This is a genomic window from Paraburkholderia sp. (assembly GCF_049581445.1).
In the GTDB taxonomy this organism is placed as follows: domain Bacteria; phylum Pseudomonadota; class Gammaproteobacteria; order Burkholderiales; family Burkholderiaceae; genus Paraburkholderia.
Genome location: NZ_JBAURZ010000151.1, coordinates 1 through 57,671, shown reverse-complemented (window position 1 = coordinate 57,671; position 57,671 = coordinate 1). Strand labels below are relative to the sequence as shown.

Sequence of the window (57,671 nt, the reverse complement as noted above, 5' to 3'; positions counted from 1 at the left end):
TTTTGCCAGTGATTGCGCAGTGCTAATGAGATTTTGCGGTACGACCCGGATAATGCCGTTACGCGGGCTGTCGATATCCGCAATCAGCATAAATGAGAGAGATACCGTCATAGGCATGATCACCAGAAAGCGGTTTTTGGCCTTCGCATTTTTTACTCCGTAGCCGACTAGTATATTGCTGAATACGCCAATGACGAGCATCAATATCCAGGCAGCCAAGGGAATGCGGTTCCACCACGCCGCCTGCGTGTAGCCTTGCGTGTTGATCACGTCGTTCATGCCGGCGACCGCAAGTGCGGTGACAGGATTCGGTTGCGTGACGGCGCCGCCCTTGGCCGCAGCCCACAACTTGCCCTGCAGATCCTCAGTGGCGGCGTTGATCTGCTCGACCCGTTGGGTGTCACGCGTCTGATAGAACTCGATGCGCAACTCGAGATACTGAGTGAGGTCGGACCGGATTGCAGCGGCCTCGCTGGCCGGCAGAAGATCCGCACGGAGGTACTCGGTGCCGATTGCGTTGGCTTCTTCTTCCTCGTAATTCTTTCGCTGATCGTAGCGGCCCACTGCCATTGACAGGCTGAAGCCAATCACCAGCGCGAGCAGCGTCAAGGTGGCGGACTGAACAAGCTTGAAGTCGTCGCGTGCGTCCTCATCAATATGTAGGCGCGATCGCAGAGCCGCGCAGCCGATCCACGCGGCGAGTGACATCAGCACAAACGAAACAACGAACAGGATGATGGGATGTCTTATGAGTTGCTGCATACATCGCTCCCTTAAAAATCACGGAGCTCCGCCTTGGCAGCGAACCGTGCACCGACAGCAGCGAAAAAATTTTCAATGCCGGGGTCGCGAATGTGGCCGGAGCACGCCGACAACGCGGATCGTCAATACGGGGCATTGACAACGACGTATTGCGCACCCTGTGGCTGATACCAGCTACCCCCACATTGCTGATAAATCATGCCTCCATAGTTCACGGGCACGCAATTCGGCGGCACCGAACGCACGACCGACCCGACGATTGCCGAAGTGACTGCAACAGTCGCTGTGACGGCCGCCGCCGTTGCTATCGGATGATAGTCATTGTCCCAGCCGCCGTGGTGGTAATCGTTTCCGCCGTGGTGGTTATTGTTCGCGTTAACGTTGACGTTCCGGTTGACGTTAACGTTGTTCACGCTCGTGTTGCGGACGTTGCGAGTGCGGTTGTCGGCATGACTATCATTCAACCGGGCGCCGCCTCCGCCGGGACCACCCCCGCGTGCTCCCCCACCGCCGCCGTGCCCGCCCCCACCCCCGCCCCGCTCGATATGGCCACCGCCCCGTCCAGCTGCGTCGGCCAGTGGGGGCGTGCAAATTGAGGCGCATGCGGTCACGAGGATCGGGAGCACGACTTGATTTCGCCGAAGTGCGATTTTCATGGCCTACTCCTTTTGCGCGGCAACCGGGAGAATCTCGATCTTCTTCGAGCCCTCAGGCGGACGGAACGTGAACACGGAGTCCTTGAAAGTGGGCGACAGGGTCCAGTGGACGATCGAGACCGACTGCGGACGCGCATCGTCGTCTCGCCGCGTGATGACGAGCTTGCGCGGCAGAGGCTTCGGGCCTGTCGTGATCCAGAGCTGCCAGTCGATATCTTTTTGCCGGAACGCGTAGTGATCACACACGTCCGAGCCAATGTAGTCCTGGCCGGCGAACATGGCGGATTCGAAATCGTCGGTCGGCGCGTCGGGCGTGCCCCAGATGAAGAGGTCAGAAAGTGGGAATTCGACGCCGTAGCGCAAGCGGAGTTGCTCGATCAGCGCCCCGATATTGCCGTTGAACCCGACCGTCGAATAGTACTTCTGCTCCGGTGAATAGAGCCAGGCCGTCTTGCCGTCATAGAAGATCTCGTGTTCACTTCGCGCGCTTCGCATGGAAGCGCTAATCCGGTTGGGCCGGTCGACATCGAGCTGCGCGCTTGCGGTGTGCTGAAGTTTCTGACCGTCTTCAAGGACTCGTTCACCGGTCAGATCGATCGAAACGCTAAACCGTTTGAGCGATTGCAGGTAAGTCCCCATCTTCTGAAGCGCCTGAATGGCCGCTGGGTCCACCGGATTCGCCGGGGCACTCGCGGCGCTCGGCGCGCTGGCTGGCGCTGTTTGCGCCTCGGCGTATGGCAGGAGCATCGTCCCGGCCACCATGAAAATGGCTAAAACGCTTCTCTTCATTGTGTTCTCCCTACTTGTGAGAGAAAAGCCGCATAAAGCTGCCGGCGGTCGGCGGCTCGCGGTAATTCACAGGGTACTTGCCGAAGTTAATGTAGCGGTCATCCGGGCGGAAGGAAAGGAATGCGTCCGATATTGCCCAAAGGGGCAATCGTCTTGCCCCAAGTACCTATGGTTAGCGGTTGGCTTCTGTGCGAAAAATTCGTAACAACGAGCACGCGGCACGCATAAATAGCAATGCCGACCCTGATCCTCGAAGCGACTCGGGATATACGCCGTTCCCTGGAACAACGGGAACTGATAGTTCAATGGGGCTGTGCAACCCGTTGCGCCTGGTTGTCCAGAACGTTCCGCACGCGGCTTGATCACCCGAGATGAGAGGATAGCGATGCGCTTTACCGAACATCACACGTGGTCGCGGCGAGTGTTGCGTGGTTTCGTGGGCCTGATTGTTTGCGCATGCGCAGTACTGAGCGCCTGCGTGAGTCATGAAACGCCGTCGGCGGATACCTCGGCTGCGGCCACGCAACAGGCGCTTTCCAGAGAGCAATTGGTCGCGGCGCTGACGTCGTGGCAGGACGGCGCGGCACGTGCTGCGATTCTCAAGTTTGTCGGCGACGTGTCACGCGAGGGTTCCGCTACATACGTACCGCCCGAAGCACGCATCGCGGTGTTCGATAACGACGGCACGCTCTGGAGCGAGCAGCCCATACCGTTTCAGCTGTCATTCATGGTCGCGCAATTGAAGGCCGCCGCGCCGCAGCATCCAGAATGGCAACGCGATCCCGCCTTCAAGGCGCTTCTTGCACACGACACAGCAGCGCTCGCGCAAAACCGGAAGGCACTTCTGCAGATGATCGCGGTCGCCAACAGCGGCATGACAACTGACGAATATGACCAGTCGATCCGAACCTGGCTAGCCAGCGCCAGGCACCCCACACTCAACCGGCCTTATACCGAACTCGTGTATCGGCCACAACTCGAATTGCTCGATTTGCTTCGAGCGAACGGCTTCAGGATCTGGATCGTTTCCGGCGGCACCGCTGAGGTCATGCGTGTGTGGGTGACGCAAGCCTACGGTATCCCGCCCGATAGGGTAGTGGGCACGCAAGAGAAATTGAAGTACGAGGTTCGCAATGGCAAGTCCGTGCTCGTGCGCCAGCCCGGCTTCGATTTCATCGACGACGGTGCCGGAAAACCAGTGGGCATATTCCGTGCGATTGGCAGGCGCCCGATCCTCGCTTTTGGCAATTCCGATGGCGATCGGGAAATGCTGGAATACACGACGAGCGGCCCGGGCGAAACGCTTGGACTCCTGCTGCATCACGACGACCCCGGTCGGGAGTTTGCCTACGACCGGAAATCGTCATTAGCGCGACTCGACAAAGCATGGGATGAAGCCGTTTCGCGCGGCTGGATCGTCGTCAGCATGAAGCAGGACTGGAAGACGGTCTATCCCGCTCCGAAGGCAGGCGCGGCGCAATGAAAACTGTTAACCGACAACGAAGCCGGTGAGCACGCAGGAATGCCCGATCATCGCCCCGTGTCGGCGCGCGCACCGCTCGCATAAGAGGCGAGCATCTGTGAAAGCGCGTCCGTCATTTCGCTATCGTCGAGATGCAAGGGTCCCGGATCGTTTAGCGCGGCATTGATCATCGTGGCGATCACCACCTGAAATGCGATCCGCAACTGTACAAGCGCCTGCCTGTTCCGCTTGAGTTCCGGCAGACGCGTCATACGGCCGGCCACGTCGTCGACAAAACCTCTCGCGTACTCCTTGAACGGCTGCCAGCCGCCCGTCGTGTGATCGCGGCGCTGGATCGACGCGCGCAACACCCCGCGGTGTCGCAGATGCCACATGCGGACCGCATCGACGACGTCCCGCGCACATTCGTCCAGCGAGGGACGCAAGCCATCCTGCCTGTCCATCTGCGCAAGGAGGGTTTCCTTCAAACGAGCGGCGTCATCTAGCGCCAGGCGTTGCAGGGCGAGAAAGAACGCGTCCTTGCTATCGAAACGACGATAGAAAGCGCCCTTGGTCAGATTTGCCTGCCCGCACAGATCGTTGATGCTCAACGCTTCATAGCTGATGTCCGCGAGTAGGGCGCGACCGGCTTCCAGCAAGGCATCCGCCGAGCGCTGCCCGCTCCGATAGCGCGGCGAGAGCGGTAACGGCAATGCGACGCAGTTCCAGTTGCTGGCGGACTACAACCTGTCGATCGCAACCGATGTCTACATCGAAGGTGACTACTCGCTCTATCGGGGCGGATTGATCGGGGCGCAGTTGCAGGGATTCAACAACGTCGGCGCAGCGGCGACCTCGACGCAGCTCGCGATGATGGTCGGCTTGCGTCACGTGTTTTAGGAGGATCAAGCGCGCCACGTATAGGGACGAAAGCGTTGGCGCGTTTAAGCCGATCTGGAGTAACGGCGAGACTACGGAGAATGGACCCGGGATCTATTTAACTTTTCTCACCGCGTTTTCCGCCTGCCATTTGAGACGAGCGCAGTTGCTTTTGACGCGTGCAGCGAACTCCGTAGGGTTGGTGGCTGGCATCGCTCGAAGTTGCTCTGTCTGGCTAACTTCGCTATGCCATCCGCGATCCCACGATGCGTCGAAATCATTGGGTTCGGAGAGCATCGCCTTAAGCTTCGTTTTATATTGGGCTATGCGTTCGGTCGATACGCCGCAAAACTCATTCGCGAAGTGCGCTCTTTGGCCGGCCACCCTCGCGCTAGCACTGTCGGCTTCCTCTCGGGGCGAGGCCGGAGCGGCCAAAAAGACGCAAAGAACAAGCATTCCCGCCGCGATACGTCGCCCCCACGATGAATACGATTGCGGAACCATAATTTCCTCCGTACTGCTTCAGCAACCGGTTCCTTCTAACCGTGGGACGCGTCAATCTCGAGCCGGCCAGGCATAACGCGGGTCCCCGTACCCGCGCCTTCAAGTCAGGGTTTGGGCAACGGGTGATGACTTAAATACTGAGGCGCGTGATCTTCGCGCCGCCGAGTGACAGATCGCCCATCAGGCCGCTGTTGGTCACGATGAACACTTCGACAGGTTTCGTGGCCGTGGTCGTGTCAACGGAGCCATTGGCACCGAGTTTTACGAGTGCAACCGAGGCGTCGCCACCGGCCGACCAGCCGTCTGCGTTGCGGAATTTATCGAGGGCTTCCTGTGTCATGAAGACATAGATCACTGCCTTTGACTGGATGCCGAGCGTCGCGCCAACCGAGAGCGAAGTGGTGCTGTAATACCCGGCCGTGCTGCCGTCAACACGTAAAGCGCCGTCGCCGTGTTCTCCGCCAATGGCGACGCCCGCCTGCACCACGGATGGAAATACGAGGACTCCGCGTGCCTTGCCGACCAGTTCATGCGAACCGGGCACAGTTTGGTAGAGACGCGAAAGCGCCCCATCAACGCTTGCATCGATCGACTGTCGGCGTGAGTCGTTGGTCGCTGCGGAAGGAGGCGCGTTCGAGGTCGTGGTGCAGCCGGCAACCATCACCCCTGTCAGCGCGACGATCATTGACGAGTTCAGAATGAAGCGGCGTACTTTCATCATTTTCTCCAGGAGGAGTTAAGTCATTTCGGGAAAAGCAGCGTGACCACAAGGCGTGCGCCTCATCCGTGTGGTCCGGAATCCGGGCTAGCCGCCCAGTAACGCACGCCCCCGCCAATGCTGATTGGCTGTTGGCCGAGTTTGAGCAGCTTGCTTACGGTTGCATTGATCGGCGTCGACCATTGGTGATGCTCCCAGTCGTACGTCGATTCGGTGTTCAGACCGAATGTCCACGCGTCCTTCGTCGTGTAGTTGAGAAAAGGTTGCAAAAACGTCGCACTGACGCCGGAGCGGTTTCCGTCGCCGGCAAATGACCATATATGGTTGGCGAGCGCGCCATAGGTCCAGCCGTTGGCTTGCCAGAGCAGAACGGGCGTCGGGCCGGCGCCCCATTTTTCGGCGCCAAGCAGCGGGTCAGTATCGGTGGGCAACAGCAGCGCGGGGCCCACTCCCCAGATCAGTCCGTTAGCGGTCGGCGTCGATGGTGAAAAGAACAGACTCTGGACGATGTCACCCAGCCCGGTGTGCGAGCCTGAGCCCGGCGCAATGTTGTTTTGCGAAACCACCGGCACGATAGTGCGGGAGATAAGGTTCCAGTCGTCGTTGAGGCGGAACGGGATAACGGGCTGAAAATTCAGGAGGTATTTATAGCCGTCCCGGTTCGGACCGACACTTCCATCGTAGTTGAACTGGAAGGGTACGCTGATAAGCGCGGCGACAGGATTACTCAATTGCTTGGCGAGATCCTCATCACTTTGTGAGAACGCGGGCGAAGGCGTGATGATTAACCCCAGGTAACATATCAGTCGATCAGGAATCCTACGAGCGCTAGCCATCGCATTTTCCATGACGTGGGTGACCTGGACGTAACAACGTGGTGGTCGGTTGGCATGCGCAGCAGATTTTGCCGAAATCGGCACGGACCGGGAACGTTCGTCGACGGGACCATGGTTAGAGGTACCATGAATGGACGCGGCGTCTCTTCCATTGGGCGCTCGTTCAATTGCCGGCCTAGTCTGTTATCGAAGCGCCTACGAGTCCATAGGTACTTGGTGCAAGAGATTGCCCCTTCGGGCAAGGTTTTGGTTTATGGATATCGCGCGGTTAGCATTGCATCGTTCTTCCTGTTTTTTACTTTCTTAGATGATTAGCCGAATTATTTCAAAAATAGAAACGCCGCCATGCTTTCAGCGGTACCGAAACACCTTAATAGGTCGAGAACCACTCGGCTGGTCTTTAGTAATTCGGGCGAATCGTGTGGACTTAGACACGCAATTGCGCATCGCCACACGAACGTGTGTATCGGCGATGGAAAAGGAAGTCAATATGACCGGGGGCAATAACTACGTTCTTGCTGCCCGCACAGACTCGTTGCGAATAGCCTTGTTCCAGACGGCTTCCACTAAGGATCGTCAGCGAGGAGGCGGTGAACAACGTTCACGCATGCTGACCGGGTTGGCAATGAATGGGTAAATCTTTCCCGTTATCGAGCGGAAAATGTCAGTCCGAGCATCTGGCGGGATGTGGCTTTGAGTGCACTGCATCAAAAGCTCGGCCCGGTTTTTGTCTGGATGCAATTAGCATTAGCCCACGACCCTGTATTTTAGGCCTCGTGAGCGGTGGCGCGGTTAGGAGTGGTCACGACATGAAGTCGTTAAGAAATATTGTGTAATCTAATGAATAGGACGTCTATACTGGTTTGGCGCATCTTCGTAATTCGTTAAAAATTTCACCGCAATCGCATCCGCGTTCAGGTATTCAGGAAATACTGATGGGGTACGCGCCGTAGGTGACAGCGGGGATTGGTCTTCATTTATCGACTCCGATCTGAGGTTGCTAACGTCAATGCAGATCACGCTCCGGTCATCGAACGCCTCTAACTGCCCCTCGCCGCGAAGCCACGTGCTCGCATTAGCGCCGGTAATTCTGTCCGGCGACGCAGGCGCAGCAGCGGTTGATCAATACTCCGCCAGTGAAGCCGGCAATGTCCCAGTCACGACTGACGCACTGGTCAGCCCGATTGCGTTGAGCGCACCTGGGCTGATGCGGCCTTGCATCCCAGATCTCCAGGCGGTGGAATTATGAAGGACTACTACCTTCAGTGCCGAAGCCGCGCCGTTCAACAATGTGCCGATGTGTCTGCACAGGCGGCCCGAAGCATGGGCGGAATGACGGGTTGCATTGCGCGAACGTGCAATCACGCCTTTGGGGTTTTACTTCTGGCGACGTCGTTAGGCATGCCAGGGTTGGCACTTGCGGCGGGACCAAGCGGCGGTCAGATCACTTCTGGCGTGGGTAGTATCCGCCAATCGGGAGCAACCACCACCATCCAGCAGACCAGTCCGACGCTGCAGTTGAACTGGCAAAGCTTCAATATTGGTAGTGGCCAGACTGTCGATTTTGTCCAGCCAGGCGCAAGCGCCATCGCGGTCAATCGCATACTCGGCAGCACGCCTAGCCAGATCTTCGGGCGCCTTAACGCCAACGGGCAAGTTTGGCTGATCAATCCAAACGGCGTCCTGTTCGGCCCCACCGCGCAAGTGAACGTTGGCGGACTTGTGGCATCCACGCTGGATGTTGACGCCAACAGCCTCAACAGCAGCAGTCGCAGCTTCAGCGGACAGGGCAAAGGCAGCATCGTCAACCAGGGGACGATCAAGGCAACGGATGGCGGCTATATTGCCCTGGTGGGCAATCAGGTCTCCAACCAGGGGACGATTAGCGCCAGGCTTGGCACAGTCGCGCTCGCCGGTGGCAGCGCCGTTACCCTGACATTTGACGGCTCCCGACTCGTCCACATTCAGGTGGACCAAAGCACCTTAAACAATCTTGCGGATAATCATCAGCTACTGATCGCCGACGGCGGTCAGGTCATCATGACCGCTGGGGCGAAAGATTCCTTGCTAGCCAGTGCAGTTAACAACACGGGCAAGGTGCGGGCACAGACAGTCGATAACCAGCACGGCACGATCACCTTGCTGGGTGGCATGCAGGCGGGAACAGTTAGCGTCGGCGGCACACTGGACGCAAGTGCCCCCGCGGGTGGAAACGGCGGCACTATCGAGACCTCTGCGGCGTATTTCAGGCTTGCACCTGGTACCCAGATTACCGCGGCCGCGCGCTACGGCCTTGCGGGCACATGGCTCGTCGATCCAATTGATCTGACTATCGACGCCGCCGCTGCCACCGCAATTTCGACCGCGTTGCAGGGCGGCACGAACGTAACCGAGCAGACCACTGCCGAGGGCGCATCGGGCTATGGCGTGCAGACTGCGGGTGCCGGCGATATCAACGTCAACTCGGCAATCAGCTGGACCAATCGGGCCGCTAACCTGACGCTCGACGCGCTCAATGCGATCAACGTCAATGCGTCGGTCAGCGGGGCGGGGACGGTAACCATGCAGGCGGCGGGGGCGAACCTGACGATCGCCGCAGGTGCCTCCATTGTGGGCGGCACTGGGGTCGTGCTGGCCACCGCTGGCAACTTCGTGAACAACGCCGGGAGTTCGGCCGTCAGCACAGGGACGTCATCGCCCTGGCTGATCTATTCGACCAATCCCACTCAGGATGCGGCTGGGGGGCTCACACCGTCGTTTATTCAGTACAACGCGCCATATCCTGCCGCGCCAGTTGCATCAGGAAATGGCTTTCTCTATAGCCTCGCGCCCACTGTAACCCTTACCGGATTAACAGGTAGCGTGACCAAGGTCTACGACGGCACCACCGATGCCGCATTGACGGGCGCAAACCTGGTGACGACGGGACTCGTCAACGGCAACATAGTCAGCAAAGCGACGGGCACCTATGCCTCGGCCAATGCGGGTTCGGATATTGAAGTGACGTCGCCGACCTCGATTGCGAACGTCACCTTTACCGATGCGACCGGCACTATCCCCGTGTATGGGTACAAGGCAGCAGGCTCACCAGCCACTGCCGCCATCGGCACTATCACGCCCGCGCCGCTGACGGCCACCGTCGTCAACGACCCAACCAAGGTCTACGACGGCAGCACATCGGCGGCGCTTACGTCCAGCAACTACGGCTTCACCGGATTCGTCAGCGGACAGGGTGCCACAGTCAACGAGGCCAGTTCCGTTACGTATTCCAGCGCTAATGCAGGCAGCTCGATCCCCGTCAATGCCACGTTCACCCCGACCAACTTTGTTGCCAACAGCGGCACCAACCTCGCCAATTACATCCTCCCGACCTCAGCCACAGGACTTGGCACCATCACGCCCGCGCCGTTAGTCCTTGACGGGCTGATTGCAAACAATAAGGTCTACGACGGAACGCGGGCCGCCACGCTCAATGTCAATGGGGCATCGCTATTTGGTGTGATCAGTACGGACGCCGGGCAAGTGACACTGAATTCGTCAGCTGGGGCGGGCACGTTCGTGACACCCAATGTGGGCACGGGTATCGTCGTGCTGGCCAGCGGATTCACGCTCACGGGAGCCAAGGCATCCAACTACCAGATCAGTCCTCCGCTGTACCTTGCGGCGGATATCACGCCAAAACTGCTCACAATTACCGGCGTCACGGCCAACGACAAGGTGTACGACGCCACCACGACGGCCAGCCTCAATGTTGGGAGCGCCAATCTTTCGGGTCTCGTAGCGTCGGACAGCGGCAACGTCACGCTCTCGACTACAGGCGCCACGGGAACCTTCAGCCAGTCGAACGTTGGCAATAACCTTGCCGTATCGGCCAACGGATTTACGCTCGCTGGATCGGCGGCGGGCAATTACACGGTGGCAGGACTGTCTGGCGTAACCGCCAACATCACGCCGGCCCCGTTGACGATCCAGTTCGCGGGCGATCCGGAAAAAACTTACGACGGCAGCACGACCTCCACCCCGACCCAGGCCAACTACTCCATCTCGGGATTCGTGGGCGGGCAGAGTGCCACCATTTCCCAGACCTCGTCGACCTATGCGACCGCAAACGCTGGGACCGGCATTCCGGTCACGGCGACGCTGACGGCTTCGGATTTCACGCCGGCGACGGGTACATCGATGTCGAACTACAGCTTTCCGACCAGTGTTTCCAGTCCCAACGGCATCATTGATCCCGCGCCGATCGTGGTCAATATTGTCAATAACCCCACCAAGCTTTACGACTCCACGACGACGGCCACACTCGGACCTGATAACTACGATGTCGTTGGCGCTATTCCAGGCGAGACGGTCAACCTGAGTCCCGCTCCCGCGACGGGCAACTATGCGTCGGCCAATGTCGGATTTCAGGGAGTCAGTACCACCTTGACACCCGGTAACTTCACGGCCGGCCTGGGTACGCTGCTTTCCAACTATGCACTGCCCACTACGGCCGTTGGTCTCGGCACCATTGTGCCGATGCCTCTTAGCGGCACCTTGAGCGCAGCGATCACCAACAATCCATCGAAGACCTACGATGGCACGACCGTCGCCACCATCGCAGCGGGTGACTTCACGCTGTCGGGTTTCCAGGGGACCGACAGCGCTAGCGTGTCGCACACCATCACCGGTCAGTACGCCACCAAGAATGTTGGCTCGCAGCCTGTCTCCGCCACGCTGAACATGTCGGACGTGACGGGCGGTCCAGGCACGAACCTGAGCAACTACACGTTCCCGGTAACCGCCTATGGCATGGGCACGATCATTCCGGCAACGCTGATCGTCACCATCATCAATAACCCGACCAAAGTCTACGACGGACTCACCACGGCGAGGCTCAATAGCTCCAACTTCCAGATTAATGGCTTCGTGAGCGGCGAGGGCGCGACGATCACCCCCACGACACAATTCAACTATGCGACCGCCAATGCCGGCAGCACGACCGTCAGTGGCCAACTGGTCCCGGGCAACTATGCAGCCAACAGCAACACCTTGCTCAGCAACTACACCCTGGCAACAACCGCTGCGGGTCCTGGCACCATCACGCCGGCGCCGCTGTACGTGATCAATACGTACGCGACCAACAAGGTCTACGACACGACGACCAGCGATACGCTCAACGTGAGCACCGCTGCATTGTCGGGGCTGGTATCGACGGATGCGGGCAAGGTGACCCTCAACACGTCGACCACCGGCACGTTTGCCCAGTCCAACGTCGGCAACAATATCGGCGTCACGGCGAGCGGATTCAGCATTTCGGGCAGTGCGGCCGCCAATTACGCGCTGCAGCCGATCACCGGACTATTGGCCAATATCACACCGGCCACGCTGCTTGTTCTCGGCGCGGTGGCAAACGACAAGGTGTATGACGGCACGACCGCCGCGACGATCAATAGCAGCGGCGCGACGATCTCAGGCGTGCTGGGCAGCGACAACGTGACCTTGACCTCGACGGGCGCGACGGGCGAGTTCGTTACGGCCAACGCGGGCAACAGTCTGCAGGTCATCGCGAACGGATTCACCGTCGGCGGCGCGCAGGCGGGCAACTACACCGTTTCGCAACCCTCGAACCTGCTGGCCAATATCACACCCGCGCCATTGTCTGTGGTCATCAGCGGTAACCCGGTCAAGGCATATGACGGAACGACCTCGGTGTCGCTCGGTGCATCTGACTTCACGATCACCGGCTTCGTAGGCACCCAAAGCGCCACCGTCAACCAGGCAGCGACGAGCAGTTACCTGTCGCCTAATGTCGGCGCGAACGTAGGTATCTCAGCCACGCTGGAACCTTCAGACTATGCGTCGCCACTGGGCACCAACCTCTCGAACTACCTGTTGCCCACCACGGCCACCGGCATTCACGGTGAGATCACGGCGGCAGTCATCAACCTCACCGGTACCCGAGTCTACGACGCCACGCCCAACGCCGATGCGAGCCTGTTCAGTACCGGAGGTCTCGTCAATGGTGTCAATGGTCAGACACTGGAGTTGAGTGGGGTTGGCACACTTCCGGGCAAGAACGTTGGCGCCAGGGTTCCGTTAAGCAGTCTGGGGACGTTGACGTTAGCTGATGGCACGGGGCTCGCCGGCAACTACACGCTGGTAGGGGGCACCGACTGGGTCACGATTACGCCAGCGATGCTAAGCGTCCTCAATACCACCGCCAGCAACAAGGTGTATGACGGCACCACTGCCGCTGCCTTGCAGAATGCGTTGCTCTATGGCGTGATTGGAAGCGACGATGTGGTGCTTGGCAATGCAACAACCGGCACGTTCAACAACAAGAACGTCGGCACCAATAAGCCGGTCTCGACCCAGATGACCATCTCGGGGACCGATGCAGGCAACTACAGGCTGGCTCAACCGGACGGCATCGTGGCCGACATTACGGCGCTTGCCATTACGGTCGGGGCCACCGGCATCAACAAGGTCTACGACGGCACGACGACCGCGCGGGTCTCGATGAGCAGCCCCGGCGTGGTAGCAGGCGACAACGTGACCTTTACCGACACGTCCGCGAATTTTGCCCAGTCCGACGTCGGCAACGCTATTCCGGTCACCGTTCTGGGTATCGGCGCGACGGGCAGCGACGCAGGCAACTATACGCTGCTGAACAGCACGGCAACGACTGCGGCTAACATCACCCCGTTCGTTTTGAACCTCACCGGCAGCCGCGTATACGACACCACACCTAATGCGGCGGCGACCCTGTTTGGGTCAAGCGGAACGTTGGCGGGTGCCAATGGCGAGACGCTGACGCTGACGGGCACGGGCCAACTGGTCGACAAGAACGTAGGCACGCAGAAGCCTTTCGCCACGAATGGACTGAGTGGATTCACGCTGACCGGGGACGGCTCAGCCAAGGCGAGCAACTATACGCTGAGTGGTGGAACGGATTGGGTCACCGTTACGCCCGCTACCTTGACGGTGACGGGCACATTTGCCGACAACAAGGTCTATGACGGCACCACTAACGCGGCGCTGCATGGCGCCACGCTAAACGGCGTACTCGGTTCGGATGACGTGACGCTGACCGACGACACGCTGGGCCAATTCAACACAAAAGATGTTGGGACCACCAAGCCGGTCACCACGAGTATGACCGTAACGGGAACGGACGCCGGCAATTACACGGTCGTCCAGCCCAGCGGGATCACTGCGGATATCTTCGCGCTAGGCATCACGGTGGCAGCCGCCGGTGTCGACAAGATCTATGACGGCACGACTACGGCCACCGTCAACCTGAGCAGTGCCGGTGTGGTTGCGGGCGACAACGTGACGTTCACCAACACCTCGGCCAATTTCGCGCAGGCCAATGTTGGTACCGCCATACCGGTGACGGTGTTGGGCATCGGTGCGACGGGCACCGATGCGGGCAACTATACGTTGCTCAACAGCACGGCGATGACCGCCGCGAACATCAACCCCTACGTGCTGAGTCTCCAGGGTACACGCGTCTATGACGCGACCACCGGCGCCGCGGCGAACCTCTTTGGTACGAGCGGCGTACTCACCGGCGTCAACGGCGAAACGGTAACGCTGGGCGGCTCTGGCACGCTTTCGACGAAGAACGTCGGTACGCAGCAGCCGTTCGCGACAGGCGGTCTCGGTGGCTACACGCTGACTGGCAATAATGGGGCGCTTGGCAGCAACTACACGCTGACCGGGGGCACTGACTGGGTCACCATCACACCGGCCATGCTCACGGTCACGGGGACCACGGTGAATACGAAGGTCTATGACGCCACGACGAGTGCCACGCTGAGCGGCGCGACGCTCTCCGGGATTCTCCTGTCTGACACTGTCACGCTTGGTAACGACACGAGCGGCACGTTCGCCGACAAGAACGTGGGAACCGGCAAGTCCGTCACGCCTGCAACAATGACCATCAGCGGGACCGACGCAGGCAATTACACCCTCGTTCAGCCCGCGGGCCTGACGGGAACCATCACCCAGCGTCCCATTACCGTCGGCGCGACCGGACAGGACAAGACCTACGACGCCACGACTACTGCGACCGCAACGCTCGCCAGCACCGGCGTGCTTTCGGGCGACACCGTGAACTTCAACTATGGCGCGGCCAACTTCAGCACGCCCAACGCCGGGACAGGTATTAGCGTCCTCGTCACCGGTATAAGCGGCAGTGGTACCGATGCGGGCAACTATTCGTTCAATAGCACGGCGACGACGTTGGCCAATATTCTGCCGGCAGTGCTCAATCTCACTGGCACGCGTGTGTACGACGGCAGCACCAACGCGAACGCAGGCCTGTTCGGCAACAACGGTGTGCTGACGGGCGTCAATGGCGAAACGCTCACGCTGAGCGGCACAGGGACGCTGTCGTCGAAGAACGTCAGCACGCAGATCCCGTTCGCAACCAACGGTCTTGGCGGATTTACGCTTAGCGGCAACGGCGCGGCACTGGCGAGCAACTACACGTTTGCCGGCGGAATCGACTGGGTCACCATTACTCCGTTGTCGATCACGGTCAGTGCAACCGGACAGAACAAGACCTATGACGGCACGACCGCTGCGACCGTGACGCTCGGCAGCAGTGGCGTCGTCTCGGGCGACACGCTGACCTTTAACTACGGGGCCGCCAACTTCAACACGCCCAATGCCGGGATAGCCATTCCCATTGCTGTGAGCGGCATCACCAGTAGCGGCACGGATGCCGGCGACTACACGGTGAATACGACCGCTACGACCAGCGCCAACATCAATCCGGCTATTCTTGACCTGACCGGCACCCGGGTCTACGACGGCACCACCAATGCGAATGCCAGTCTCTTCGGCACTAACGGTGTGCTTGCGGGCGTCAATGGCGAAACGCTGACGCTAGGTGGCGCAGGCACACTCGTGAGCAAAAACGTGAATACCGCCCAGCCCTTCACGCCGGCTGGCCGCGTTGGTTTCACCTTGACGGGTAACGGCTCCGCACTCGCCAGCAATTACACCTTCGTGGGCGGCATCGACTGGGTTGCCATCACGCCCAGGACTTTGACCGTCACCGCCGTCGGGCAGAACAAGACCTACGACGGCACGACGGTGGCGCAACTCAGCAGCCTGAACGTGACCGGCCTCGTAGCGGGCGACAGCGCAACGCTGGGTTACGGCGCAGCCACGTTTAGTTCGCCGAATGTCGGCACGGCCATTCCGATCACGGTAACGGGCATCAGCGGCAGCGGTTCGGACATTGCAAACTACACGTTCGCTGGCACGACGACCACCAGTGCGAACATCATCGCGGCTATCCTCAGCCTCACCGGTACCCGCACTTACGACGGCACCACCAGCGCCAACGCCAACCTGTTTGGCAACAACGGTGTGCTGACTGGTGTGAACGGCGAAACGCTCACACTGGGTGGCGCCGGCACGCTCTCCACGAAGAACGCCGGTAACCAGCAGCCGTTTGCCGCAAACGGCCTCAACGGATTCACGCTAACGGGCAACGGCAGCGCGCTGGCGAGCAACTACACCTTTGCCGGCGGTATCGACTGGGTCACCATTACCCCGCTCGCGATTACCCTCACGGCCACCGGACAGGACAAGACCTACGATGGCACCACAACCGCACAGGTCACGCTCGGGGAGAGCGGTGTGCTGACCGGTGACAACGTCGCATTCCACTACACGGCAGCCAACTTCAACACACCCAACGTCGGCACTGCCATCCCGATCGCGGTCACGGGCATCACCGATAGCGGCGCGGATGCCGGCAACTACAGTTTCACGAACACTGCGGCGACGAATGCCGATATCAACCCCGCAATTCTCAATCTGACCGGCGCCCGGCAATACGACGGCACAACCAGTGCGGCGCCTGGCCTGTTTGGAAACAACGGTGTCCTTACCGGTGTGAACGGCGAAAAGCTTACGCTCGGCGGCACCGGTACGCTGTCGTCCAGAAACGTCGGCACCCAGGTCCCGTTTGCGGCCAACGGCCTCAGCGGCTTCACACTCACTGGCAACGGCTCAGCGCAGGCCAGCAATTACACCTTCGCTGGGGGCGTCGACTGGGTCACGATCACGCCGGCTCCGCTGACGCTCATCACGACGGCACAGAGCAAGACGTATGACGGCACGACAACGGCACAAATTAGCGGGCTGACGATCGAGGGTCTGCTGCCCGGCGATTCCGCCAACTTCACCTATACGGGGGCTAACTTCATTACCCCGAACGCAGGTAACAACATCCCAGTGGTGGTGTCGGGCATCGCGGGTGTAGGTAGCGATCTCGGCAATTACACGTTCAACACCACGACGTTGACCCGTGCGGACATTACTCCGTTCGTCCTGAACCTCACGGGTGGCCGTAGTTATGACGGTACGAATCAGGCGGCGGGAAGTCTGTTTGGAAGCAGCGGTGTGTTGACAGGCGTGAGCGGCCAGTCGCTGACTCTCACCGGATCGGGCACGCTCACCACCAAAAACGTTGGGCAGCAGCAACCGTTCGCGACCGGTGGACTCGGTGGCTTCACGTTGACTGGCAATGGCTCGGCGCTGGCCAGCAACTATACGTTGATTGGTGGCGTCGACTGGGTGAGCATCACGCCGCTGGCCGTGACGGTGACACCAACGGGCCAGGACAAGGTTTACGACAGTACTACCGCTGCCACCGTCGCGCTGGGAAGTGCCGGCATCATTGCTGGTGACAACGTGACGTTTTCAGACACAGGTGCCAACTTTGTGACGCCCAATGCCGGCAATGGCATCCATATCATCGTCACCGGAATCAGCGAGGCGGGGACCGACGCAGGCAACTATACGTACAACAACGTCGGATTCACTTCCGCCAACATCGCACCCGCCGTCCTCAATCTGAACGGCGCCAGAGTGTATGACGCCAATACGGATGCAACGGCGAGCCTGTTTGGTGCCAATGGCGTGCTGCAAGGCGTGAATGGCCAGACGCTGACGCTCGGCGGAGTCGGAACCTTGTCCAGCAAGAACGTCGGCAACGAAAGAGCGTTCGCACCGACGGGGCTCAATGGCTTCACATTGACCGGCAATGGCACTGCGCAGGCCAGCAACTACACGTTGGCCGGTGGCACGGACTGGGTCACGATCACGCCGGCAACCCTCGAAGTGATCGGGACACAGGCGACCAACCGCGTCTACAACGGCAGCAGTGACGACAATCTGATTGGTGCAACACTGTCCGGCGTACTCGGCAACGACAGTGTGTCGCTGGGCAACTACACGCTGGGCATGTTCGATAACCCGAACGTAGGCAAGGACAAGCCCGTGAGCACCGGCATGACGGTCAGCGGAACAGACGCGGGCAACTATATTCTGGTGCAGCCAGGCGGACTGAGCGCCGACATCATCGCACCGGTGACACCCGTGCCTCCGGGCGCGCTCGCGAGCGCACAGGCGCTGGTGGGCGCGGACGATCTGTCCACACCATACGGCACCGCCTCGCCGACTGCTGAGGGCAATTACAGCGGTAACCAGAAGCAGGAGGACAAGCCCGTGGAGCGCAACCGGGCGCGTTCGGACTTCCGCTCGGGGCTCTCCCTCATGGTGATCGACGGAGGAGTCAAACTGCCTTCCAACTAGCGCATATCGTTGAAAGGACAACAAAGCACGCTTACTGGCGCGTCCAACACTATCTTTAGACTGGCGAACATGACCTCGATTCGCTCATACGCCGTACGGATAACGCAGCTGTGCCTGGTCATCGCAATCTCTATCGCCGTCGGCGCCGCGTTCGCGCAGGTGCGGGTTACCCCGCTGCCCGACAGCGGCCAGCTGCTCCAGCAGGTCCCGCAGCCGTCCACACTGCCGCCTTCGTCAAACCTGGGTCTCACGATCGAACAGCAGAAACCAGGCCTGGCAGACAATACGACGACATTCCCTGTTCGCACCATCGAGATCACGGGCAACACCGAGTTGCCCACTGAAATGCTGCACGCGCTGGTGGCCTCCAGTGAGGGCAAGAACCTGACGCTGAACGACGTCAATGAATTAGCCGACCGCATTAGCGACGCCTATCACAAGAAGGGATTTCCGTTGGCGACAGCGTATGTGCCGGCGCAGACGATCAAGGATGGTGTCGTACGTATCGACGTGGCCGAAGCGCGTTACGGCGCGGTGACGCTGAATAACCAGAGCAGCGTGTCCGAACGGATACTGAATGCCACGCTCGCGGCGCTGCAATCGGGGCAGCCCATTACCGATTTCACACTTGAACGTACGCTGCTTCTGCTATCCGACATTCCAGGCGCGATTGCCAGTTCCACACTGAAACCTGGGCAAGAAGTCGGCACGTCCGACCTGCTGGTCGATATCGCTGCCCAGCCTCGTTACACGGGCGAGGTCGGCATGGATAACGCCACCAACAAATACACCGGAGCCCTGCGCGGCGACGCCAACTTCAACGTCAATGGGCTGTTTCATCAGGGCGATCTGCTGGACCTGAACGCGCTCACGTCGGGCCACGGCATGAACTACGGGCGCATCGGCTATCAATACCTGCTCAACGGGCAGGGCACGACGCTTGGCGCATCCATTTCCGGGCTCGACTATCACCTCGGCGACGACCTCTCTGATCTGGGCGCACATGGTACGGCCACGGTCATGAGCGCGGTCCTGTCGCACCCGCTGATTCGCAACACGATGGGTAACCTCTACGGCCAGATCGAATTCGATCACCGCAAGCTCAACGACTATATCGATGTGATCGGGCTCGAAAACGATCGGCACACCAATAGCGGGACGGCATCGCTTGCCGGCGACGAAATAGACTCGACCGGGGTGGTCAACATGCGTGTGGCAGTAACCTACGGCATTCTTTCTGCCAACAATCCGCAAACCGACTATATCGACAACCTGGGTGCGCAGACAGCAGGGCATTACGCCAAATTCGCACTCTCGCTGTCTCGGCTGCAACAGATCACGCAGGCCGACGCGTTCTATTTCGGGTTCTCCGGGCAGACTGCGAGCAAGAATCTCGATACGTCCGAGCAGTTCTATCTGGGTGGACCGGATAGTGTGCGGGGCTACGATGTGGGCATTCTGTCGGGCTCGCAGGGTTATCTCGCCACGGTCGAGTTGCGTCACGATATGACCTTCCAGAAACTTCCGGGACTCTGGGAATTTGCCGGCTTCGTCGACAGCGGCTGGGTGCAGCAATTCAAGGACACCTTCGTTCCGGGGCCCAACACAGGCCAGTTGAACAGTGCTGGTGCACGTTTGCAGTGGAATGGGCCTTACAGCTTGATGATCAATGTCAGCGTGGCTGTGCCGTTCGGGAGAACGCCCGAGTTGCTCGCGGCCAATGCGAACACCTCGGCGCATTTCTGGTTCTTGCTGCGCAAGGGATTCTAGAGACGATCAAAGCGCGTTGCCCCAATCCCCTATAGCTTTGCGCCCGTGAATATGCGAAAAAACCGGTCGGCAATCTGGAAGCGAGGGCGATATCGAGGGGCAGCGTGCCGGCTTGCCTGCTCGTCGCGCATTGATCAGCTTTCGTTGACCGTTAGTTAGCGTAGGTGCCATACGAGATGTCTGCTCGATGGGATGAAGATGCTAATGTCCGGAAATATCGATCGATGCGCTCGTCGCCTCGCCGCCAGATGCGGGAACATATTTTTTCAGTGCATCCTGGTACGCAGGTACATACGGACCGTGCAGATCGCCAGCCTGTTTCTGACGGCAAGCGGACTGTGGCTCATGTCCGACACCGCTGCAGCGCAAGCCTCGTCCGGGCCTGTGTTTACCGGGCCGGATGTGCAACGGCGTGCTGACGCCGTGCTTGCCATGTTGTCCTTCTCTGTCACACCTGATCTCTCTGCAAGTACGCTTGGCATCCGGAATGCCGCGAGCGGAAGTCCCTCACTGAACATGACCCAGTTCGGCGGCGGCTTCACCCTGAGTCCGACCTTTCCACTCTATCTGGAGGGGGCATTGGGTGCATCGCGCTACGATCCCACGTTTTTAGTATCGGACGGTCAGGAGCAGCGCGCAATTCCAACGCGGTGGACGAACGTAGCAGCAACGGGCGGCGTTGGCTGGGATTTTCCACTTAACGAAAGCAAGAATCTGGTTATCCGGCCAATCTTTAATTTTTCGCTTGGTGAAGTATTAAGCGACGCGACGGCGGCTCAATTTCTCGTCAATCGAAAGACAGACAAGAACATTGATTTTATTCAGAGCGGCTCGCTCAATGCTTACGGACTCGGTGGGTCACTGATGCTCGGGTGGTATCCGCGCATGGAACCCTATGAGTTCGACCTCGAACTGCGCTATACGGACATCTATCTCCAGAGCTTCGGCTCGTCGAGCGGGGTTCGAGGTTCCGCCAACGCGGAATCCACGAACCTGTATGCGCGCTGGCGTGGGCCGACTGGTTTGCTGCTTTTGCACCGGCCATTGCGTTACGTCCTCGAACTTTCTCATTCGACATACCTCGGAAGTCAGGCAAACATCCTCGGCTTCAATCAGCTGACGTCGCTGGGTGCAGGCATCGAAGTCGACACGGGCGCGGTGACGAAACTCTTTTCCCGACTGCGCGTCGTCGCACGATACGCGTTCGGCAAGGATGTTACCGGCGCTTCGCTTGGGCTCGCTCTCAGTTTCTGATCGACGACGTTGCCAGTTGAGCATATTGCCCTTTGGGGCAGGCACATTGCCCCAACTACCTATAGTTTGACGTCGGCGAACATGCGAAAAGAACTGATGGTAGTGAACCACAATCTTTCGCGGGCCGCCACGCGCCTGCCAATGCCAAAGCGGAGGTGATCATGTCTAAGCCGGACGACTCAGCAAAGACCGATGGGCGTAGGGCATTCCTCAAGAATGTCGCAGTTGTCGGCGCGGCGACAGGTTTATCGGGCGTGGTGGGCGAGACACTGGCGCAAGCCGCCGGTACAGCAACACCCACCACGCCGGCGTCGAAACCTGCGACGCCCGCAACGATCGCGCTGAACAAGCAGTACGCGGACTTTCTTTCCTTCTCGGACGGCCAGGATTTCGAGGACGCAAAGCGTGGACTCATTGCGACACTGCCTGAGCCCGTCATCATCAAGGGGCCAGGCGATATCCCGGCGTGGAACCTGGAGCAGTTTGCATTCGTCAACGGTGGTCCGGAAAACAACGCTCCGCCGACGGTCAACCCGAGCCTTTGGCGTAACGCCAAGCTCAACATGAACCATGGCCTCTTCATGGTGGTCGATGGCATCTGGCAGGTGCGCGGCTACGATCTCTCCGTGATGAGCATCATTCGGGGCGATCAGGGCTATATCGTGGTCGACCCGTTCATCACGACCGAAGTGGCCTCGACAGTGTGGACGCAACTTGTCATCCCGCACCTGGGCGACAAACCCATCACCCACGTCATCTATACGCACAGCCACGTGGACCACTACGGCGGCGTACGGGGAATCGTCAGCGATGACGATCTCAAGTCGGGCAAGGTGAAAATCGTAGCGCCGGCTGGCTTCACGGAAGCCGCCGTCGGCGAGAACATCATTGCTGGTAACGCGATGGGGCGTCGTGCCAGCTACATGTATGGCTCACTGCTCCCGCGCAGCCCCACGGGAATTGTTGACGGCGGCCTTGGCAAGACGACTTCGGTTGGTACTATCACGATGGCCGTGCCCTCCATGTTCGCGGAAAAGACCGGCCAAAAGATGACGCTCGACGGAGTGGAAATCGTGGTGCTGATGGCCCCGGAATCGGAAGCACCGTCCGAGTTCATGTTCTACCTGCCGAAATTCAAGGCGTTCTGTGCCGCGGAAGACGCCACCCACACGCTACACAATCTCTACACATTGCGGGGCGCAAAGGTCCGTGACGCACTGCTCTGGTCGAAATACCTGCAGACTTCACTCGACATGTTTGGCGATGATACACAGGTGATATTTGCTTCGCATTACTGGCCGACCTGGGGCAATGATCGCGTCGTTGCTTTCCTGGGCGCTCAGCGCGACATGTATCGCTACATGCATGACCAGGTTCTGCGTATGGCCAACCAGGGGATGACGCCACTTGAAATCGGTGAAGCCATCCGCCTGCCAGACAGCCTCGCAAAGCACTGGTATTGCCGAAGCTACTACGGCACGGTCTACCACGACGCCGTCGCGCAGTACAACTTGCGCCTCGGGTTCTTCGACGGCGTTCCGGCCCATCTTCATGCCCTGCCACCGACCGAGAGCGGCAAGCGGTATGTCGAATTCATGGGCGGTTCGGCGGCCGTTTTGAGCAAGGCACACGAGTACTACAGCAAAGGTGAATATCGCTGGGTGGCTGAAGTTGTCAACCACGTCGTATTTGCAGAGCCACAAAACACCGCAGCCAAACAGCTGCTCGCAGACGCATACGAGCAACTGGGTTATCAGTCGGAGGCCGCGTCATGGCGCAACTTCTACCTGACAGGAGCGATGGAGTTGCGCAACGGCGTCAAGGAGCTGCCAGCGGCTCAGCCACAGAGCCCGGACACGATTCAGGCTATGCCGCTGGACATGTTCCTCGACTACCTCGGCATCCGGCTCAACGGCGACCGCGCGGCCGGAAAGACGGCCTTGTTTAATCTCGTGTTGACCGACACGAAAGAGAATTACGTGCTGGGCGTGGAGAACAGCGCGTTGCACTATTCGAGGAACACGAGCTCGAAGACGGCCGATGCGACGGTCACGATGACGCGCGCAGACCTGAACAACATCATGATGGGCAAAACCAACATGCAGAAGCTCGTAATGGCCGGCAACGCGAAGATCGACGGCAATAGCCAGACGCTCGGCGAGTTTGTTTCCTGGCTCGACACCTTCAGCTTCTGGTTCAACATCGTCACACCTTGAGGTGCTGCCATGTGCGCGATATGTGAGTTCAAGATCGAATTCAGCATTGGTCACCCGCTTGCGCTAAGCGTAGCGGTCGCGACTCGAAAGGCGATCGATGCGGGGTTGATCGACGAGATGGATACTGATGACGGTGCGCTATCTGCGGCTCGAAAGCGCATGTCTGCCGTCGAGACCCTGAACCTTTTGCAGGCGCAGATCGAAGACGCGCACAGCGAGGAGGCACTCCTCGAATTGCCCGACTTTTATGTCCTGCTCATCGAGAACGACACGTGGGGTTTCTTTCACGCAACGACTAATGGTTTCGACCCGGACATCGTTCCCGGGATGCCCGACGTGACGGCGACGGACGAGGTGAGGCGCAGTAACGTCGTCATCACGTCCGAGGCCGCGTTGCGCGGGTGGCTGAGTGGGGATTTCGACATCGAGTACGCCTTCCGGGAGTCGCTTTTCGTGGTCGATGCACCGCAGGTCCCAACTGCATCATTGTGGGAGATGTTCACCACTACCGAACTGGCCGCTCAGGATAACTGACGCACATTACATTGACGGCCCGTTTCACGCCCTGAGGTGCTCGGTCAATTTTTTCCGAGGGCAGGGGCAGCCAATATCCTTTACCTTGTAGCCTTGACCCACCGATCACTCGTGGGTCGCCGCTTTACTGAAGGCAGGGCAACCGGCCCGCCCTACGACCGCTACAGGAGAAGGGAGAAATCATGACGCAGTATCTGGTTGCTATTCACCACCCCGACGGCTACGACCCGTCTGTCGCAGAGGACGAAGCGATGTCCCGCGGTATTGACGCGCTCAACGATGAAATGAAGGCTGCTGGTGTCAGGATTTTCGTTGGCGGCCTGCACCCGGCAAAGAACGCGAAGTCGCTGCGGGCGCAGCCCGATGGCGAGGTGCTCGTCACCGACGGACCGTACCTGGAGACCAAGGAGCACGTGGGCGGTTTCTGGGTGCTGGAAGCCGCTGACCTGAACGAGGCGCTGGCGTGGGGCCGCAAGGCCGCCGTCGCCTGTCGGGCGCCGGTCGAGGTGCGCCCGTTTCACGAATAGCGCAGAATATAATCGCAAGCACATTCAAACGCGCGATAGGCCGTGGCGCCCAATTTCCGTCGTTAGTACCCGTACGCTAGCGACAACCTTGCCGCAGAGAGACCCATGAAGAAAGGAAAGACGAAACTTACCCGCCATGACGCTGAGCGCCTCTTCGAGGGGCTGCCTGAGGGGAACGTGAGAGTATCGAGCAGGCCCGAAAACCCGTTCGACGCAGGGGCGTTCGACAAGGTCGAGCGCGTCGACACTGAAGCCAAACTCTGGAAGGACAACCTCATTACCCTTCCGATGGCGATCGAGTTGCCTGCCGGCTACGAGTCGGTTTCTCGCATGCGTGAGTCGATGGTGCAGGCATGGCGAGTGAAGTGGGTGAGGGAAGGTAAAAACGAGGTTGTTACCGAGTTCCCTGAAGGATGGACAGCCGTTCGCCCGGAAAGCGGACCCATCGAGCTGCGAGATCCCTCTGGCGTGGTTCGTGCCTTATATGGGTGGGCCGAGGATGCGGAGCTCAAGATTTTGCCGCGGTATCTGGTTGAGTCACAGGCGAACAGTTCAAACGGACTCGGCAGCTTGCTTGTCCGTGATCGCGGGAACGGTCAGATTCTTGAGAGGTCATCGATCTGGTCCGCTCAAACGGGTACCAACCATCCAGATTGGGCCAGGTTGTCAGCATGGCTCAACTTACGCTACCCACAACATCGCGATCCGCTTCGGTACTGGGAAGACTGTGAGGAAAACATCCAGAATTGAGCTACTTTTTGGGGGCTGTGTTCTTGCGTTTGTGACGGGTCAGACTGACGGCTACTCTGGATAGAAGCCTGATCCGACCAGGGCTGGAACTCCATCGATCTTCACCGCCTTCACATAGGTCCACTTCCTCGATGGTTGGGTCTGCCCGGGTTTCGGGAACATGTAGTCAACCCATCCCGATCCTTTGGTTTGGGCCGTCTGAATCATGGCGTCATGAAACAACTTGCCGTTGACGTCCTTTTGACCGGTGACCTTGGTCCCTTCACGGGCTGGGAAGGCAGAATTCAGCAGTACATTCGACTCCATGTCGTAGGCGAATAGATATGTGTCGTCGTGGAACCACTCCGAGCCCTTCATTCTGAACTCGGAAAAGGCTGCCTTGCCTTTACTGTCAATCAGAGCTGCGGCTTTGTTCACTAGCGATTCGACCTGTTTCGTCTTCTCGGACGGTGGAGGAGATGACTGGGCAAAGGTGGATGACGCGGCACCAGGCAAAGCTGCCATGAGCAAGAGGCCAATCAGGAACGGCTTCGTTTTCAAGGCGTTGTCTCCAGCCGCTTGGTGCGACGGTGTTGAGCCTCAAGGTTCGCCATTCAATTGTGGCACAGCCTTCAGTTACGGGGTTGATGCAGTGCATCATAAAAAGTTCGGATCGGAACAGTAGAGGTGTCCAGCGCCATCGGGAAGCACGTGGACCAGCACCGCGACAATGCTGATGGTTGACCGTCGGCAGTCATGCTAGGATTTCTCGCAAACCACTACGGAGACTGTTATGCCGTTTGTCTGCGAAAACGTTGAATGTCGCGCTGTGCTGGCCCGCGGGCAGCTCAAATCCGTTCAGGAGAAAGAAGGGTGGTGCTTCTATTGTCCGGACTGCAAAACGCGAAACGAGTTGAACGACGTTGGCCTTCCGGGCGGTCCTGTTGAGTTGGTTCAACCGGAGAGATCTGTGCCGCCGCACAAAGTAGTTGCAACTGCTCGACCGCTGGAAGACGGCCAGTACGCGGCGCAATTACGCATACAAAGGGCTCTCGGCACGAAGGGTACTTACGCGGTCGAGGAGCGTTGGGACCAGCTTGGTACATTCCCTAACGCTCAGGACGCGGTCGCGCATGCAAAGTCCGTCGCGGCGGACCGGCTGGGCTAGAAGCCACTCCCCGACGGGGACTCTGGATTCAGACATGCGCACTGTGCGCGGCACCTTGACGGGCAAGTTTCTCGCTTGCCCGAACTCTCGTTGAAACACTCCCCGGGACACGACGCTACTGGTTTGAATTCGCACAAAATCGCTCACGAGCCTTCAACTGGAGCGAGCTTGACAAGCAGTCTGGCCGCTTCATTGCCATGGGACAAAGCGCGCAGTGCGAGGGCGAGAGCTAGCTGCGCGTCGTGGGCGGCGGCGCTCCGGTCTTGATCGAAAAGCTTGGCTGCGTGGCGCATATGCTGTGCCGCCTGCAAGTGAAGCTCTGCTGCGGCTACGTGATGCTTTGCCGCCGCGCTGTTTGTGCCAGCATCGGTCGATGCCGGCGTTGTCGGCGGCGTATTGGCGCTGTGTGCGCCAGCATCGTGTGCCCGATCGATGGCGTGCAACGTATGTCCATGTGCCATCATCGCCTGGTGCGCGGCGTGGTCAAAGTCTTTGCCGTCCTCGAAATGCCGCGACGCCTCGTGGTGATATCGCGCCGCCTGCTCGTGGTGCGACGCCGCGGCTTCAAGATGCCCCTTTTTGCTGTGCTTCGTATTCATGGCAGCTCCTGTACGAATGTGGGACTGACTTCGTTAAGCGTTGTCTCGCGCTTAACGACTACGGAAGTACAACATCAGACCACGTTCGGCTATCTCCCGCCATTGGCGCGTACTCTCACGAAGACATTCGAGTGGCGCATTCACGCCGGAAACTGCTCTTCTGCGCCAGGATTTATGCAGGAATGTCCCGCACGATCTCAGTCAACTTACCCGTATTGATCTCGAAGAAGAAGCCGTAGAGTTTGACGTCCTTCGGCACCGCTGGGCTCTTGCGGAGCAACTCGACGTCATACTTGATCGATTCCTCGAAATGCGGAATGGAGAGGCTGTCGTGATCGAACAAATCCGAAATGTCGGCGTCGTTATGCTCACGATACTTTGCGAAGAGGAGCTTGGGGGTTAGAGCCGTCGCACCGCAGAACGAGTGGTGAACCACAATCACGTTTCGAACGTTAAACAAATAATCCATGGTCGCTATCGACTGCAGAGCGGCGTGCGCACGGCCGCCGGCGTTAGCCACGGCAAATAATGTCCGCGTGTTGCCGACCCGGTTACCTGCTTCGTCCAGAACGTTTTCGCCCGGGTAGACCTCGTCGCCAAAATGCTCGGCAACCTTCTGCGGGATATCAGCTGCTCGAGGGTCGAAGCAGTGGATCAAGACGGTTTTCATCGGGATGAACGGATTGAATCCCGGGAACGGCGCCTGATCGAACCAGGCCTGATCGAACCAGGGCTGGGTCCTGAATTCATATTCAGTGAACTTCGTCATTATCCTTCTCCACTAGCCATATCGAACCGCAGGGCGAAAGCACTGCGACTGGGCGCGGGATACATTTGGAAAATAGACTCGTCGGGCAGCGGCGCAAATGACATCACGCCACCGGATTCTGCCAGCTCTGAGGCCGGATTGCAGATATCAGCGTGCAAGAGAGTAGTGACTGACCTTGGGGTTGAACCGCGCGTTGACGTCGCGCGGCTTGCCCTGACGTAGCTTGTCGACGGCGGTCTTCAAGTTGCCGTTTATACCGCCGCGTTGCCGTGAGGCGTTCGGGCCGTTAGCGCGCGTTGCTCTTATAAGTTACCTGGCTCGGAGTTACCCGAGCCATGGTTGTGTGCCCGCTGTCGGGCCGCTCCGCGCCCCAACGTGTGGGCGGCGCCGATGGCTACCTCGCGTCTTTAGAACATCTTGCGAAGACCGATTGCCACGCCTAGCTGGTTGGTCCGGCCAATGGTGTTGGTCGGAACGCCGGCGGAGTTGACGCCGCCCGGGTAGTCGGCGGCGAAGGCACCGGTGCCGCGTGCCCAGTCGGTGATCGCATAGACCTCCGTGCGCTTCGTGAACGAGTATTCGGCGAGAATGGTTGCCGATTGGTTCACCCCTTTGCCGAGCGAGCCGTCGAGCAGTTCAGCGTTGCGCGTTTGTCCATAGTAGTAGGCAAATGTGAATAGCAGCGGAACAGTGGCTTGCCAGTTCGCGCCGGCATAATAGGTGTCGTCTATACGGTTGGGGCTGGCGCCCTTCAGGGTCGGCGCGCCTGCTTGCTGCTGGTTGCTGTCCGTCAAGCCGGTCTGGTCCTGCCCGTGTAGCCAGCCGGCCAGCAGGCGGATGTCACGGGTGATCTGGTACGCGCCACTGACGTGCAGGAAGTTGGTCTTGCCACCATTGATTGCGCTGCCGACAGCGGTGCCGGTTGAAGAACCGAGCGCAGATGTGGGCACGGAGACTTGCTGGAAACCTGCGTTGAGCGTGGCGGGGCCATACGTGTACGTCAATTCCGTGGCGTAGGTGTAGCCGAGACCGAATGCGCCCGGCTGGTTGCCGAAGCCGTAGAGGGCATCGACCGCCAGGTTATCGAAGCTGCCCTGGTACTTGACCGCGTTGTTGACTTCGAGGTAATTGCCGATGCCGTTATACGCCCAGCTGTTCTGCCAGTAGTTGCCAACGGTCAGCGGGTCGAGCCCATTGCCCAAGGTATCGTAGGCGGGCGCGTATTGCAGACCAAAGGTCAGTGAGCCCCACTTGCTGTTCGATAGACCCACGTAAGCTTGCCGACTAAACAGCGTATCGGGCACGTGTAGTTTCCCATCGAAGGCTTCGAAGCCGTTTTCAAGGTGGAAGATTGCGGACCAGCTGTCCCCCAGATCCTCGCTGCCCTTCAAGCCCCAGCGGCTGTGGGTTTCCGGGCCGGACGTCATGGAGACCTGGTCGTTGCCACCCGGCCCGGCATTCGTCTGATATCGGATGGCTTCGTCGACGATGCCGTACAGCGTGACTGAGCTTTGTGCGAATGCCGAAGATGTGGCCGCAGCGAGGAGTGCACCAGCGGCACCAGAAAGGACGATGTTTTTCATCAGCGATCCTCATTAATTGGTGAGCCAGCAGAAGAAAGTTTTCCGCTGGCTAGAACAACAAGGCCGTGGTCGGGAGCATAGCCCGTCATTTCATTGAGGCACAGCGAATTGTTACGGAATGTTGTTTATTTGCTGTGTCGGGACGGATGCGTGTAAATCGTCTGGTGAATATAGGTGCAGGACAACGAGGTATCAGTCGGGTCTAGATGTACCGCGCTGCTTTTGAGCGCGAGGCATTGCCAATGACGAGGCGACCCTGGCATGGAGACGGAATGCTTTTATTGCTGCGGCAGCAGACCTTTTATATGGAAAATGAATTAAGCGAAACAATAGTTTCGACAGCGTAGTTTCGCCACTCACTGCTACGATGATTCAAAGGCGCGGACCGCATCCGTGTGAGGGAGATGAAAGTAGAAACGGGCGCCGCCGTGCGAGGATTTGTTGTCTGCTGCGATGCGGCCGCCATGCGCCTCGATAATCGAGTGGCAGATCGTCAGCCCCATGCCCATGCCGTCTTGCTTGGTCGTGAAGAAGCTGTCAAAAATGTGGTTGAGGTGGGCGTCGGCAATGCCTGGGCCGCTGTCCTCGACAGAGCAATACATGGTCTGCTTCTCTGACACGGTTGTCCGGATAGTAATTCTGCGCTCCCGACTTCCCACTTCCGCTGTCGCCTGCATGGCGTTGACAGCGAGGTTCACGATCACTTGCTGAAGCTGCACACGGTCAGCAAGTATCTTCGGGGCGCCCGGAGCGAGATCGTGCGATACGGTGACGCCGCGCGATTCGACTTCGTGACCCAGAAAAAGCAGGGCCTCAAGGATGAGTTCGTCAAGCGACACAAGGCTACGCTCGGGCGAGCGACGCACTGCCATCCCACGAATCCTGGCAACGATGTCCGCGGCACGTACGGCGTCAGACACCATCCGCGAGGTCCCCTCGCGCACCATCGCGAGGTTGGGCACGGGCCGTTCGAGCCAGTGCAGGCCGGCTTCACCATTCGCAGCGATAGCAGTGAGCGGTTGCATCAGCTCGTGGGCAATTGAGGCGGTCAGTTCACCCAGCACGGAGATGCGCGTAGCATGCGCAAAGTCTGCCTGGACGCGCTGAAGCATTTCCTGGGAGCGAACGCGCTCAGTGATGTCGACCAGACCGAGAAGCGAAATCCCCAGATCGTTGGCGATGGGAGGTCGACCAATGGTGCAAAACACGTCAATGATTCGCCCGTCAAGAGTCCGAAACTTCGTCGTTTCTTCGAAGAACGTTTCGCCGCGAAATCTGCTTTGCATGGCGCGTTGCAACGTGCCCAGGGCGGCGTCTCGCCAGAACCACTCCATGGAACCGAGCATTTTGACCCGATCCCTCGCACCGAACATCTGGACCGCGTGGTTGTTGACCTCTTCGATGACAAGCGCCTCAGATGCCTTAGGGAGCAGGTCAGGATGCTGATCGATGTAGACCGATAGATCTTCCACACCTTGTGCGCGAAGGTCCTTCAATATTGCTATCAACGATTGGGTCTCGATCTGCATCAATGCGACGGGCATGTCGCGGAACAGGGTGCGGTAGCGATGCTCGCTGCTTGCCAAAGCCGCGTTGGCCTGCTTGCGGGCTGTGATATCCATCAGGGCGCCTGCGAAATGCAGCTCACCTCGTTCTTCGGTTACGGCACGCGCCACTACATGAACGTGCTTGACGGAACTGTCGGGCATCAACAGTCGGTGCTCAAACTCAAAGCCTTGCTTGTCGTTTGCCGCGCGCTCTATGACCTCGTGAACATTGGAAAGGTCATCCGGGTGAACCCGGCTGAACGCGAGATCCAGAGAGGGCTTGGTTTGCAAATCAAAGCCGAAGATCCGGTAACTCTCTTCGGACCAGAATATTTCTCCAGTCGCGGTATGCCAGTGAAAGCTGCCGGTGTGACTGAGTCGTTGTGCATCTGCCAGAAAAGCTTCTGCATGTTGCAGCTCAGCGAAAAGGCGTGCGTTCTCCCAGGAAATCGCAGCTTGTGATGCCAGCAGTCTCAGAACGGCAAGGCGGGCAGGCGTGAAGACGTGAGGGCTCAGCCGATTCTCAAGATACAGCACACCTATCAGCTCGGTCTGCTTGATCAGCGGCAGGCACAGAATTGACCGGCAACCATTCTGGAGGATGTACTGATCCCCCGAGAACTGGGTTTGCTCAGCGGCATCATCGAGCAGCACGCTATCTCTCGTCCGGACGACGTAGCGCAGAATCGTTTCCGGCAGGTCGGTAGATGCGACACGCGCCTGACGAGAATGGACCTTGACGCGGTCACCCACGGTGGTGGCTTCTGCTTCGATTCGCAATCCGTCATCGTGCGGAATGATCAGTAAGCCCCGGTCGCCACCCGCGTGCTCCAAAGCAAGAACCATCAGGGCGTCAATCAGGTCGTCCAGTGCGATCTCACTGGAGATCACCTGTGAGACTTTGAGGACAGTGGCGAGATCGAGTTGGTCAACCGAAGTAGTGATGGTGCTGTCCGCGCGCGATCGGTCCGGCCGGAGGTCGGGATAAACCTGGTCCAGTTGACGGACCTTTCCGTCTGCACCCCAACGAGCATAGCAAGATCGTGCGTTACGAATATACGTCTCAGCGAAGACATCGAAGCCGTTGGCCGCACAAAAGCGGGCGGCTAGTTCGTAAGCGAGTCCCTCATTCTGGATAAAGCCGTGTTCCCGTGACGAACGTATGGCGTCCTCGTAAAGGCGCATGGCGTCGTAGTTGCGTCCCTCGATGCGTGCGATCTCGGCCGAAACAAGGGCGTGACGATTGCTAAAGTTCTCGGGGCAGTTGTCGGCCCAGAGTTTCAGCTTCTTGAGATGCGCGTCGATGGTCTGTCGATACTCTTTTTGCTGTGCTGCAGAGACCGTTGGATATAGCGTGGTTAAGGTGAGGGCGTGATAGAAATGATAGCTCGCCTCGATCGGCAGGGACATTGCCGCCCCGATGAGCGTTTCCGCCTGGGCTGCGAAGTCCAGGGCCTCTGCATACCGCCCGTAGAAGAACGCAAGCATCTGCTTCATGATGTGATGGAAGACGACGCCAGTGCCGAAAGCCGCGCCGACGACGACGGCAAGGCTGGCCGCTTCATCGAACGTTTCATCATCGAAAACCAGAGGACTCTTTGTCGTGCCCTGCAGGCTGGCTACGAATCGCTGCTCCATCCGAATGGTGTGGTAGACCGCATCGTTACGGCACTGCAGGGCGAACGCCGAGTATTTCGTCGAGGCTGCCATCACATCGGTAAGGGTGTCTCCTTTCTCGACGAGCTGCCACACGGTCTCAAACGCGAGGTAGCCAGCATAGACAAGATCACCTACTTCGAGGCAGGCGGCGAAGGCACGTTCCAGGATCGGAATGCTGGTCGAGAAGTGGCGCCGCCAGATAAGAACATGGTCGCCGTGTAAGTGAAGCAAGGTCCCTCTTAAGGGGGAGTTGTCGAACTTGTCGTTCAACTTGAGCGACATTTCGGAAAACTCGAACGCAGATGCAATGTCGCCAAAAAATGAAACCAGCGCGAGCGCAAAAACGCCATAGGCGAAACCCGACTGACTGGTATTGCCTCGTTGCATGGAGACATTGACCGCCTTAAGCGTGACCAAGGGGAATATCATCGGGCGCGCGATATAGGCACAGGGTCCTGCATCAACGAGCAGGTCGATGATCGCACGGGTCGCGGGGTCAGCCGCCACAGGCGCATCAACAAGATCGCGAATGGCTCGTTGCCCGAGGTTAGCCCACATGTCGCGAAACTCTGCATCAACGGCTTCATTGATGTCAGCGTCGAATTCGGGAAAGGTCACATCAAAATGTCGGAGCGCATCGAACGCGACGGAAACACCGTCGTCATACTTGCCTGCGACCTGGTACATTTTGATGCGCAGACTATAGACTTTGGCGCGATCGATATTGGAGCGTGCAATACCCAGAATTTTGTCGAACTGTGCGTCGGCCTCGGTAAAGTTGCCGACCAGATATTCACACTCGGAGAACGCCAGATAAAGGTCGAAGGTGTGCTCGTATCGGCGGGTCCAGCTATCCGGCGGCAGGAGTTCAATGGCCTGGGCCAGATAGTTGCGCGCCGAAGCATATGCTGTCGAATTCTTGGCACGCTTGCCCGCGACGAAGTTCACTTCGGCGACGCGCTCAAACTCCTCCTGCGTAGCGATCAGCGCTTTGCCGCGATTGAAGTGGTTCGCGATGTCAAAAATGAGCTCTTCTAGCTCATCAGGCGCCGTGCGCGATGCAAGCAACCGGCCGATTCGAAGATGCGCAGCAGCCCGTTCTGATTCGGGAGTCAGCGCATAGGCTGCCTCGTGAATGCGATCGTGCACGAACACGTATGAACCATCAACACGGAAGATGAGCCCTGCCTGAACAGCTTCCCACAGGTTCTCGTGGATCGTTTGCCCGGATTGGCCGTTCACCAGAGCGAGCGTGGCAACCTCCGCCGTATTCCCCAGATAGGAAAGTTGTCCTAAGGTGTCCCGTGCTGCTTCTGGCAGACGGTACAGTTTGCTAGCCATGAGATCGGCCACGTTTTCTGTGAAGCCTTTGGCCCGAATGCCAGGCATATCGCAAGTCCAGGCCGACCTGTCACGGTCAAACTGGAGCAGCCCCTCATCTGTCAGCGCTCTCAGGAACTGGATCGCGAAGAATGGATTGCCGCCCGTCTTTTCGTGCACCAGCTGTGCAAGAGGGGTGGACATCTCCGGGCCACAGTGGAACGAATCCGTAACCAACTGCACCACATCCTCAGGCGTGAGGGGAGAGAGGGTGGTTTCATGGATCTTGCCTCCCGCCTTGCGGATTGCTCCCATGGTCCGCAGCAGGGGATGCGAGGGACCGACTTCGTTGTCCCGGTACGCGCCGACCAACAGAAGGTGACGTACCTCCGGATGGGTGACGAGGTGTTCAATCAAATCGAGCGTCGCTGTGTCTAGCCATTGCAAATCGTCCACGAACAGCGCGAGCGGATGGTCTGGGCTCGCGAACACGCCGAGGAATCGACGGAATACGATCTGGAAGCGATTTTTAGCGTCCTGCGGCGGCAGGCTCGGGACCTGCGAGGGTTCGCCGATAATGACCGAAAGTTCCGGGATCAGATCGACCATCAGGCGGCCATTCGGGCCTAATGCCTCCAGCAGGGCACGCCGCCATCGGCTGACATCCACGTCGCTTTTGGTCAGCAGTTCACGAACTATTGACTGGAACGCCTGCGCGAGCGTCGCGTAAGGAATATCGCGCTTGTACTGGTCTGCCTTGCCTGCTGCGAAGAGGCCACGCGGGGGGACAAGCACCTTGTGCAATTCGTTGACGACCGAGGTCTTACCGATGCCGGAATAACCCGATATGAGCGCCAGCTCGCTCGTACCGTGGACAACGACCCGGTCGAAAGCCGCGTTGAGCGATTCGATCTGGGCCTCTCGTCCATATAGCTTTTCAGGAATCAGCAAACGGTCGGACGCATCGCGCGCACCCAACTGGAAAGCATCAATGCGTTGGAACCTTTCCCATGCGATGAGACACGAGTGGAGGTCGGCCTCGACCCCTTCGGCAGTCTGGTAGCGGTCTTCGGCGTTCTTCGCGAGTAGCTTCAGCACGATGGCTTCGACCGGTTCGGGCACGCCGCTGACGCGCTCACTCGGCGGAGTCGGCCTTCGGGCGATATGACAGTGGATCCATTCCATGGCATCCGATGCAGCAAACGGAAGGGATCCCGTGAGCACCTCGTAGAGCGTGACGCCCAGTGAGTAAAGATCGCTGCGAGCGTCAATCGATCGGTTCATGCGACCTGTCTGCTCAGGTGCCATGTACGGGAACGTCCCAGCAATAATCTCCGGCGGAACGGGATGCTGACGCTCGAGTGGCAGCCGGGATGCGATGCCAAAGCCCGTGAGCCGCACGTTGCCGCTTCCGTCGACAAGCACGTTCGCTGGTTTGATGTCCTTATGGATGAGTCCGTGTCGATGAAGCTCGCCAACCACTTTCGTTAGATTAATGGCGAGATTCAGGAAGCGCGCCAGTTCGAGTGGTTGGCCGACAGTGCGATTCAGTGGCTCGCCACCGTTGTCCTCCAGAACGAGCGCGGCAGAAGATTTGTGGTCATTGAGCGCCAGTGGTCGAACCGCCCACCTGGAATCAAGCAGGGACGCCAGTGTGAATTCGTGTTCGAGGCGTGCGAGGATTTTGGACGCCGACCGCGCTGCCACAAGCGTGAGCACAGAGACGGGGTTGCCAGGCCGGCGTGCGCGGTACAGTGAGAAATCCCCATCGTCGCGCAGCGGTTCAAGCTCGTAACCGGTGAGATCCATAGTGTGAAGGTCTCTCTCGAAGTAGACGCCAACGTCTTACGATTTTGCGCGCTTCGGGAGTAAGTGACTGTTTCCAGCCTGTCACTAGTTGCCTGTTTTGGTGGCGATGCCGGCAATAGAGAACCCGCAAGTATCGAACTGCCGGGAACCACTTTCTCGATTCCAGACCAAAGTAGAGGAAGGCAGTCTCGCGATTGAACCGATGTGGTAATGCGCATTACTGCCAGGGCAGGTCTGCGTCGCGCATATACCTTCGTATCATAGCGGCGCCGCGTAATATCCATGTAATCTGTAATCGGCGGCACAGAAGCGGCGTTCGCGACCGCTGTCGTCCGATTGAAGGCATGGTTGAGGGCCAAATGTTGAAAACTACGCCTATTGTGTCAATTGTCGACGACGATGAGGGCGTGCGTTTCTCTTTGAGCAACCTCGTGCAATCGTTGGGCTGGCAGACGCGGGTTTATGAATCAGCCGAGACATTCCTCGCTTCGGGGGAAGCGTCTGGCACGGCATGTCTTATTTCGGACATTCGAATGACAGGTATGTCTGGGGTAGAGATGCACGAACTCCTCATCGCACAAGGTAATCCGCCGCCGACAATTTTCATCAGCGCCTATCCGACACCTTCGGTCCAAGTAAAGATCGCAGACAACGGAGCACTGGCTTTGTTGAAGAAACCGTACTCAGCAGCAGTGGTTAAACATTGGCTTTCGGTCGCCCTTGGCTCTCCGGAGACCGGCTTCGAGAATTGATTCCGAGAGCATTGGCCTTATGAATGAGATCCGCTAGTGAATGCGCGGTCATTTTTTTCATCGCTCGCGCGCGATGCACCTTCACAGTGATTTCGCTTACATTCAATTCTGATGCAATCTGTTTGTTCAACAGGCCAGCGACGACTAACGCCATGACCTGTTGCTCCCGCAGCGTCAAAGAGCCGTAAGCGACGCGCAGTGCAGTAGTGGAGTGGTCAGCCGCAATGCGCTTGCTGTCCTTTGCCAGTGCTTGAGCAACGGCGTCCAGCATGTCCTGTTGGCGAAAGGGCTTGGCAAGAAAGTCGACCGCTCCCGCTTTCATGGCTTTGACCGACATTTCCATGTTCCCGAACCCTGTCATGAACAAGATGGGGATGTTCAGCCCACTCTGTAGCAGTTCTTGCTGGAATGTAAGGCCGCTCTCACCACGTAACCTGACATCAAGAATGAGGCAGCTAGGCACGTCGCGCTTCGGGAAAGCAAGAAACTCTTGAGATGATTCGAACGCCTCGACGCGCAGACCCACTGAATTCAGCAAATTGCATAACGAGTACCGCATCGACTCGTCATCGTCAACAACGTAGACGAACGATGGGCTGGATTCGCCCGTTGTCGACGTCGAATATGACCTGGCAGGCATGATGATTCCTCGCGAAGCGAAGCTGTGCGAATCCATTATAGTTCGCAGTCGAACGTTAAGCGGGCGAAGATTCTTTCCAGTATTGCAATACCTTTTTCATAGGTAGTCCTGATCGTCTGGGAAGGGGCCGGAGCGGAACATCCTCGGCGCGTGAGGCGCAGAACGGTCGACCGGCGCAGTGTGCGCGCCGAATGGTGTCGACCGCTCAATGTTTCGTTCAGATCAACTGGTATTTTTCGCGAACCAGATGGCCGATTCCCATGCGATCAAGAATCTTCATTGGGCACAGAAAGGTGACGCGGACGGTGCCAGGCAACCCGCTGATTTCAATGGGGCCGATAAAGGTGAGTGGACCGCTGCTTTCAACTTCGTGTTGCCCCCAACGCTCACACAGTTCCGCCACTTTCTGCCGTTGTTCTGTGCTCATCGGGCGCGCCATGGGCGGCAGATCGTCGAAGTTCTGCAGCAGGATCGGACCATCGAGCGTAAGACCCTTGATCACCTCGACCGTCAGCTCGGTTTCACCGGATACATCGGTGGCATGTCCGGCGATTTCGCCATTGCCCTGCTGGGCGTGCATGTCACCCATGTAGACGCCTGCGCCAGGCACCTTGACCGGGCAAATCAGAATGCAGCCCTCGCGCACCGAGTTCGTGTCCATGTGGCCATCGGTCTTGGCTGCATGCAACTCTTCGATGGTCAACGCATATTTGTGCGGAGCACCCACCAGATACTGACCGAAATCGGCGCAGTTGTGGGAGTCCGGTAAGTCACGCGCCGGCGTCGTGCCAATGTTGCCGAGGAACGGGCGCATATGTGCAGCGACTCGTGGCATATTGGCGCGAGCCAGCGACAGAATCGAACGCTGGGCGGCCAGTTCGGGCAGTGCCGACATCTGCGACGCGTTACCAGCGAGGCGATTGGCCACCTGCTGATTGACCGTGAGGCTAACCTGATTTTCCTGGTCCAGCACGATGACGTAGCCGTGGCGAAACTGGAATGAATTGCAGGGCAGGTGGTGCCTGGCCAACTGGGAGCCGAACGAATGGCTTCCGTCCCTTAAAAGTGGGTTACAAGCAACGCAATGTATATAAGTGTATCTAATGCGATTAAAGCGTGTGCGATATGATGACTCGATAGTCCCGCATGTCAACTCATTCTCGCTCCATCTAATCGGAGGATGCGACCCTGTCATCGGCGGGATCGCACCTTATCGGGTGTCGTTGTGAGTGATGGCATGTATCGATGCACACCAAGGTATTAGGTTGCATGACCAAGATGGTATCCAAGCATCCCTTCGTAGCATGGTTTATGGGCGCATTCGGAACTACCTTTAACGTACGAACAGAGTCTGATTGAACGCCACTCAAGATCACTCCATGGCGTGCTTGCTCAGACCTTCCCCAACGCATCAACGACTGATTCGGGATGGAAATATGTCGACGTCAATCACGCTTTTGGCCAACGGGTACCTTGAAATTGTCTGTACAGACCCGTGGCGTTCCCCGCTGTGCCGTCACTACATCATCCGGCGCACGGTTGATTACACGTCTATCTGCGTTCAATAGTGCTGGTGAGACGTCTCTCGACCAATAATGCCTATTCGTGAGTTGGCTGACTGTTCATCTTATCGGCGAGGTTTAGCATGCTATGGCAAGACCCCTTTGAAATTCCGCGATCAACCCCGGTGATGGGATCTGATCATCAAAACATCTACGAAAGCGGGAAAGTCGTTGATAGGCCCGGGCCTGAACTGAGCGCGCTTACGCAATCGATTGTGGTTCTCGCGGCAATCTGGTCGGTGTGCGAGTTACCCGTGGAAATATTGAGTAGTCGAACGCCCGCCGAAAGCGCCGCATGCATTGTGGGGAAATTGATCTGGCTTTCCTTGACGCTTTGGACCTTGTCAGGCCGCAGAGCCGCCAGGGCCGTCTTCGCCGTTTGTTGCGCCATCAGCACATTTTCTATCGCTACGGGATTGGCGGTGGAGCAGCAGTTTTTCGCCGTTGGATTTTATGTGTCCGCAGTCGAGTGCGCATTGAAAGCCGTCGCGTTCCTCCTGATCATCTGGTCGGCAGTCCGGCGGATTGCTCGATAGACACCGGTTGCGAAGCGCGTGCGACTGGCCGAGCTCGATTCATATATCCACTGTTCGGTGATCGGGACCTGCCTCGCCAGTGCGGATCTGTACGATATCGTCGCGCGTTATGCAGCTCTCGGCATGGATCAGGCTCGCGAATTCGAACTGCACCATGCCGCAGTGCAAATCGCCGCCGAAGGCGGGCGGGGCGCAGAGGCCCTGCATGAAGCGCTGGACAACCGTCACGATCAGGAAATCCGGCGCTTCGAACGTGCGCGCGATGAAAACGAATTGCTTCAATGGTGGAGCGCGCAGCGACGACGCGGAGAAACCGCCGGCGCCTACTGGGCATTGATGACGCATCCGCGTGTCACAGACGAATTGCGCCAGCGTATCGTGGGCGAACTGCACGGGCTCACTTATCTGGAAGCCGGTTCGTCACCGGCATCGCATGCCGATTGATCGCATCGCAGCGGGTGGCACGCGAGAGCGGAAGTTGCTAAGCGGTTGAAAGCGCGTCGATGCGACGGGCGCGTTCTATCAATTGCGGCTCTGGAATCGATCGACGCTGCGAGACCGGCACCTGCTATTTGGCTGCGGCGCCACCATGTCCGAGATCATCCTCGCGAACATGGCGCCGATTCATATCGGAAGCCCGCTAGCACCGTGCTCCTCTGTCAATTTCAACCGCGCGAGGATGTTTGCATAGTCCTCCGGCGTGTCCATATCGAGCGCAAAGCGGTCGTGCTTTGCCTCATGGACAAAGACTTCATCGGGATGCTCTGCGATCAGCTTTTTGCAGCCGGGGTTCACATGTCCACTGACGACTTCCGCTGCGTAACTTGCCGAAAACGCCACCGGATTGCCACGCTGCCCGCTGCATGAGGGCACCAGAATGGAGCCGCGCGGCATCGCGGCGTATGCATCGATCAGCTCGCAGTAGTCATCGGGTTCGAGCAGAACCTGGTCCGCGAGACAAACAAGCACGACACTGCACGGCGCACTGAGCGCAGCCACGCCCGCTGCAACCGAGGTCATCTGCCCCTGCTCGTAATACGGATTGAACTGGAATCTTAGCGGCAGCCCGTCGAGCGCCTCGATGATGGCGCGACCGTTGAATCCTGTCACGACCACGATTTCCTCGGGACCCGCCGCGAGCAGCGCGCGTACGGAACGCCTGATCGCGGGTTCACCATCGATCTGCAACAGCAGCTTGTGACGGCCCTGCATGCGTGACGAAGTGCCTGCGGCTAGCATCACCGCGGAGAATGCCAGCCGCGTCGCAGCATTCATACTACCTCCCGTTGACGTCGCTCCTGGACGATCGCGAGATATTTGCCGGGTGCGCGTTCGAACTCGAGTTTGCAGCCATCGCAGCAGAAGTAGACGCGCTCTCCGCCCGTTCCGAGGACGTGCCTTGCGGATGCAACATCGATTGCCATCCCGCAGACGGGATTGATGTAGCGAGCGGGCGGCTCGACCGACGCCATTGCTTCGCACGGCGGCTGCGGCGGCAGCACGGGCAGCACGTCGGCTCCAGCGGTAGGCGTGGCCGTCGTGTTGGCCTCAGCCTGCTCCAGCATTCGGCGCAGTGTCACGAGTCCCGCCACGGCACCGAGCGCGATTTCCTGTGGCGTGCGCGCATGAATGCTCGGTCCGGCAGGGGCATGCAGGGCGGCGAGCCGTTCTTCCGGGATACCACGGACGCGCATCGTGTTGCGCAGGCGATCCGCCTTGCGTTGGCTCGCGACCAGCAGCACGGCTACTGCCGAGGTCTGCAGGGCGGCCTCAAGCGCGTCCTCGTCGCTGTCGCCCTGAGTGGCGACGAGAATCAGTTGCGGCATCAGCACGCGCAACGCATCCGCATTGAAACCCTCGATGACCCGCTGTACGCCAAGCGGGGCAAACGGCGCGGTCACGTGGGCTGCGGCATGGACGCGAAAGCCCATGCGTTGCGACAGCACGCAGGCTTCGAGTGCGGCGGGTGTCGAGCCGAGTATCAGCACCGATGGCGCGGGTACCGACGGCTGGATAAAGAGTTCGATGGTGCCGTTGCTGGCGCAGGGCATTGCATGATGCTCTACGCCAGGTTCTGGCGCGACCTCCGAATTGCTGATGCGAATCAACTTTGGCTGTCCTAAGCGCATCGCTTCCAAGGCGGCCTGGACCACGATCGCCCGGGAACAGCCGCCGCCGATCCAGCCATGCAGCGTGCCGTCGCTTTCCACCAGCGCTTGCGCGCCGACCCACGTCGAGGTGGGTGGCAGCGCCCGGACTACGGTGGTCACGGCGAACCGGCACGCTTGCTCGGTCAACCGTTGTTCAAGCTGGATCAACTCGTCGGAGTGGATCGCGGAGTGCGTGGTGGAGTTCATGGCGCGCCTCATTGCAAAACGGACAAGACTTGCGGCAGGACGCGCTCAAGACTGGCGAGGTCGCTCGCGCTGGTCATGAGGTCGAGATAGGGCATGGCCGCCGTCATGCCGACACTGCTCGGCGTAAAACCGGGGCGGCCGGCAAGCGGATTCAGCCAGACAATGCAACGGCAACGACGCCGCATCCTGCGCAGCGCCTGCTGAAGGAGTGCCGGCTCCCCAGCATCGTAGCCATCGCTGACAATCATGACGGCCGTGCGCGAATGCAGCAGCGCGGCTGCGTGGCGCTGGTTGAATTCGTCGAGACTGTCGCCGATGCGCGTGCCGCCTGCCCAACCGGCCGAGAGGAGTTGCAGCCGCTCCTGCGAACGCCACGGGTCGGGGTCGCGCAACGCCTGCGCAATACCGACGAGCCGCGTGTGGAAATTGAAGCAATGCACGTCGGACAGACGTGTGCTGATAACCCGCGCAAGCCGCATAAAGAAGAAGCTGTACAGGCTCATCGAGCGGCTTACATCCAGCAGCATGACGATACGCGGCCTCACGCGCTGCTTGCGGCGCCACGCGAGTTCCAGCGGTACGCCACCGTGAGACACGCTCAGGCGAATGGTGCGCGCCATGTCGATCGAACGGCCCGACGAAGCGCGGCGTTCGCGCCGTATCTGCATGCCACGCAGCCGATGCACGAAGCGTCGGATGGCCTGGTCGATGGCGAACAGTTCGTCGGGCTGATTCAGATGGCGGAAATCCGCATGCATGAGCGACGTTTCACGGCTCATGCCGTGCTCAGCCGTTTTGCCATCGGCCTGCGCGGTATCGGCGCCGCGGCCAACCAGCGAGAGCGGCATGCCTTCGCTGCGATCGCGCGCCGCGCTTTCGCCACGCGGCGTCAGTCTGCCTGCGCCGCCCGCCGTCGTTTCAACCAGTGAGTGGCGATTCGGGGCGAAGAAATACGCCTCGAAGAGTTCATCGAAACGCCGCCACTCTTCGGCCCGCGAGCAAAGGCATGCGCGTAGGCTCCAGCGCAACAGCAGGCTGTCGAATTGCCCCGTGCGATGGGCGATTTCCATCGCCGCGGCCATGTCGCTGCTCGTCACGTGAAAACCATTATCACGCAGCCATCCCGCGAAACCGACATAGCGGGACATTATGGCGTCGGCCAGTTCGGGCGGCGCCGTTTCGGTGGCGAAGTCGTTATCCATATCAATCAACATGCGGCCGCCAGTCGTTCGACCACGGAGCGCGTGAAGCCCGCCTGATCCTCGCGGGTCTTCACCAGTGTCGAGAGCGAATCCATGATCCGGTCAATACCGTCCTCGTCGAAGGTACTTACGCCCAGGCGCAGAAGCGCAGCCGCCCAATCAAGCGTCTCGGCGATGCCGGGCTTTTTCTGAATGTCCATCTGCCGCACCGCCTGAACGAACTCGACCACCTGTTGCGCCAGTTTCGGGGGCACCTCCGGCACCTGCGCTCTTACGATCGCCAGTTCCTTTGCGAAGTCCGGGTAGTCGACGTAGTGATACAGGCAACGGCGGCGCAGCGCGTCGGAAATCTCGCGGGTGCCGTTGGAGGTCAGGATCACGACGGGCCGCTCGATCGCGTGGATTACCCCGAGCTCCGGAATTGATATCTGGAAGTCCGACAGCAATTCGAGCAGATACGCTTCGAATGCTTCATCCGTGCGATCGATTTCGTCGATCAATAGGACAGGCGCGGGTGTTGTCGTGATCGCTTCCAGAAGAGGGCGCTTGAGCAGATAGCGCTCGGAGAAGATGTCCTGTTCCTTGTTCGCTAGCGGCCGGTCGTCCTGTTCGAGTAGCTTGATGGCGAGCAACTGGTGCTGGTAGTTCCACTCGTACAGCGCAGAATGGACATCGAGACCTTCATGGCATTGCAGCCGGATCAGCCGTGTGTCGGACAGACGCGAAAGCGCCTTGGCCACTTCAGTCTTGCCCACGCCCGCCTCGCCTTCGAGCAAGAGGGGCCGCCGCATTTCCAGCGTCAGCAGCAAAGTGGCCGCAAGGCTGCGCTCGGCGATGTAGCCATGATGGTCGAGGCGCTGTTGCAGGTCCAGTACGTTGCTCATGCGGTCTGTGAACATGGCGACCTCATCGCTCACGCGGTTTTGCGTGAGAACAGTCTACGCAGCCAGTCATGCAGAACCGCCCATGCAAGCGAGAGTCCGTTCAGTTCGGCGGGAGGCCGGGCCGGTGCGCGCGTGACGGCGGCCGCAGCCGGTTCATCGGGTGACGGCGCAGCCTGCGGCGCACTCCGACTCTGCGCCAACGCACCGAAGTTATCGACGAACTGCTTGAGGATCTGGTCAGCGACCGTGTTCATCATGCGGCCGCCGAATGCGGCCGCCTTGCCGCTCATTGCGACTTCGCTTTTCCCAACCAGTTCGCAGGTCGCGCCGCTCGCCTGAATGGTCGCGATGAGATCCATCGATGCCCCGGACGTGCCAGTCGTATCCGAACCCTTGCCGACCAGATGCAGGGTGCGCAGCGCGGCGTCGAGTTCCAGGACCTCAATATTGCCCTTGAACGACATCGAGGCTGGGCCGATCTTCACGGTCACGGTGCCCTTGTAATGCGTCGCGTCCAGGCGCTCGGTGATCCTTGCGCCGGGCATGCATCCGCCTACTGCTTCAATGTCCTGAAGACACTGCCACGCGGCATCCGCCGTGGCGGACAGAGGAAATACCTTTTCGATGACGACTTTCATTCAATCATCCTCTCTATGTCGGGATCATCAGTCCAAAGTCGCGCGCTACTGCCGTGTGAGCCCAAGTGCGCGGCTTTGCTGCCATACCCGCCAGGCGTTGTGGGGCATGTTCATGTGGGTGACGCCCAGGTGTGCGAACGCATCGACCATTGCCGAGGTGAAACACGGAATCGAGCCGACATGCGGCGATTCAGCCACTCCCTTCGCGCCAATCGGGTGATGAGGCGATGGTGTCACCGTGAAATCCGTCTCCCAATGCGGTGTTTCCACAGAGGTCGGCACGAAGTAATCCATCAGCGTGCCACCCAGCAGATTGCCCGCCTCGTCGTAGGGCATTTCCTGTCCCATCGCGACAGCGAATCCTTCCGTCAGGCCACCGTGAATCTGGCCTTCGATGATCATCGGATTGATACGCGTGCCGCAGTCGTCGAGCGCGTAGAAGCGACGCACCTTTGTTTCGCCTGTGTAGCGATTGACGTCGAGCACACAGAGGTAAGCGCCGAACGGGAACGTGAAGTTGGGCGGGTCGTAGTAGTCCACTGCCTCCAGACCCATCTCCATGCCCTCTGGAACGTTGTTGTAGGCCGCCCACGCTACCTGCTTGATCGTCTTGAACTGCTCGGGCGACCCCTTGAGCACGAAGCGGTCGAGATCGAACTCGACATCGTCCGGGCTTGCTTCCAATAAGTGAGCGGCAATCTGGCGAGCCTTTTCGCGAATCTTGTGCGACGCTCGTGCAATGGCGGCACCGGCGACCGGCGTGGAGCGCGAGCCATAGGTCCCGAGCCCGTACGGTGCGGTGGACGTGTCGCCTTCCTCGACCGTGATCACTGAAGCGGGAATGCCCGCCTCGGAGGCGATGATCTGCGCGTAGGTGGTCTGGTGTCCCTGACCTTGCGTGATCGTGCCCATGCGCGCGATAGCGGACCCGTCAGGATGCACGCGAATCTCGCACGAGTCGAACATGCCGACGCCCAGGATATCGCACATCTTCGACGGTCCGGCGCCGACGATCTCGGTGAAGGTGACGATGCCGATTCCCATCAGCCATTCGGCGCTCGCATCCGCGCGCCGGACGGCTTGCTCGGCACGCAGGGCAGGGTAGTCGACGGCGGCCAGCACTTTCCTGAGCGCAGGTTCATAGTCGCCCGAATCGTAGTCGAGCCCGAGCGGTGTGGAGAACGGAAACTGGTCCTTGCGAATGAAATTGCGCAGACGGATTTCGGCCTTGTCGATGCCGAGTTTCTGCGCGAGGACGTCCACCATGCGTTCGATCAGATAGACCGCTTCGGTTACCCTGAATGAGCACCGGTAAGCTACGCCGCCCGGAAACTTGTTGGTGTAGACGCCATCCACCGACACAAACGCGTTGGGGATGTCATAGGAGCCCGTGCAGACATGGAACATGCCGGCGGGCCACTTCGTTGGGTCCGCGCAGGCGTCGAACGCGCCGTGATCCGCGGTGACATGCACGCGCAACGCCTTGATCCGGCCGCGGCTATCGGCGGCGAGTTCGCCCGTCATGTGATAGTCGCGAGCAAACGCGGTGGAGCTGAGATTCTCGGCGCGCGATTCGATCCACTTGACTGGCCGCCCGAGCACGATTGACGCGACGATCGCCACCACGTAACCCGGATAGACCCCCACCTTGTTGCCGAAACCACCGCCGATATCCGGCGAGATGATGCGGATCTTCGATTCCGGAATCGACGACAACATGCCGACCACCGTGCGTACCACATGCGGCGCCTGCGAGGTGATATAGACCGTCAGATCTCCGCGCACCTTGTCGAACGATGCCACACAGCCGCAGGTTTCGAGCGGACACGGATGCACGCGCGGATACAGCATCTCCTGCCGCACGGTGACGTCCGCGTTGTCGAACGCGCGCGCGGTTTTGTCCTTGTCGCCGACGTTCCAGGTGAAGATGTGGTTCGGATGCGTGCGCACGCCATGCGCGCCCATCTGCTTGTCGCGGATGTCTTCGCGAATCACGGGCGCATCACGCTCAAGCGCTTTGAGTGGGTCCACCAGCACGGGCAGTTCTTCGTATTCCACTTCCACCAGTTCGGCCGCGTCGGCGGCGACGTAGCGGTCGTCGGCTACGACGAAGGCGACTTCCTGGTTCTGGAACACGACTTTCTCGTCCGCAAGCACGGCCTGTACGTCGCCCGCAAGCGTGGGCATCCAGTGCAGCTTGAGCGGCTTAAGATCGTCGGCCGTCAGCACCGCATGCACGCCGGGGTGGGCGAGCGCGCGGGTCTTGTCGATGCTCAGTACCCGCGCATGTGCGTACGGGCTGCGCACCATCGCGCCGAACAGCATCCCGGGCATCTTGACGTCGTCGACATAAGTGCCTTTGCCCTGAATGAAGCGCGGATCTTCGCGGCGTTTGCGCGAGCAGCCCATGCCCTCAAGCGCGGCAAGACGATCCAGATTGGCGTCGATATTTCCCATTTCGTGTCTCCCGGATCAGTGCGCCGACACTTCCGCCATGAGCGGATGCGAACTCTGGACCGCTTCGCCGCGCAACTTGGCGGCGGCATACTGGACCGCTTTCACGATGTTCTGGTAGCCAGTGCAACGGCACAGATTGCCCGCCATCCAGAAACGGATCTCCTCTTCGTTCGGGTTCGGGTTTTCCTGTAGCAGGCGATAGGCACGCGTCAGCATGCCGGGCGTGCAGAAGCCGCATTGCAAGCCGTGCTCCTGCATGAAGCCCTCCTGCAGCGCATGCAGTTCGCCGCCTTTGGCCAGTCCCTCGACCGTTAGCAGATCTGCGTCCTCGGCCTGTACCGTCAACAGGGTGCAGGACTTAACCGACATGCCGTTCACGTCCACCGTGCAGGCGCCGCAGTGAGAGGTCTCACAGCCGATATGCGGGCCGGTGTGCAGGCATTTTTCCCGCAACGTGTGGATCAGCAGCTCGCGCGGCTCGACCACTACATCTGTGTGCGTACCGTTCAGCCTGAACGACACCATGACCTTCTGGCTCATCGCGTGTCTCCTCGATAGATGTCAGTACGCGTCTTAATGTGCGGCTCGCGAGAGCGCCTTGCTCAGCGCACGCCGTGTCATCTCGCCCGCCATCGCGGTCTTGTATTCGATATCGCCGCGCAGATCCTCCGCCGGCTCACAGATGCTCATGGCGAGCCGTGCGGCTTCGTCGATGCGGGCGTCGTCGAGCGGCTTGCCTAACAGCGATTGTTCCGCGCCGGTCGCGCGAAGCGCGGTCTGCCCGACATTGGTTAGCACAATGCGTACATCGCTCACGTTCCCGCCTGACATGCGCAGCGTGACAGCCGTCGCGGCGGTGGCGAAGTCACCGGTTTTGCGCTTGAGCTTTGCGTAGCAATAGCCTGTTCCGGCCGCCGGAGTCGGAATGCGGATCTCGGTCATGATCTCGCCGGCTTCGAGCAGCGTCATGTAGGTTCCGAGGAAAAAGCCGTCGGCCGGCACGACACGGTCGCCATGCTCGCCGGCGAGCACGAACGAGGCATCCAGTGCGATCGTCAGCGAGGGGTGGTCATTTCCCGGGTCCCCATGCGAGATGTCGCCGCCGATGGTGCCTCGGTAGCGCACCTGGGGATCCGAAATCTGACGCGCGCCTTCCACGAGCAGCGGACATTTTTCCTGTAGCAGGGTCGACCAGATCAACTCGTTCTCGGTTGTCATCGCGCCAATGCGGAGTTCATCGCCCGTTTCACGGATACCCTTGAGTTCCGTGAGTTTTCCCAGATCGATCAGGTGGTCGGGAAGGGCGAAGCGGAGCTTCATCATCGGCAACAGGCTATGGCCACCCGCCAGCAGCTTGGCGGTGTCGCCATGCTCGGTCAGCAATGAGATCGCTTCGGACAGGCTGCGGGGCGCGTGGTATTCGAACGGACGAGGGATCACGTTGGTCTCCTGGTTTTCATCGGCCGGCGAGCGGAAGCGTAGTCGGCCTGTCATTCAGAAGCATTTCACAGGACTACACTGCAATTCAACGCGAGTTCTTCAACGGTGGAATGGATGCGTCAACGGTCGTCTGGATGGCGTGAAATGCGGTCAACCAGTCGCGGGCAGGCGCTGCAGAGGGCTAGGGGGCCGTATCGCTGAAATCTCCGGAATCGGCTTGTCCGGTTCACGACGCAGTGCAGCAATTCAGCGTACTTTTCGCGAATGTTCGGTTTACCCGCACCAGCTACCCGAAAACTTGCGTGAATTTTGGAAAAGGCATACAAGAGTCAAAAATCGCCGGTGGCGAAACCATCCGTTTGAGCAGGAGACACCGAATGAACCCGCTGGCCCCAGCCCCGACAGCGAAGTTGCCAACGTCCGAGTCACGCCATAACGAGACCTTCCAGCACAAGCTGGAGCAGTTCAATCCGGGGATGGTCTGGCTCGATGCGCAGGGGCACGTGACTGCGTTCAACGATGTGGCGGTGCAGATCCTGGGTCCGGCGGGCGAACAGTCGTTGGGAGTCTCGCAGGACAGGCTGTTCGGTATCGACGTGATCAAGCTTCATCCGGAGAAGAGCCGCGACAAACTGCGCTTCCTGCTGCAAGCGGATGAACCTGCCGGCTGCCCGGTGAAGTCACCGGCGCCCGTTGCGATGATGATCAATATTCCCGACCGGATACTGATGATCAAGGTGTCCAAAATGACGGGCAGTCATGGCGCATGCGGCACCTGCATGATTTTCTACGACGTGACCGATATCACGACTGAACCGGTTGAACTTCGGCAGGGAAGCCGCGTGCCCGCGCCACGCCGCCTGTTCAAAATTCCGGTGTATCAGATGAACCGGGTGATCCTGATCGATCTGAAGGATATCGTCCGGTTTCAGGGCGATGGTCACTACACGACGATCGTCACTAAAGACGAGCATTACCTCTCCAACCTGTCGCTCGCTGATCTGGAGCAGCGCCTGGATAGCAGCGTTTATCTGCGCGTCCATCGCAGCCATATCGTCAGCCTTGCCTACGCGGTGGAACTGGTCAGGGCGGAAGAGAGCGTCAACCTTGTCATGGCCGATGCGCAACGCACGGCAGTGCCCGTGAGCCGGTCCAGAGCGGCTCAGTTGAAAGAGATGCTTGGGGTTATCTAGCTGCGAAGTTCGCGCGCTGCGTGATCTATTTCGTGATGCTGTCGGCTAACGGTGCAGCGCTGCGCGACGTGCTGGCCGATCAATTGCTACGTTGGAACTGGTAAGTTCACGAATCGCCGATAGCATGACCACGACCGTTATCATTCAATTGATGAGCATGGGCCTGATCGTTCCGAACGGGGCATCGATCGCCTGAGCGAAATGCAGACCTAGACAGAGTCATAGAATATCCATTGATGAAGATCGTAATGTTCAGTGTGTCCCAAGCCGTTCTGGCGAATTGCACCAAAGCTTTAGCACCTGGTCGCTCGCAGTCCGCAAGTATTCCGTCTCTCCTGACCATACTCCGCTGCGCCGCAACCGCGCTGACCGTGCTCACGACGCCTGTTCATGCCGCGCCGTCACTCGCCCAATTCGGCGAGCCGCGCTACCCGGTCAGCTTCACCCACTTCGACTACGCCAATCCGGACGCGCCTGCCTACGGCACGCTGAACTTCGGCAACTACGACGAACTGCAAAGCTACGATTCCCTGAACCCTTTCTTGTTACGTGGCAATCCGGCCCCGGACATTCGCAATCTGATGTTCGACACATTGATGCAGCGGAGTTGGGACGAACTCGCCTCGGAATACCCGCTGATCGCAGATGATGTCCAGGTACAACCGGATCTCACCTCGGCAACCTTCCACATCAATCCCTCGGCGCGCTTTTCCAACGGCGATCGCATCACGGCATCGGACGTCAAATATTCCTTCGATACGCTGACGAGCCCGCAAGCCTCGCCACTCTCTAACTCAGAGTTTTCGGTCATCAAAAGCGCAACCGTGATCGATCCATCGACGATCCGTTTCGACTTCAGACGGCCGGAACGCGATGCGCCATTGCTCGCGGGCGATCTGCCGGTGTTCTCGCCGAAGTGGGGCATGCGGCCTGACGGTACACGTCCGCCATTCGACCAGATCGCCAATGTGGCGCCAATCGCGAGCGGCCCCTATCTGATCGAACGACGCAAGAATGACAAGGACATCACGTACCGTCGCAACCCCGCCTATTGGGCCGCGGATCTGCCATCGCGGCGGGGCATGTTTCGCTTCGAGCGCATCTCGTTCCAACTCTTCTTCGACAACTTCGGTCTGCTTGAAGCGTTCAAGGCGGGCGACATCGACGTCAACATTGAAGGAAGCGCGACGATATGGGCGCGCCGCTACGTAGGCGAGAATTTTCGAAATGGTCTGCTGAAGAAAGGCCTGTTTCCCAACGGGCCTGCGTATATGCGGGGCCTTCTCATGAATCTGCGCAAGCCGATGTTCCAGGACGTGAGAGTGCGTCACGCGCTGACACTTGCGTTCGACTATGACTGGATGAACCGGATGATGTTTTACGACCAGTACGAGCGGTCGAACAGTTATTTTGATCCGGCTTCGTTTGGGGCCACCGGCATGCCCGGTCCGAAGGAGTTGGCGCTGCTCAAGCCGTATCGGGCGAGCCTGCCACCCGAAGTGTTCGGCCCGATGCTAAGACAGCCATCGACGCTGCCGCCGGACTCGCTGCGCGGCAATCTGCGGGAAGCGCGCGACCTGTTGGGACAAGCGGGCTGGCATTACCGCGATGGTGCGTTACGTGACGCCAACGGTACGGCGATGAGCATTGAGGTGCTTGACGACCAACCCGGCATGGACCGTTTGCTGCTGCCATATATGCAGGCGCTCAACACCCTTGGCATAGAGGCGCATTTGCGGGAGGTCGATAGTGCGCTGTATCAGCAACGGCTCGACAGCTTCGACTTCGATATGACCACCGGGGGCTACCCGCCCGTTACCGTTCCAGGCGTCGAACTGCCGCGCCGCTTTGGCAGCGCGGCCGCCCTGGAAGTGGGATCGGAAAACACAGTGGGCGTGCATTCCGATGTGGTCGACGGATTGATTCGCGCTGCATTGGCCGCGAATACGCTCGACGATCTCGAAGCAGCCACGCGGGCGCTCGACCGCGTGCTGGTCAACTCGTATTACCTGGTCCCCGAGTTTTACGCGCCGAATTCGCGCGTCGCCTACAAGTCGACGCTCGCCTATCCATCCGTTTTGCCGAAGTCCTTCCATGCTCCGGACTGGATCATCGACTACTGGTACGTCGATCCGCATGGCCCCGCAACGGCGGGGCACAGTTGAACGTTGAAGGGCCTGCTCACTGCACGCAGGTGAACGACGCCGCGCTGTTCATGTCCCCCGCGCCGTTATAGCTGGGCCACGTCGGATACTGGCACAGCGGCCGCGTGCGTCCCGGCACGCCCGCAGTATCGGTGACCACCTGATGCACTGGCGGGCTCCCGTGCTCGACCCAGTTCTGCAACGTCGTGAGCGAGTCCCACGACGCGTTGAACTCGGTGCCGATCGCGTGCTGCATCCCCGGAATCTCGTAGAAGCGCACGAACGATTCGACCGCGCCAAAGCCCATCGTGAACAGCAAGCGCTGATAGTAGATCTCGGTTGCTCGCGTGCTGACGGTCTGGTCCACAGTGCCGTGCGCCATCAGCAGTTTGCCGCCGCGGCGCATGAAGGGCGTCAGGTTCGCGTCGGTCGCGTCGAGTCCCGACAGCATGCTGATCCGCCCGGCCCATGGACCGGCCAGCGCCGGATTGAACGTCAGCGAGTCGAAGTTCGGGTTGTCCATCACGGTGTAGCGGACGAACTGGTCGCTGATCTGTCCGTCGAACATCGCGGTGCCCTGGAGCGGAAACGAGGGCTGCGTCGTACCGAGTGCGAGCTCCGTGACTGTTGGCTCGAGCGGCGAACTGCTACCCACCCCCAGGTCGGCGCCATACACGTTGTAGCCCGGATACTCGATTTCGCCGCTTTCGAGCGGATACGCAAACACAAGCGGCGTGTTCATCGTATTGAGCGCCGCGATCTGCCGGTCCGACAGACACGTGTCGCCGCGCGCGGCACCGCCGGCGCAGCGCAGTGGCTTGCCGTCGACGTCGGCCGTCACCGGGTTGAACGTCGCGTTGCACGCCTGCACGTTGCTGATCAGCCCGTCGACGACGCCGTCGAGTCCATCGCACGCCTGCATTACGGCTTTCAGGAGCAGCGCTCGCTGCGCCGTGTCGAGGTATGCGCCAGCTGCCGCGAAGCCTTCTGTCGCGCGCAACTGCTGCAGACTCAGCGTCGTGAAGTCATACGCAGGATAGAAGGCGATGATACCGTCCCAGTCCTGCGGCCAGCGCTGCGCAACGGTCAGCGCCTCGCGCCCGCCAGTCGAGCCGCCCGCGAAATACGCCTTGTACGGATGCGTGCCGTAATGCGCGTCGATGATCACGAGCGCGGCGTCATGCGTCTTCTTCAGCGCTTCGCCCATGAAGTTGTCGTACGCCTCGGCGTTGACGGAGAACGCGCCGCTCACCGAGCCGTTGGTCGCCTCGTGCCCGGAATCGCTCGCAAACACCGCGTAGCCGCGCGACAGCGGTCCCGGCAGATTAGCCGGCGCGCTTGGCACGTTACCGGTCACGGCGGGAATCGAGCCGTCGAAACCACCGCCGCCGAGCATCAGGATCTTGCCGTTCCACTGGGCCGGCAACGCGAGGTTGAACAGGATGTCGGGCGCGGACGGATCGACCGGATGAATCGCCCCGGCCACGAGGCAGTACGACCCGGTAGCTGTCGCGCCGGTGCCGCTCGCCGCCATCTGTGTCGTTGATGTGACGACGGCACCGGTTGTCGGCAAGCCGATCTCGCGGACCGGGATGGTCAACCCGTTCAATTGCGCACAGCTTGTTTTCGACGGTGGCGGTGGCCTGTGAGGTCCGCATGCCAGGTCTCGGCATGAATCGGACACCGGCTGCGCAGACGCGCCGCCGCTCCACATGGCGCACAGTACCAGCACACAGAACACACCCAGCCACGACGGCACGCGCTCACACGCGTGCCACAGCCCGCTCCTCGAGTTCATCGTCTTGTCTCCGTCCAATGAGGCCTGGAGACGGCGCCGGGCGTTGCAGCATCAGCCCCTATGCCGAAACGCACACATGACTCTTATCTCATCGGAGTCAACTGCGCGGCCACCGCGTGCGCGCCGATCAGCAGCGCGTTGTGTGCGATACCCGCCCGACACCGCATACTCGAATTTGCCGTCAACCCAGTAGGAGAATTTCTTTGGCCCCTCGATGTAATGCTCGAAGGCCGTCGCATTCGCATTCGCGCTCGCAGTGCGGCAAAGCTCAGGAGGCACCGTTGTTGCAGGCGAAACGGCGACGGCTCACCCGGCACGCTGGTTGTAGCGCTCGCGAATGAGATTGCTCAGTACATAATAGGCGCTGACGCGCGCGGCGGGCGGCGAATCGCGCTCAATAGCATGCGTGATTTCCGTGCGGCGCGCAGCCTCGAGGAATTCCAGTACTACAAGACGCATCCGGAAATCGCGGCAAGCCAGTTAGTCACCGTTACGTCGGGCATAGCGAGCGACGTCATTGCAGCCATGCCCATGGGTGCAATGACTGCCCAACTTTGACTTGCATTTCGTCGAGCAGATTGTCAGCGTGGTCGAGGTGATGCATGACCCACAACATGTAGCGCACGTCGACTTGAATCGAACGCGTTTCAGCTGGATTGAACAGCCAGCCCGAACTCACACCTTCCCAGCTCCCGTCGAACGCCAGACCAACCAGCTTGCCATTGCGATCCAGCGTTGGCGAGCCTGAGTCGCCAGCTGTGATATCGAGGTCCGCGAGGAAGTTGACCGGCAGCGTGCCTTTGACCGGCGAGGCAACACCATCGAAAGCCTTCGCGCGAATTGCCGCCAGTTCGGCCGGCGGTGCGTTGAAGGGCTCTGCGCCAGTATCTTTCTGCAGGATACCGTCGACAGTCGTGAACGGCGTGTATTCCACCCCGTCACGAGGCTCGTAGCCCTGTACCGTACCGAACGTGATGCGCAGCGAGTCGTTGGCGTCGTGATACACCGGCAAACCGCGTGCCCCGTTGTACGCTACCAGCGCTTTCATGTAGCCCGCGCGTCCGGCTGCTTCGTCGCCTTCGTACGCTTTTTCTTCATGCTGGTAAGCAATCAGATCCGGCATCAGGTCGCGCATCAGGGCAATCCATGTGTCCTTGCTCGCGTCGATCTGCGCGGGCGTAGCCGATAGCAACGCAACGCGCGCCTTGGTGTCAGTCAGCGCGGTGCCTGCGTAAAGCATCGCTACCTTTGGGGTCAACGCGGCTTCGTCGGTGGCGCCGCCAAGCCAACGTTCGAGTGCGGGCAGGCGTTGATCGGACGGCAGTTTCACGTAGCGCTGCAGCGTATAGACCAGCATCTGTTGATCGACGCCCGAATCGAACGTGCGATCAAGCGCCTGTTGCTGGCCAAGCAGGCGCGCTTCGTCACGCTGCTGGAAGCCCGCTTCACGCTGGAGATCAGGCTTCTGTTTCTCTTGCGCGAGGCGCACGATCTGATACGACGCCTGGAAGAGGCCGCCTCGCTGCATCAACTGCATTACCAGAAGGCGCTCGCGTTGCTTTATATGGGCGTCGACGAGCCGACGTAGCTTCGTCACGTCAGCCCGCAATTCTGGGCCGTCCGTGGCACCGCCCGACGTTTGCTGTGAGAGCCCTTGATCGAGTTGGGATTCCTCGGCACGCTTGATCGTCAGTGCATTGCTTCGTGTAAGTCCGTCGATGTTCCCCTGGAAGTACTTCATTGTGTTGTTCACGCTCGCAACGAAGCTGGCGTATTTCACGGCGACTTCGGGATTTTTCTTGCTCCCCGTGTCGACCATCGCGAGCAGGTCCTTGAGGATGGCGACCAGGGTCGGATATTGCCAATCAATGGCGTTCTGCATTTCGTCGGCGGTTCGATGACGGTCCGTCTGGTCCGGATAACCTGCGACCATCACGAAGTCGCCCGCGCTCACACCTGCGGGATTGATCGTGAGCCAATGCTTCGGGCGATAAGGCACGTTGTCCGTCGAATACGAAGCGGAACTTCCGTCCTTTGCCACGTATGCGCGCAGGAAACTGAAGTCGCCTGTGTGACGCGGCCACATCCAGTTATCGATATCGCCGCCATATTTGCCGACTGAAAGCGGTGGAGCATAGACGAGCCGCACATCGCGCAACTCTTTCTGCCTGATGAGCTGATAGTCGTATCCGCCGCTAAATGTGTACACATCGCAGCGGTAGCCCGGCTGTTCACAGCCCTGCACGAGATGCTTTTTTGCCTCGTCGATCGCGACATAGCGCGCATAGCCATCCATGCCTGGCTTGAGGGCTGCGTTGATCTGTTCAGTGACGTCGCTGATCTGTTCGGTCACGTAGACGTGCTGTGTAGGCGAGGCCGGCAGTTCCTCGATTTTCGTGTGCGCGACGAAACCGTCGTTGATCAGATTCTTCTTTGGCGTCGCGTTGTATTGAAGTGCGCCGTAGCCACAATGGTGGTTCGTGACGATCAGGCCATCAGGCGATACAAACGACGCCGTACAGGAGCCCAGATTAACAACCGCATCGAGCGGCCACGATTTGAGCGTGGAGAGCTGGCTGGGATCGAGTGCCAGCCCGCGTTGTTTAAGTTGGGGGGCGAGGTCGGGAACTTGTGGCGGCTGCCACATGCCTTCGTCGGCGTAGGTGTTAAGGGAGATGAATGCAACTGACGCAACGAGCGTCATGCCTGCTGCCAACGAAGTTTTCAAAACCACCACGTCCTCAAGGATTCTTTTTATGGTGTGGGCCTGAGCATTGTGTGCGGCTTGCGGTTCAAGCCCTTCGGGTCTGACCTTGCGAGTCATGTGTTTCGCATAGGGTCGCGAACGTTGACTCGCGTCCCGACCGGCAAGCCTAACTTAGTCACGATTCCCGCCCAATTCTCCGCTGGACAGTCGTGGTTTCCTACCGCGTGCCAGCGAGCGTGCTGGTGCATGTCTTCGGCACAGATGCATCGATCGGGTCTGCCTGAAGGCCATGCGCCTTCATTCACGATCGTGATAGATTTCATCCGAAGCATGAGAACAACGCTAGAAAATTCCCGGCCTTGGAGGAGACATGAAGATAAAAAGACTGATTGACCGCGTTCCAGGTGGGCTGATGCTGGTTCCGCTCCTGTTAGGGGCCTGTGCCCACACGTTCGCGCCGGGCGCCGGCACGTATTTCGGTTCGTTCACCAATGGCTTGATCACCGGTACAGTGCCGATCCTCGCGGTCTGGTTCTTCTGCATGGGGGCAACAATCGACCTGCGGGCAACTGGCGTGGTGCTGCGCAAATCGGGAACGTTAGTCATCACCAAGGCCGTCGTGGCCTGGCTTGCGACGCTCGTCGCAACCTGGTTCATCCCCGACGAGGGCATCAAGACGGGTCTGTTTGTGGGTCTCTCCGTGCTTGCGATCACAGCGTCAATGGACATGACCAATGGTGGCCTCTATGCCGCCGTGATGCAGCAGTATGGCTCGAATGAAGAAGCGGGCGCATTCGTCCTGATGTCTATCGAATCCGGCCCGCTCGTCAGCATGCTCATTCTTGGCTCGACCGGCGTCGCCGTCTTTGAGGGGCGTTTGTTTGCCGGTGCCGTGTTGCCTTTCCTGATCGGCTTTGTGCTCGGCAATCTCGACAAGGAACTGCGCGAACTCTTTGGGCGTTGCGTTCACCCGCTGATCCCGTTCTTCGGGTTTGCGCTCGGCTGCGGCATCGACCTGCATGTCATCGCCAAAAGCGGCTTGCCCGGACTACTGCTTGGCCTTGCAGTAGTCGTCGTCACAGGGGTGCCGCTGATTGTCGTGGATCGGTTGATCGGCGGCGGCAATGGAACGGCCGGACTTGCTGCGTCCTCCACGGCGGGTGCAGCGGTAGCTAACCCCGCCATCATTGGCGAGATGATTCCGCGATTCAAGCCAATGGTGCCTGCCGCGACAGCGTTGGTGGCAACCGCGTGTCTGGTAACGGCCATCCTCGTGCCGATTCTGACCGCGATGTGGGCGCGACGCTTCCCGAACCGCCCTCTAGAAAAGGCGAGCGTGGCTCCCCTCGAAGTCCACCACTAATCCCGCATTCCTGTCGCAGCCACGAGCATGCCGGCAAGCCGTCTCCTGTGGCGCTGGCGAAAAGTACGGCCTCATCGTGGATGCGGTGGACAACATCGTCACCATCGAAGCCGCAAGCCGTACTCCCGTGCCCGCAATGTTGCGCTCACGGCGCTGGCGCAGCCGCTCGCGTCTGCGCCAGCGTGGCCACGCCGCAGAACCAGTCGCCGGAGCGCGGCGGATAACGCCACTGCGCGTCCTGTTTCAGGACGGTCGTGCACTGATCATGCAGGTCGATGCCCAACTCGGCCGCGGAGCACTGCAGCGG

39 protein-coding genes and 1 pseudogene (1 of these 40 running past the window's edge) are annotated in these 57,671 nt (G+C 59.5%); 16 read left to right on the top strand and 24 right to left on the bottom strand.

The annotated features are described in order from the left end of the window. The 3 genes from WCA85_RS14130 to WCA85_RS14120 all read right to left on the bottom strand — a co-directional run. On the bottom strand, positions 1-762 hold the 5' portion of the coding sequence (locus WCA85_RS14130) for a hypothetical protein (RefSeq protein ID WP_424064821.1). Its footprint begins 6 nt before the window's first position; the window shows 762 of its 768 coding nt (coding positions 1-762); the start codon lies at positions 760-762; the stop codon falls past the left edge of the window. A 122-nt stretch (positions 763-884) separates the two neighbouring features. Next, the gene (locus tag WCA85_RS14125) at positions 885-1,418 is read right to left on the bottom strand and encodes a hypothetical protein (RefSeq protein ID WP_424064819.1); all 534 of its coding nucleotides are present in this window, start codon (positions 1,416-1,418) and stop codon (positions 885-887) included. Positions 1,419-1,421: 3 nt separating this feature from the next. Beyond that, positions 1,422-2,207 carry a DUF2092 domain-containing protein gene (locus WCA85_RS14120; RefSeq protein ID WP_424064817.1) on the bottom strand — a complete coding sequence of 262 codons (786 nt, stop codon included), beginning with the start codon at positions 2,205-2,207 and terminating at the stop codon, positions 1,422-1,424. 385 nt (positions 2,208-2,592) lie between these two features. Between WCA85_RS14120 and WCA85_RS14115 the strand changes: the two genes are divergently transcribed. Then, positions 2,593-3,690 carry an HAD family hydrolase gene (locus tag WCA85_RS14115; RefSeq protein WP_424064815.1) on the top strand — a complete coding sequence of 366 codons (1,098 nt, stop codon included), beginning with the start codon at positions 2,593-2,595 and terminating at the stop codon, positions 3,688-3,690. A gap of 47 nt (positions 3,691-3,737) precedes the next feature. On the opposite strand, the gene WCA85_RS14110 is transcribed toward WCA85_RS14115, so the two are convergent. Next, a complete protein-coding gene (locus WCA85_RS14110) occupies positions 3,738-4,328 on the bottom strand; it encodes a TetR/AcrR family transcriptional regulator (protein ID WP_424064871.1) in 591 nt (196 codons plus the stop codon). Positions 4,329-4,374: 46 nt separating this feature from the next. On the opposite strand from WCA85_RS14110, the pseudogene WCA85_RS14105 reads away from it, so the two are divergent. Further along, positions 4,375-4,569 (top strand): annotated as a pseudogene (locus WCA85_RS14105) (porin); the annotation flags it as partial. Between the two features lie 613 nt (positions 4,570-5,182). Here the strand turns inward: WCA85_RS14105 and WCA85_RS14100 are convergent. Then, positions 5,183-5,770 (bottom strand): BPSL1445 family SYLF domain-containing lipoprotein, encoded by a 588-nt coding sequence (locus tag WCA85_RS14100; protein WP_424064813.1) that lies wholly within the window; start codon positions 5,768-5,770, stop codon positions 5,183-5,185. Positions 5,771-5,832: 62 nt separating this feature from the next. Next, complete coding sequence (locus WCA85_RS14095) at positions 5,833-6,618, bottom strand: transporter (RefSeq protein WP_424064811.1); 786 nt, start codon at positions 6,616-6,618, stop codon at positions 5,833-5,835. A gap of 1,389 nt (positions 6,619-8,007) precedes the next feature. Here WCA85_RS14095 and WCA85_RS14090 point away from each other — a divergent pair. The 7 genes from WCA85_RS14090 (at position 8,008) to WCA85_RS14060 (ending at position 25,258) form a co-directional block, all read left to right on the top strand. After that, complete coding sequence (locus tag WCA85_RS14090) at positions 8,008-18,207, top strand: YDG domain-containing protein (RefSeq protein WP_424064809.1); 10,200 nt, start codon at positions 8,008-8,010, stop codon at positions 18,205-18,207. A gap of 69 nt (positions 18,208-18,276) precedes the next feature. Further along, positions 18,277-19,977, top strand: coding sequence for a ShlB/FhaC/HecB family hemolysin secretion/activation protein (locus tag WCA85_RS14085; protein ID WP_424064808.1), 1,701 nt, complete (start codon positions 18,277-18,279; stop codon positions 19,975-19,977). 345 nt (positions 19,978-20,322) lie between these two features. Then, positions 20,323-21,231, top strand: a complete 909-nt coding sequence (locus tag WCA85_RS14080; RefSeq protein WP_424064806.1) for a hypothetical protein — start codon at positions 20,323-20,325, stop codon at positions 21,229-21,231. A 161-nt stretch (positions 21,232-21,392) separates the two neighbouring features. Continuing rightward, complete coding sequence (locus WCA85_RS14075; protein WP_424064805.1) at positions 21,393-23,447, top strand: alkyl/aryl-sulfatase; 2,055 nt, start codon at positions 21,393-21,395, stop codon at positions 23,445-23,447. A 9-nt stretch (positions 23,448-23,456) separates the two neighbouring features. Further along, a complete protein-coding gene (locus tag WCA85_RS14070) occupies positions 23,457-23,981 on the top strand; it encodes a hypothetical protein (RefSeq protein WP_424064803.1) in 525 nt (174 codons plus the stop codon). A 182-nt stretch (positions 23,982-24,163) separates the two neighbouring features. Then, the gene (locus WCA85_RS14065) at positions 24,164-24,508 is read left to right on the top strand and encodes a YciI family protein (protein ID WP_424064801.1); all 345 of its coding nucleotides are present in this window, start codon (positions 24,164-24,166) and stop codon (positions 24,506-24,508) included. Between the two features lie 105 nt (positions 24,509-24,613). Next, entirely contained in the window at positions 24,614-25,258 is a 645-nt protein-coding gene (locus tag WCA85_RS14060) for a hypothetical protein (RefSeq protein ID WP_424064799.1), read from the top strand. A gap of 51 nt (positions 25,259-25,309) precedes the next feature. Here the strand turns inward: WCA85_RS14060 and WCA85_RS14055 are convergent, their stop codons facing one another. After that, positions 25,310-25,798 carry a cache domain-containing protein gene (locus tag WCA85_RS14055; protein WP_424064797.1) on the bottom strand — a complete coding sequence of 163 codons (489 nt, stop codon included), beginning with the start codon at positions 25,796-25,798 and terminating at the stop codon, positions 25,310-25,312. A 232-nt stretch (positions 25,799-26,030) separates the two neighbouring features. Between WCA85_RS14055 and WCA85_RS14050 the strand changes: the two genes are divergently transcribed. Next, positions 26,031-26,405 (top strand): hypothetical protein, encoded by a 375-nt coding sequence (locus WCA85_RS14050; RefSeq protein WP_424064795.1) that lies wholly within the window; start codon positions 26,031-26,033, stop codon positions 26,403-26,405. A gap of 143 nt (positions 26,406-26,548) precedes the next feature. On the opposite strand, the gene WCA85_RS14045 is transcribed toward WCA85_RS14050, so the two are convergent. The 4 genes from WCA85_RS14045 to WCA85_RS14030 form a co-directional block, all read right to left on the bottom strand. Next, complete coding sequence (locus WCA85_RS14045; protein WP_424064793.1) at positions 26,549-27,004, bottom strand: hypothetical protein; 456 nt, start codon at positions 27,002-27,004, stop codon at positions 26,549-26,551. A 172-nt stretch (positions 27,005-27,176) separates the two neighbouring features. Beyond that, positions 27,177-27,773, bottom strand: a complete 597-nt coding sequence (locus tag WCA85_RS14040; RefSeq protein WP_424064791.1) for a carbonic anhydrase — start codon at positions 27,771-27,773, stop codon at positions 27,177-27,179. A gap of 407 nt (positions 27,774-28,180) precedes the next feature. Continuing rightward, positions 28,181-29,356 carry a porin gene (locus WCA85_RS14035; RefSeq protein ID WP_424064789.1) on the bottom strand — a complete coding sequence of 392 codons (1,176 nt, stop codon included), beginning with the start codon at positions 29,354-29,356 and terminating at the stop codon, positions 28,181-28,183. A gap of 362 nt (positions 29,357-29,718) precedes the next feature. After that, on the bottom strand, positions 29,719-35,691 hold the full coding sequence (locus WCA85_RS14030; protein ID WP_424064787.1) for an ATP-binding sensor histidine kinase: 5,973 nt from the start codon (positions 35,689-35,691) through the stop codon (positions 29,719-29,721). Between the two features lie 359 nt (positions 35,692-36,050). Here WCA85_RS14030 and WCA85_RS14025 point away from each other — a divergent pair, with 359 nt between their 5' ends. Continuing rightward, entirely contained in the window at positions 36,051-36,443 is a 393-nt protein-coding gene (locus tag WCA85_RS14025) for a response regulator transcription factor (RefSeq protein ID WP_424064786.1), read from the top strand. On the opposite strand, the gene WCA85_RS14020 is transcribed toward WCA85_RS14025, so the two are convergent. Both WCA85_RS14020 and WCA85_RS14015 read right to left on the bottom strand, forming a co-directional pair. Beyond that, positions 36,388-37,083 (bottom strand): response regulator transcription factor, encoded by a 696-nt coding sequence (locus WCA85_RS14020; RefSeq protein ID WP_424064870.1) that lies wholly within the window; start codon positions 37,081-37,083, stop codon positions 36,388-36,390. The genes WCA85_RS14025 and WCA85_RS14020 overlap by 56 nt on opposite strands. A 217-nt stretch (positions 37,084-37,300) precedes the next feature. Continuing rightward, a complete protein-coding gene (locus WCA85_RS14015; protein WP_424064784.1) occupies positions 37,301-38,278 on the bottom strand; it encodes an acetamidase/formamidase family protein in 978 nt (325 codons plus the stop codon). Positions 38,279-38,728: 450 nt separating this feature from the next. Here WCA85_RS14015 and WCA85_RS14010 point away from each other — a divergent pair, with 450 nt between their 5' ends. Next, positions 38,729-39,181, top strand: a complete 453-nt coding sequence (locus WCA85_RS14010; RefSeq protein ID WP_424064782.1) for a hypothetical protein — start codon at positions 38,729-38,731, stop codon at positions 39,179-39,181. An 18-nt stretch (positions 39,182-39,199) separates the two neighbouring features. After that, the gene (locus WCA85_RS14005; protein WP_424064780.1) at positions 39,200-39,625 is read left to right on the top strand and encodes a hypothetical protein; all 426 of its coding nucleotides are present in this window, start codon (positions 39,200-39,202) and stop codon (positions 39,623-39,625) included. Between the two features lie 180 nt (positions 39,626-39,805). Here the strand turns inward: WCA85_RS14005 and WCA85_RS14000 are convergent, their stop codons facing one another. The 8 genes from WCA85_RS14000 to WCA85_RS13965 are packed head-to-tail and all read right to left on the bottom strand — an operon-like array spanning position 39,806 to position 48,159. Next, entirely contained in the window at positions 39,806-40,456 is a 651-nt protein-coding gene (locus WCA85_RS14000; protein ID WP_424064778.1) for a nucleotidyltransferase family protein, read from the bottom strand. Beyond that, positions 40,453-41,538 (bottom strand): XdhC family protein, encoded by a 1,086-nt coding sequence (locus WCA85_RS13995; protein WP_424064776.1) that lies wholly within the window; start codon positions 41,536-41,538, stop codon positions 40,453-40,455. The genes WCA85_RS14000 and WCA85_RS13995 overlap by 4 nt, the downstream gene beginning before the upstream one ends. An 8-nt stretch (positions 41,539-41,546) precedes the next feature. Beyond that, the gene (locus WCA85_RS13990) at positions 41,547-42,752 is read right to left on the bottom strand and encodes a vWA domain-containing protein (protein WP_424064775.1); all 1,206 of its coding nucleotides are present in this window, start codon (positions 42,750-42,752) and stop codon (positions 41,547-41,549) included. Then, positions 42,746-43,639 (bottom strand): AAA family ATPase, encoded by an 894-nt coding sequence (locus tag WCA85_RS13985; protein ID WP_424064773.1) that lies wholly within the window; start codon positions 43,637-43,639, stop codon positions 42,746-42,748. Before WCA85_RS13985 ends, WCA85_RS13990 begins: the two co-directional genes overlap by 7 nt. Positions 43,640-43,653: 14 nt before the next feature. Then, a complete protein-coding gene (locus WCA85_RS13980; RefSeq protein ID WP_424064771.1) occupies positions 43,654-44,262 on the bottom strand; it encodes an SRPBCC family protein in 609 nt (202 codons plus the stop codon). A gap of 45 nt (positions 44,263-44,307) precedes the next feature. Then, entirely contained in the window at positions 44,308-46,719 is a 2,412-nt protein-coding gene (locus WCA85_RS13975) for an aerobic carbon-monoxide dehydrogenase large subunit (RefSeq protein ID WP_424064769.1), read from the bottom strand. Between the two features lie 15 nt (positions 46,720-46,734). Then, entirely contained in the window at positions 46,735-47,259 is a 525-nt protein-coding gene (locus tag WCA85_RS13970; RefSeq protein WP_424064767.1) for a (2Fe-2S)-binding protein, read from the bottom strand. 33 nt (positions 47,260-47,292) lie between these two features. Then, complete coding sequence (locus tag WCA85_RS13965) at positions 47,293-48,159, bottom strand: FAD binding domain-containing protein (protein WP_424064868.1); 867 nt, start codon at positions 48,157-48,159, stop codon at positions 47,293-47,295. A 236-nt stretch (positions 48,160-48,395) separates the two neighbouring features. On the opposite strand from WCA85_RS13965, the gene WCA85_RS13960 reads away from it, so the two are divergent. After that, the gene (locus WCA85_RS13960; RefSeq protein ID WP_424064765.1) at positions 48,396-49,352 is read left to right on the top strand and encodes a LytTR family transcriptional regulator DNA-binding domain-containing protein; all 957 of its coding nucleotides are present in this window, start codon (positions 48,396-48,398) and stop codon (positions 49,350-49,352) included. A gap of 371 nt (positions 49,353-49,723) precedes the next feature. Next, on the top strand, positions 49,724-51,517 hold the full coding sequence (locus WCA85_RS13955) for an extracellular solute-binding protein (RefSeq protein ID WP_424064763.1): 1,794 nt from the start codon (positions 49,724-49,726) through the stop codon (positions 51,515-51,517). Between the two features lie 16 nt (positions 51,518-51,533). Here the strand turns inward: WCA85_RS13955 and WCA85_RS13950 are convergent, their stop codons facing one another. The 3 genes from WCA85_RS13950 to WCA85_RS13940 all read right to left on the bottom strand — a co-directional run bounded on the left by WCA85_RS13950 (position 51,534) and on the right by WCA85_RS13940 (position 56,022). Further along, entirely contained in the window at positions 51,534-53,294 is a 1,761-nt protein-coding gene (locus WCA85_RS13950) for a tannase/feruloyl esterase family alpha/beta hydrolase (protein WP_424064762.1), read from the bottom strand. Positions 53,295-53,600: 306 nt separating this feature from the next. Continuing rightward, entirely contained in the window at positions 53,601-53,753 is a 153-nt protein-coding gene (locus WCA85_RS13945) for a hypothetical protein (RefSeq protein ID WP_424064760.1), read from the bottom strand. A 55-nt stretch (positions 53,754-53,808) separates the two neighbouring features. Next, positions 53,809-56,022, bottom strand: a complete 2,214-nt coding sequence (locus WCA85_RS13940) for a S46 family peptidase (RefSeq protein ID WP_424064759.1) — start codon at positions 56,020-56,022, stop codon at positions 53,809-53,811. 349 nt (positions 56,023-56,371) lie between these two features. On the opposite strand from WCA85_RS13940, the gene kdgT reads away from it, so the two are divergent. Beyond that, positions 56,372-57,364 (top strand): 2-keto-3-deoxygluconate transporter, encoded by a 993-nt coding sequence (gene kdgT, locus WCA85_RS13935; RefSeq protein ID WP_424064757.1) that lies wholly within the window; start codon positions 56,372-56,374, stop codon positions 57,362-57,364. Positions 57,365-57,671 lie beyond the last annotated feature (307 nt).

Excerpts from the sequence above, each read along its gene's own strand:
- WCA85_RS14085 (WP_424064808.1), top strand. The coding sequence starts at position 18,277 with ATGACCTCGATTCGCTCATACGCCGTACGGATAACGCAGCTGTGCCTG.
- WCA85_RS13970 (WP_424064767.1), bottom strand. The coding sequence starts at position 47,259 with ATGAGCCAGAAGGTCATGGTGTCGTTCAGGCTGAACGGTACGCACACA.
- WCA85_RS14025 (WP_424064786.1), top strand. The coding sequence starts at position 36,051 with ATGTTGAAAACTACGCCTATTGTGTCAATTGTCGACGACGATGAGGGC.
- WCA85_RS14095 (WP_424064811.1), bottom strand. The coding sequence starts at position 6,618 with ATGGAAAATGCGATGGCTAGCGCTCGTAGGATTCCTGATCGACTGATA.
- WCA85_RS14045 (WP_424064793.1), bottom strand. The coding sequence starts at position 27,004 with ATGAATACGAAGCACAGCAAAAAGGGGCATCTTGAAGCCGCGGCGTCG.
- WCA85_RS13985 (WP_424064773.1), bottom strand. The coding sequence starts at position 43,639 with ATGTTCACAGACCGCATGAGCAACGTACTGGACCTGCAACAGCGCCTC.
- WCA85_RS14050 (WP_424064795.1), top strand. The coding sequence starts at position 26,031 with ATGCCGTTTGTCTGCGAAAACGTTGAATGTCGCGCTGTGCTGGCCCGC.
- WCA85_RS14080 (WP_424064806.1), top strand. The coding sequence starts at position 20,323 with ATGTCCGACACCGCTGCAGCGCAAGCCTCGTCCGGGCCTGTGTTTACC.
- WCA85_RS13980 (WP_424064771.1), bottom strand. The coding sequence starts at position 44,262 with ATGAAAGTCGTCATCGAAAAGGTATTTCCTCTGTCCGCCACGGCGGAT.
- WCA85_RS14020 (WP_424064870.1), bottom strand. The coding sequence starts at position 37,083 with ATGCCTGCCAGGTCATATTCGACGTCGACAACGGGCGAATCCAGCCCA.
- WCA85_RS14090 (WP_424064809.1), top strand. The coding sequence starts at position 8,008 with ATGCCAGGGTTGGCACTTGCGGCGGGACCAAGCGGCGGTCAGATCACT.
- WCA85_RS13995 (WP_424064776.1), bottom strand. The coding sequence starts at position 41,538 with ATGAACTCCACCACGCACTCCGCGATCCACTCCGACGAGTTGATCCAG.
- WCA85_RS14070 (WP_424064803.1), top strand. The coding sequence starts at position 23,457 with ATGTGCGCGATATGTGAGTTCAAGATCGAATTCAGCATTGGTCACCCG.
- WCA85_RS14075 (WP_424064805.1), top strand. The coding sequence starts at position 21,393 with ATGTCTAAGCCGGACGACTCAGCAAAGACCGATGGGCGTAGGGCATTC.
- WCA85_RS14120 (WP_424064817.1), bottom strand. The coding sequence starts at position 2,207 with ATGAAGAGAAGCGTTTTAGCCATTTTCATGGTGGCCGGGACGATGCTC.
- WCA85_RS14060 (WP_424064799.1), top strand. The coding sequence starts at position 24,614 with ATGAAGAAAGGAAAGACGAAACTTACCCGCCATGACGCTGAGCGCCTC.
- WCA85_RS13950 (WP_424064762.1), bottom strand. The coding sequence starts at position 53,294 with ATGAACTCGAGGAGCGGGCTGTGGCACGCGTGTGAGCGCGTGCCGTCG.
- WCA85_RS14035 (WP_424064789.1), bottom strand. The coding sequence starts at position 29,356 with ATGAAAAACATCGTCCTTTCTGGTGCCGCTGGTGCACTCCTCGCTGCG.
- WCA85_RS14125 (WP_424064819.1), bottom strand. The coding sequence starts at position 1,418 with ATGAAAATCGCACTTCGGCGAAATCAAGTCGTGCTCCCGATCCTCGTG.
- WCA85_RS13945 (WP_424064760.1), bottom strand. The coding sequence starts at position 53,753 with ATGCGTCTTGTAGTACTGGAATTCCTCGAGGCTGCGCGCCGCACGGAA.
- WCA85_RS14010 (WP_424064782.1), top strand. The coding sequence starts at position 38,729 with ATGCTATGGCAAGACCCCTTTGAAATTCCGCGATCAACCCCGGTGATG.
- WCA85_RS14040 (WP_424064791.1), bottom strand. The coding sequence starts at position 27,773 with ATGACGAAGTTCACTGAATATGAATTCAGGACCCAGCCCTGGTTCGAT.
- WCA85_RS14015 (WP_424064784.1), bottom strand. The coding sequence starts at position 38,278 with ATGACAGGGTCGCATCCTCCGATTAGATGGAGCGAGAATGAGTTGACA.
- WCA85_RS14115 (WP_424064815.1), top strand. The coding sequence starts at position 2,593 with ATGCGCTTTACCGAACATCACACGTGGTCGCGGCGAGTGTTGCGTGGT.
- WCA85_RS13975 (WP_424064769.1), bottom strand. The coding sequence starts at position 46,719 with ATGGGAAATATCGACGCCAATCTGGATCGTCTTGCCGCGCTTGAGGGC.
- WCA85_RS13990 (WP_424064775.1), bottom strand. The coding sequence starts at position 42,752 with ATGTTGATTGATATGGATAACGACTTCGCCACCGAAACGGCGCCGCCC.
- WCA85_RS14030 (WP_424064787.1), bottom strand. The coding sequence starts at position 35,691 with ATGGATCTCACCGGTTACGAGCTTGAACCGCTGCGCGACGATGGGGAT.
- kdgT (WP_424064757.1), top strand. The coding sequence starts at position 56,372 with ATGAAGATAAAAAGACTGATTGACCGCGTTCCAGGTGGGCTGATGCTG.
- WCA85_RS14000 (WP_424064778.1), bottom strand. The coding sequence starts at position 40,456 with ATGAATGCTGCGACGCGGCTGGCATTCTCCGCGGTGATGCTAGCCGCA.
- WCA85_RS14100 (WP_424064813.1), bottom strand. The coding sequence starts at position 5,770 with ATGAAAGTACGCCGCTTCATTCTGAACTCGTCAATGATCGTCGCGCTG.
- WCA85_RS14065 (WP_424064801.1), top strand. The coding sequence starts at position 24,164 with ATGACGCAGTATCTGGTTGCTATTCACCACCCCGACGGCTACGACCCG.